Genomic DNA, 56,758 nt, shown 5'->3' with positions numbered 1-56,758 from the left:
ATCGACAACGGCAGCAGCGCGAACACCGGACTGCGTGCCACCGGAGAGCCGGCGCGGTAGAGAACCGCGGTCACCGCCAGCATTCCTACCGCCATGACGGCCGGCAGCAGCCGAGTCAGCGCGACACCGGAATCGGGGGGCGCCACCGATGGCGGTGCGGCGACAGCGATTTCACCGGACGCCGGCGCCTGCGGCGGGCTCACAGTACGTCGCAGCGCGATCATCGGCACACGGTAGACAGCCGGCGAAGCGCCGGCAAGTCAGCTGTGGATCACCGAAAACACCTGGGCCGCGGGCGCGCTACGGTGCGCGCAAGACGAGAGCAAGGAGGTAGGGCGTGTCGGTTCCGGATTCGGGTCTGCGTCGGGTCGCGGTGCATGCCGATACCGTTCACGCCGATCTGGCGCTCCCGGCCGGGGTGCCGGTGGCGACGCTGATCGCCTCCGTCGTCGACCTCATGGCTCGCCGGGACGGCCCGCATGAACTGCGCCCCCACCGACTGGGCTTGCCGGGTCGGGCGCCGCTGGATTCCTCGCAGACGTTGGCACAGCAGGGTATTCGTGACGGCGCAGTGCTGGTGTTGACGCGCGCGGACGACCTGCCGGCAACGCCGCGTTTCGACGATCCCGCCGAACAGGTGGCGGCCATGGTGCGGGCAACGGCATGTCCGTGGAGCCCGGTGGCTCGCCGGCTCGCCGCCGTGCTGACCGCGTCCGGCCTGGCCGGGGTCGCTGGTTTCGTAGCGGTCCCCGGCGGGCCCGGCGCCCCCAACGCGCTGTTGGCCGTGGCCGCGGCCGGGACGGTGGCCGTGTCGGCGGTGCCGTCGAGCGGCTGTAGCGGTTCGGCGCGCGCGGCGCTGTGCTGCTTGGCGGGGTTGTCGGTAGCCGCCGCCGTCGTCGGGATGGCCTGTGCGGCAACCGGTATCTCGCTGCAGGCAGTCGGGGCGGTCGCGGCGGCCGGCGCGACCGTCGTGGTCCGGGCAGCCGGCCGGATCGCGCTCGTGGTCGGCGGACTGTCCCGCCGGCCGGCGGCGGACCGCACCGGTCGGGCCCGGGATCTGCTGTCCGGGCTGGTGGCCGGATCTGCGGCGGCGGTGGTGCTGGGCAGCGTCGGTGTGGCCGCCGGGCAACCGGAGGCCGGAGTGCCCCGCCTCGTCGGCGCCGCGTTCGCGGCGACGGCCGGTGCGGCGCTGCTGCTGCGGGCCCGCTCCCACACCGACGGTTGGCAGATCGCGGCGCTGGTGACCGGCGGTGTCGTGGTGCTGGGGGTCGCCATGCTCTCTGCCGCGGTCGATGCGGCGCCCCACCGGGTGTGGCCGGCCGCGGTGGCGGCGGCACTATCCGGCGCCGCAGTCGTTCTCGGCTTCACCGAGCCGGCCCGGTCCCCGCTGCTGCGGCGTGGCGCCGAATTACTGGAGGGCGTGGCGCTGGGCGCGCTGGTGCCGCTGGCCTGCTGGCTCTGCGGAGTTTACGGTGCGGCTCGCGGACTGGGTCTGGGCTGAGTCGTGCCCACGAGCCGGATCGCCCGGATCGCCGTGGCCGCTGCGGTCGCCGGGGCCACCCAGTGTGTGCCGCCGGCGAACGCGGTCGCACCACCGCCGATCGACAGCTCCCGGCTGCCGGTCGCGGCGCCGGCCGCACCGGCGCACCGCACCGTTCAACGTGAGGTGTGCGCGGTGCCGGCACTGGATCCTGCTGTGTCGCCCGCCCAGCTCGACGGTCTGGACCTGGAGGCGGTCTGGGCGCTCACCCGCGGGGCGGGTCAGCGGGTGGCGGTGATCGACACCGGGGTCGCGCCGCACCGGCGGCTGCCCGGCCTGGTGGGTGGCGGCGACTATGTGTTCACCGGAGACGGCGCCCAGGACTGCGATGGGCACGGCACTCTGGTCGCCGGAATCATCGCGGCCGCAACCGATCCCGCAGCCGACCGGTTCGGCGGGGTGGCCCCGCTGGCCACCGTGATCGGTATCCGACAGTCCAGCGCCAGATTCGGCGTCGCCGGCGACGTTGCGGGGGTGGGCGACGTCGACACTCTGGCGAAGGCGGTGCGCACGGCCGCCGACCTGGGGGCTTCGGTGATCAACATCTCGGCGGTGGCCTGCCGACCAGCGGGCTCCGGCCTGGACGACCGGGCACTCGGCGCCGCCTTGGCCTATGCGGTCGAGGCGAAGCACTCCGTCGTGGTCGCCGCGGCCGGCAACACCGACGACGGGTGCGATGCCGGCGGGGCGACGATCGTCACCCCGGCCTGGTACGACGACTACGTGCTGACGGTCGGCTCGGTGGACGCCCACGGCGCAGCTTCGGCATTCACCCGCGCCGGTCCCTGGGTCGACGTGGCCGCGCCCGGCGAGGGAGTGCTGTCGCTGAGCACCGTCGGCGACGCGATGGCCAACACCGTCGGCGGGTCGGCGGTTCACGGCACCAGTTTTGCCGCGCCGGTGGTCAGTGGGCTGGCGGCGCTGATCCGGTCCCGCTTCCCGGAGTGGACACCGCGGCAGGTGATGGACCGGATCACGGCCACCGCACACCACCCGCCGGGTGGCCGCGACGATGTCGTTGGCGCCGGTGTGATCGATCCGCTGGCGGCGGTCAGCTCCGAGGTGGCGCCGCACGCGCCCGCTCTCCAGGGTGCCGAACCGGCCCGCCCGGCACCACCACCGCCGCTGCCCGTCGAACCCGTCGCCGCGCCCGCCGGGCTGCACACCGCGCTCACCGGCACCGGTGTCCTGCTTGCGCTGCTGTTTGCGGTGCTCACCGGCCGGACAGTGGCAGCACGACGTCGTGAGCCAGCAGCGCCTGCTCCCGACTGAGCCGCGGGCCGGCCGGCAGTCCGGCGAGCATCGGCCAGGGCACCCCGGCGGGCGTCTCCGGCAGGCCCAGGCTGCGCGCCGCGGCGGCGTCGTCGACGGTGAATCGCACCCCGGTCTCGGTGATCAGGTAGCCGGCCCCGCCGGTGCGACCGGAGACACCGGCGGCCCGCACGTAGCCGCTGCGGCCCGGCGGCAGATAGATCGCATCCAGGGCGGGGCCCGGGCCGTCGGCCTGGGCCAGCGCCGTCGGCGCCCCACCGGCCGGCAGCGGCAGGCCGACTCCGGCCGACAGCGTGACGCCGACCGGGTCGTCGGCGCGCCAATGTGCGCACAGCGTCGCCGCGGCGGCGGGCAACGTCGCGACGCGCCCGCCGAAATCCGCCGGGTTCGCCGGCGGCGCCTCGGGAATCGCGGTGAGCAACAGACCCGAGACCGGCCGCGGCGCCGCGGATTCCAGCATCGGGTCGGCCGGGTTGATCGGGATTCGCCGGCCCCGCACCAACAGGTAGGCAGCTGCTGACTGCGAGCTGACCGGCACCGCCTCGTCGGCGTCGATACGCGCCGATTGCGGCGGGTCGGCCCCGGCGATCAGGGTGGTGCCGGCCGGGTCGTCGCACAGCGACCAGGTCTGCGCCGGCGGCAGTGGCGCGCCGAGCGCACCGTGGGCGCCGGGGATGCCCAACGGCGGCCCGCGCCGGGCCCGGCCGATCTCGGTGCCGGTCACCGGCCGCGGGTCGGCGGGCCCGGCGATAAGGCGTGCGGAGGCGAGGTTGAACACCGGGTGGAGCGTGTCGCCGACCCGGGCATACAGCGCCCCCGATGCGCGGTCCAGCAGGATCGGCGCGTCCCCCAGGCCCGGTTGCGGCCGGACGACGGCCGACACCATCGCGCCGGCCACCACGATCACGCTGAGCAGGCAGCCCAGGCCCAGGCCGGCCCGGCCCGGTGCCTGACCGCCCACCACCTGGCCGGAGCGCAGCGCGCGTTCCAATCGGCGGACGCCGAATCGGTGCGCGCTGAGTTGCAGTGATGTGGTCGTCCGTCCGGTCATGCGCCCCCGTTTCCGTGCCGACGACGCTAATGCGGCGGCGGCCCGGCGGCGTGCGGGCATCCACAGTCCTGTTCGGGGCCGAAAATCGGCTTCGGTACCATTTCCGTTATGCGTTTTGTTCAGTTGAGCAGCATTTTCTCCGCGACGTTGATGGCAGGCGCTCTGCTGACCGTCCCGGCCGTGATACCCGATGCCGTCCCGTCGGCGGCCGCCTACGACTGCCCCGATGTCGAGGTCATCTTCGCCCGCGGCACCAGCGAGCCACCCGGCGTCGGCCGGGTGGGCCGGGCGATGATCGACTCGCTGCGGCAGCAGACTTCCAAGAAGATCGACGAGTACGGGGTGAACTACCCCGCCGGCCGGCTGCAACTCGGCGGCGGCGACGGCGCCAACGACGTCATCCGGCGCGTCAAGGATGCCGCCAACGTGTGCCCCGACACCCAGTTGGTGCTGGGCGGCTACTCGCAGGGAGCCTCGGTCATCGACATCGTCACCGGCACCCAGGTCGGCGGTATCAGCTGGGGCAACCAGCTGCCCGCCGAACTCGCCGACCAGGTGGTGGCGGTCGCGACCTTCGGCAACCCCGCCGACCGCGCCGGCGGCCCGATCAGCGCCCAGAGCGCCTTGTTCGGCTCCAAGGCCATTGACCTGTGCAACCCGGGCGACCCGATCTGTCACGAAGGCCCCGGCAACGAGTGGACCGACCACACCGACGGCTACATCCCGGCACTGACGAGCCAGGCGGCCAACTTCATCGCCGGCCGGCTGCGGGCTCCCGGGCCCGCACCCGATGCCGAACCGCTGGTTCGCTGACAGCTGACTACGGCGACCAGGTTAGTTAGCACATCAACGCTTTGCTTCGTTACTATCCTTCGCTGTGAAGGCATACCGCATCCTGGCGGCCTGCGCCGCCGCTGCAGCGCTGCTGATCAGCCCGGTTCCGTCAACGACGGCTTCCGCCGACGGGTGTCCGGACACCGAGGTGGTGTTCGCGCGGGGCACCAATGAGCCGCCGGGCCTGGGCCGGGTAGGCAACGCCTTCGTCGGCGCGCTGCGGGGCCAGACCTCCCGATCGGTCGGCGCCTATGCGGTGAACTATCCGGCCAGCTATGACTTCGGCCGGGCGGCCGACGGCGCCAACGACGCCAGCGGCCACATCATGTGGATGCTGGAGAACTGCCCGGGCACCCGACTGGTTCTCGGCGGATACTCGCAGGGCGCAGCGGTCATCGACGTGGTGGCCGCCGCGCCGGTGCCCGGCTTCGGGTTCACCGCGCCGCTGCCGCCGGAGGCCGCCGAACACGTCGCGGCGATCGCGGTGTTCGGCAACCCCTCGAACAAGATCGGGCAGCCGTTGACGAACAGCCCGGCCTACGGGTTCAAGACGATCGACCTGTGCACCGACGGCGACCCGGTCTGCTCCCCCGGGCGGAACTTCGCCGCCCACTCCGGCTACACCCCCGGCATGACCAATCAGGCCGCCTCGTTCGTCGCCGGGCTGCTGTAGCGCCACTTTCGCCCCGAGATTGCAACCACGCAGGTGAAAGGCCCGATTTTCCTGCGTGATTTCAATCTCGCGATGCTCAGCGCGTGCGCAGATCCCGGGTGATGACGCTCCGCGCCGCCAGTTGATCGTCGGGCGGGTAGTCGACCCCGACCAGGGTCAGGCCACGCGCCGGCGCGGCGGTGAAGTCACTGGACCGGCGGCTGGCGCTCAGCAGGTCGGCGCACCAGGTGGCGCTGCGGCGGTGTTCACCGACCGCGAGCACCGCCCCGACCAGGGAGCGCACCATCGACCAGCAGAACGCGTCGGCACTGACGTGTGCGGTGACGAGATCCCCGTCGCGCACCCAGTCCAGCCGCTGCAGATCACGGATGGTGGTGGCACCCTCGCGGTGACGGCAGAACGCCGCGAAGTCATGTAAACCCACCAGGTTTCGTGACGCCTCGGCCATCGCGTCGACATCCAACGGACGCGGCCACGCGGTGACGTAGCGGGCCAGCTGGGGCACCACCCCGTACGGCGCGGTCGAGAGCCGATAGGCGTAGTGGCGCCGCAGCGCCGAGAACCGCGCATCGAAATCCGGTGCGGCCCGCACCACGCGCAGCACCCGGACATCGACCGGCAGGAAACGCGCCAATCGCCGTGTCAGTGCTAGGAATTCCGGCTCCTCGGGCCGTTGACCACGCGAATAGGCATGAGCCAGTGCCGTTCCCGGGATGTCCACGTGGGCGACCTGCCCGGTGGCGTGCACGCCGGTGTCGGTACGCCCAGCGGCGAACAATCGCACCGGAACGCGAAACACCGTCGCCAGCGTCTCTTCGAGAACGCCGGCGACGGTGCGCTGTCCATTCTGTACCGCCCACCCGGCGAAATCGGTGCCGTCGTAGGCGATGTCGAGCCGAAGCCGAACTTCGGCCCCGGACTCAGGACTCGTCAGTGGCTTCGGTGGCCTCGGGAGCCTCGGCCTCAGCGGTCGGCTCCTCGACCTTCTCGGCCGGCTTCTCGGCGGCCTTCTCGGCCTTGGCCGCCTTGGCCCCGGCACGACGGGCGCGGTCGGCCTCGGAGGTCACCGTCTTCTCCCGGACCAACTCGATCACGGCCATCGGGGCGTTGTCGCCCTTCCGCGCCTCGACCTTGATGATGCGGGTGTAGCCACCGTTGCGATCCGCGAAGTGCGGGGCAATCTCGGCGAACAGCGAGTGCACCACGTCCTTGTCGCGGATCTTCTTGAGCACCTCACGCCGGTTGTGCAGCGTGCCCTTCTTGGCGTGGGTGATCAGCTTCTCGGCGTACGGCCGCAATGCCCGGGCCTTGGGCTCGGTCGTCTTGATCCGGCCGTGGGTGAACAGCGACGTGGCCAGGTTGGCCAGAAGCGCCTTCTGGTGCGAGGACGACCCGCCGAGACGGGGACCCTTGGTGGGCTTGGGCATTGCTGGCTTCTCCTAAATGGGGCCGACCCCCGTATCAGGTAGGGCCGGGACGGAAATTCGTGTTAGAGCTGTTCGGTTTCGGCGTAGTCCTGCTCGTCGTAACCGGTGTCGGCCGACCAGGTGCCGGTCGCGACGTCGTAACCCGCCACCTGCGACGGGTCGAAGCTGGCCGGGCTGTCCTTGAGCGACAGACCGAGCTGGTGCAGCTTCACCTTGACCTCGTCGATGGACTTCTGCCCGAAGTTGCGGATGTCGAGCAGGTCGGACTCGGTACGGGCGACCAGCTCCCCGACCGTGTGCACACCCTCACGCTTGAGGCAATTGTAGGACCGCACCGTCAGGTCCAGGTCGTCGATCGGCAGTGCGAACGACGCGATGTGGTCCGCTTCAGCCGGCGACGGCCCGATCTCGATGCCCTCGGCCTCGACATTGAGTTCCCGTGCCAGACCGAACAATTCGACCAGGGTCTTGCCGGCTGAGGCCAGCGCGTCACGCGGGCTGATGGAGTTCTTGGTCTCGACGTCCAGCACCAACTTGTCGAAGTCGGTGCGCTGCTCGACACGGGTGGCCTCGACCTTGTAGGTCACCTTGAGCACCGGCGAGTAGATCGAGTCGACCGGGATGCGGCCGATCTCGGCGCCCGACACCTTGTTCTGCACAGCCGGGACGTAGCCGCGACCGCGCTCGACGATCAGCTCCACCTCGAGCTTGCCCTTGTCGTTCAGGGTGGCGATGTGCATGTCGGGGTTGTGCACCGTCACGCCCGCGGGCGGCACGATGTCACCGGCGGTGACGACACCCGGGCCCTGCTTGCGCAGGTACATGGTGACCGGCTCGTCCTCCTCCGAGGACACCACCAGGCCCTTGAGGTTCAAGATGATGTCGGTGACATCCTCTTTGACACCGGGGACCGTGGTGAATTCGTGCAGCACGCCGTCGATGCGGATGCTGGTGACCGCCGCGCCGGGGATCGACGACAGCAGGGTGCGCCGAAGCGAGTTACCCAGGGTGTAACCGAAACCCGGCTCCAGCGGTTCGATGACGAACTGGGACCGGTCGTCGGCGACGACCTCTTCGGACAGGGTCGGGCGCTGTGAGATCAGCATTTCTTTTCCATCTCCTTCTCGGCACCCGCTATTTGATGCCGGTCAGTCCTACACGGGTCAGTGCAGGGGTGTTACTTCGAGTAGAACTCGACGATCAGCTGTTCGGCGAGCGGAACCTGAATCTGGGCCCGCTCCGGCAGCTGGTGGACCAGGATGCGCTGACGCTCCCCGACCACCTGCAGCCAGCCCGGAATCGGGCGGTCGCCCGCGGTCTCCCGGGCGATCTGGAACGGCACCGTGTTGATCGACTTGTCCTTGACGTCGATGATGTCGTACTGCGACACCTGGTAGCTGGGGACGTCGACCTTCACACCGTTGACGGTGAAGTGGCCGTGACTGACCAGCTGGCGGGCCATCCGACGGGTGCGGGCCAGGCCGGCGCGGTAGACCACGTTGTCCAGCCGGCTCTCCAGGATGCGCAGCAGTTCCTCGCCGGTCTTGCCGCCGCGGCGCACCGCTTCCTCGTAGTAGCGACGGAACTGCTTCTCCATCACGCCGTAGGTGAAACGCGCCTTCTGCTTCTCCTGCAACTGCAGCCGGTATTCGCTTTCCTTGATCCGCGCGCGGCCGTGCTGGCCGGGCGGGTAGGGCCGCTTCTCGAATGCCTGGTCACCGCCGACGAGGTCGACGCCCAGCCGGCGGGACTTGCGGGTGGCAGGTCCGGTGTAACGAGCCATCTCTTCCTAACCTCCTAGACCCGGCGCCGCTTGGGCGGACGGCAACCGTTGTGCGGCTGCGGGGTGACGTCGGAAATCGCACCGACCTCCAAGCCCGCGGCCTGCAGCGAACGGATCGCGGTTTCGCGGCCCGAACCCGGGCCCTTCACGAACACGTCGACCTTCTTCACGCCGTGCTCCTGCGCCTTGCGGGCCGCGTTCTCGGCGGCCAGCTGCGCGGCGAACGGGGTCGACTTACGCGAGCCCTTGAACCCGACGTGACCCGACGACGCCCAGGCGATGACATTGCCCTGCGGGTCGGTGATCGTCACGATCGTGTTGTTGAAGGTGCTCTTGATGTGCGCGGCACCGTGCGGAACGTTCTTCTTTTCCCGCCGCCGGGTCTTCTGACCCTTCTTGGGCCCGGTCGCTTTCTTCGGTGGCATGACGGTTACCTGGCCTTCTTCTTACCGGCGATGGTGCGCTTGGGGCCCTTGCGGGTGCGCGCGTTGGTCTTGGTCCGCTGGCCGCGCACCGGCAGGCCGCGACGGTGCCGCAGGCCCTGGTAGCAGCCGATCTCGATCTTGCGTCGGATGTCGGCCTGCACCTCGCGACGCAGGTCGCCCTCAACCTTCAGGTTGCGCTCGATGTAGTCACGCAACGCGGTGACCTGATCGTCGGTGAGGTCCTTGCTGCGCTGGTCCTTGTCGATACCGGTCGCGGCCAGGATTTCGTTGGAACGGGTACGGCCGATGCCGTAGATGTAGGTCAGCGCGATCTCCATGCGCTTATCGCGCGGCAGGTCGACGCCCACAAGTCGTGCCATGGGGGGCATTCCCTCTTTCGTAGCGGAGGTGTTGGTCCCAGCCCGTTCCCGGCCGAAAAAGCTCCGGGGCCCGGCCTCCGATCCGGGCGTTGCCGAGCCGGCCCATCTCTAAAGATGCCAGCCAGCTCAGTGGTACTGGGAGGTCTGCATTCAGTTGTGATCGGGGTGCTGCGTCAGGTCAGCCCTGACGCTGCTTGTGGCGCGGGTCCGAGCAGATCACCATGACCCGGCCGTGCCGACGGATCACCCTGCATTTGTCGCAGATCGGCTTGACGCTGGGGTTCACCTTCACGGCTGCTGTGGTCCTGTTCTAATCGCTGGTTGACGTACTTCGCGGGCGCTTGGAGCTACTTGTACCGGTAGACGATGCGTCCCCGGGACAGGTCGTAAGGCGACAACTCCACGACCACCCGGTCTTCCGGCAGGATTCGGATGTAGTGCTGCCGCATCTTGCCGCTGATATGAGCGAGCACCTTGTGACCGTTCTCCAGCTCAATGCGAAACATCGCATTGGGCAGGGGCTCGACCACTCGGCCCTCGACCTCGATGGCACCGTCTTTCTTGGCCATTACTCTCCGGCGATCCTCCGTGTCTGGCTTACCTGTTGTATGTGCATGCGCCCGCCGCGGCGCAGCATCGACTACGACTACAAAACGTGGGCCGGTGGCAGGAAATTCCAGGTGAATCGCCAAGAATCTCAGACTGGGCACGCAAGAGTCGACGCGGACGCCGCACCGTCGTCCCACGATACCCGTTGAGGAGCCGGTCGCCAAAATCGTCGGCCCGAGGAGGGTGACAGACTGAGACCGACAGCACCGTCCGGCGCCGAGCTCCACCAAACTGCCGTCAAGCACCGATGGGACGCACATGACCGAAGCACTGTCACTCAAACCCGAGCTGGGCCGCTATGGAGTCTGGACGGGCGGCTCGCCCACGCCCGAGCAGGCGGCCGAGATCGAACGGCTGGGCTACGGCGCGATCTGGGTGGGCGGCTCGCCGGCAGCTGAGCTCTCCTTCGTCGAACCGCTGCTGGCAGCGACGTCGACACTGCAGGTAGCGACCGGGATCGTCAATGTGTGGTCGGCGCCGGCTGCGCAGGTCGCGGAGTCATTTCACCGCATCGAGGGCGCCTATCCGGGCCGTTTCCTGCTCGGCATCGGCGTCGGTCACCCCGAAGCCACCGCGGAGTACCAGAGCCCCTATCGGGCTCTGACGGAGTACCTCGACGCGCTCGATGCGGCCGGGATACCGACCAGCCGCCGGGTGCTGGCGGCGCTGGGCCCCAAGGTGCTGCGATTGGCGGCGGAGCGCAGCGCCGGGGCGCACCCCTACCTGACCACCCCCGAGCACACCGCGTCCGCCCGCGAACTGGTCGGACCCTCGGTGTTCCTGGCGCCCGAACACAAGGTGGTGCTCACGACGGACGCCTCCGCGGCCCGCGAGGCCGGACGCGACGCGGTCGGCTTCTACCTGCGGCTGTCGAACTACGTCAACAACTGGCGACGGCTGGGCTTCAGCGAGCGCGATGTGCGCGCGCCCGGCAGCGACCGGTTGATCGACGCGGTGGTGGCACACGGCAGCGCCGATGCTGTCGCCGCCCGGTTGGGCGAGCATCTGGAGGCCGGCGCCGACCAGGTGACGATTCAGGTGCTGGGCGGCTGGAAGCAACTGCTGCCGACGCTGACCGAGCTGGCCGGCCCGTTGGGGCTGAGCCCGCACAACTGACACGGCCCGGCGGATTTCCGCCTGACGGGCACGACGGTCTCGCCGCCACCGTTAGGGTTGCCCCATGCGTCTGCTGGTCACCGGCGGTGCCGGATTCATCGGCGCCAACTTCGTGCACAGCACACTGGCCCGGCGGCCCGACGCCGCGATAACGGTGCTGGACGCACTGACCTATGCCGGCAGCCGCGAGTCGCTGGCCGGCCTGGACTCCGACCCCGGCCGATTCCGGCTGGTGCAGGGCGACATCACCGATACCGCGCTGGTGGCGCGGCTGGTCGCCGAGTTGGATCCGGCCACCGACGCGGTGGTGCACTTCGCCGCCGAGACCCACGTGGACAACGCGCTGGCCGACCCCGAGCCGTTCCTGCGGTCCAACGTGATCGGCACCTTCACCGTGCTCGAGGCGGTACGCAGCCATCGGGTACGGCTACATCACGTCTCCACCGACGAGGTCTACGGGGAGCTTGCCCTCGACGATCCGCGCCGGTTCACCGAGACGTCCCCGTACCGCCCGTCGAGCCCGTACTCGTCGACCAAAGCCGCCGCCGACATGCTGGTCCGGTCCTGGGTGCGCTCCTACGGGATACACGCGACGATCTCGAACTGCTCCAACAACTACGGCCCCTACCAGCATGTGGAGAAGTTCATCCCGCGGCAGATCACCAGCCTGCTGACCGGGCGCCGGGCCAAGCTGTACGGCAGCGGCGCCAACGTGCGGGACTGGATCCACGTCGACGATCACAACGACGCCGTCTGGCAGATCATGACCCGCGGGCACGCCGGGCGCACGTATCTGATCGGCGCCGACGGGGAACACGACAACCGCACTGTGCTGCAGACGATCCTGCGGCTGATGGGCCACGACCCCGACGACTTCGATCTCGTCGCCGACCGGCCGGGCCACGATCTGCGCTACGCGATCGACCCGTCGGCGCTGCGTGATGAACTGGACTGGAAACCCGAGCACACCGACTTCGAGGCCGGCCTGCGCGCGACGATCGAGTGGTATCGCGCCAACGAGTCCTGGTGGGCGCCACTGAAAGACGCCGCCGAGGCCCGCTACACCGAGCTGGGACGCTGACGTGGCATTCCGCGAACTGGCCATCCCGGGAGCCTGGGAGCTCACCCCGACCCAGCACTCCGATGACCGCGGCGTGTTCTTCGAATGGTTCACCGAAGCAGAGTTCAGCGCGTTCGCCGGGCACCACTTCGACCTGCGTCAGGCCAACTGCTCGGTGTCGAGCGCCGGCGTGCTGCGCGGCCTGCACTTCGCCCAGGTACCGCCCGGACAGGCCAAATACGTCACCTGCGCGTCGGGAGCGGTCTTCGACGTCGTCGTCGACATCCGGGTCGGCTCACCGACCTACGGCCGGTGGGATGCGGTGCTGCTGGACTCCCAGGATCGCCGGACGGTGTATCTGGCCGCCGGTCTGGCGCATGGATTCCTTGCACTGCAAGATAATTCGACAGTGATGTATCTGTGCTCGGCCGGCTACGACCCGCAGCGTGAGCACACCATCTGCGCCACCGACCCCGAGATCGGCATCGACTGGCCCGACGATCACCCGCTGGTGCTCTCCGAGCGGGACGCGGCCGCTCCGTCGCTGGCCGAGGTCCGGGCCGCCGGTCTGCTGCCGGCCTGGGATCCGCGGTAACTGCCCGCCCTTCTCGCCGCGGCCCCCCCTTCTCATTTACTAGGATATCCTAGTATTCTTGGAGTCGGGCCGGTCCGGCTCGCCACCACATTCACGGGGATGACCGCATGAACACACAGATTCCGCACTTCATCGACGGCCGCCGCACCGCCGGCGCCTCGCAGCGCAGCACAGACGTCTTCGATCCCAACACCGGCACCGTGCAGGCCACGCTGCCGCTGGCCAACACCGCCGACGTCGACGCCGCCGTCACCTCGGCCGCGGCAGCCCAGAAAGGCTGGGCCGCCCAGAACCCGCAGCGCCGGGCCCGGGTGATGATGCGCTTCATCGACCTGGTCAACTCCCACGCCGACGAGCTGGCCGAACTGCTCTCCCGCGAGCACGGCAAGACCCTCGAGGACGCCCGCGGCGACATCCAGCGCGGCATCGAGGTGATCGAGTTCTGCGTCGGCATCCCGCACCTGCTCAAGGGCGAACACACCGAAGGTGCCGGGCCGGGCATCGACGTCTTCTCGCTGCGCCAGCCACTGGGCGTGGTCGCCGGCATCACCCCCTTCAACTTCCCGGCGATGATCCCGCTGTGGCAGGCCGGCCCGGCACTGGCCTGCGGCAACGCCTTCATCCTCAAGCCCTCCGAGCGCGACCCCTCGGTGCCGGTGCGCCTGGCCGAACTGTTCGTCGAAGCGGGGCTGCCGCCGGGCGTGCTGCAGGTGGTGCACGGCGACAAGGAGGCCGTCGACGCCCTGCTGCACCACCCGCAAGTCGCCGCCATAGGTTTCGTCGGCAGCTCCGACATCGCGCAGTACATCTATTCCACGGCCACCGCCAACGGCAAGCGCGCCCAGTGCTTCGGCGGGGCGAAGAACCACATGATCGTGATGCCCGACGCCGACCTGGACCAGGCCGTCGACGCGTTGATCGGCGCCGGCTACGGCAGCGCCGGTGAGCGGTGCATGGCGATCTCGGTGGCGGTGCCGGTCGGCGAACAGACCGCCGAGCGGTTACGCGCCCGGCTGACCGAGCGGATCAACAACCTGCGGGTCGGCCACAGCCTCGACCCCAAAGCCGACTACGGACCGCTGGTCACCCGGGCCGCCCTCGAACGGGTCAACGACTACATCGGCCAGGGCGTGGCCGCCGGCGCAGACCTGGTGATCGACGGCCGGGAACGAGCCAGCGACGACACGCAATTCGGTGACGCCGATCTGACCGGCGGGTTCTTTGCCGGGCCCACGCTGTTCGACCACGTCAGGCCCGACATGTCGATCTACACCGACGAGATCTTCGGCCCGGTGCTGTGCATCGTGCGAGCCCACGACTACGAAGAGGCGTTGCGGCTGCCCAGCGAACACGAATACGGCAACGGGGTGGCGATCTTCACCCGCGACGGCGACACCGCCCGCGACTTCACCTCCCGGGTGCAGGTCGGCATGGTCGGCGTTAACGTGCCGATCCCGGTGCCGGTGGCCTACCACACCTTCGGCGGGTGGAAGCGATCCGGCTTCGGTGACCTCAACCAGCACGGCACCGCGTCCATCACCTTCTACACCAAAGTCAAGACCGTCACCCAGCGCTGGCCGTCGGGTATCAAGGACGGCGCCGAATTCCACATCCCCACAATGCAATAGGCGCTGAACACGTGAATACCACAATGGATGACGAAGAACGGGTGATCGTCGAGACCGCTGCGGCGTTCGCCGAGAAGCGCCTCGCCCCGCACGCGCTGGAATGGGATGCCACGCACCACTTCCCGGTGGACGTGATGCGGGAGGCGGCCGAGCTGGGCATGGCGGCGATCTACTGCCGCGACGACGTCGGCGGGTCCGGACTGCGCCGCTTGGACGGGGTGCGCATCTTCGAGCAGTTGGCGATCGCCGACCCGGTGATCGCCGCCTACCTGTCGATCCACAACATGTGCGCCTGGATGATCGACAGCTACGGCACCGAAGAACAGCGCAAGACCTGGGTGCCCCGGCTGGCGCCGATGGCCTCGGTCGCCAGCTACTGCCTGACCGAACCGGGGGCGGGGTCGGATGCCGCCGCGTTGAGCACGCGGGCGGTCAAGCACGGCGGCGACTACGTGCTCGACGGCGTCAAACAGTTCATCTCCGGCGCCGGGGTCTCCGACGTGTACGTGGTGATGGCCCGAACCGGCACCCCGGAGGCACAGCCGGGCCCGCGCGGCATTTCCACCTTCATCATCGAAAAAGATACGCCCGGACTGAGTTTCGGCGCCGCCGAACAGAAGATGGGCTGGAATTCCCAGCCGACCGCCCAGGTGATTTTCGACGGCGTGCGGGTGCCCGCCGAGGCGATGCTCGGCGGCCCCGAAGGCGAAGGCATCGGCTTCTCGATCGCGATGAACGGCCTCAACGGCGGCCGGATCAACATCGCGGCCTGCTCGCTGGGCGGCGGCCAGGCTGCCTTCGACAAGACCGGCAGCTACCTGGCCGACCGGTCGGCGTTCGGCAAGGCGCTGCTCGACGAGCCGACGATCCGGTTCACCCTCGCCGACATGGCCACCGCACTGGAGACGTCCCGGCTGCTGCTGTGGCGGGCGGCCGCCGCGCTCGACGACAACGCCGCCGACAAGGTGGAGCTGTGCGCGATGGCCAAGCGCTACGTCACCGACGCCTGCTTCGGCGTCGCCGACCAGGCCCTGCAGCTGCACGGTGGCTACGGGTATCTGCGCGAGTACGGTCTGGAGAAAATCGTCCGGGATCTGCGCGTGCACCGCATCCTGGAGGGCACTAACGAGATCATGCGGATGGTGATCGGCCGGGCCGAAGCCTCCCGGGTCCGGTCCGGCCAATAACCAGGGAGCACATAGACATGGCAACCGTCGCGTTTCTGGGACTGGGCCACATGGGCGGGCCGATGTCGGCGAACCTGGTCACCGCGGGGCATAAGGTGCGCGGGTTCGACCCGGCGCCGGAAGCCGCTGCTGCGGCCGAAAAACACGGCGTCACCTGCTCCGAGAGCGCCGGCGCCGCGGTGGCCGACGCCGACGTGGTTGTCACCATGCTGCCCAATGGCGCCGCCGTGAAATCCTGCTACGCCGAGATCCTGTCCGCCGCCCGACCCGACACCCTGTTCATCGACAGCTCCACCATCTCCGTCGACGACGCACGCGACATTCATGGGCTGGCCGCTCAACACGGTTTCGCCCAAGTCGACGCACCGGTATCCGGCGGGGTTGCGGGTGCGGCCGCCGGGACGCTGGCCTTCATGGTCGGCGGCGAGGAGGCTGCCTTCGAGCGGGCCCGCCTGGCGCTGGAGCCCATGGCGGGCAAGATCATTCACTGCGGTGCCGCCGGTACCGGTCAGGCCGCCAAGATCTGCAACAACATGGTGCTGGCGGTCGAGCAGATCGCCATCGGCGAGGCGTTCGTGCTGGCCGAAAAGCTGGGTTTATCCGCGCAGTCGCTATTCGACGTCATCACCGGCGCCACCGGCAACTGCTGGGCGGTGCACACCAACTGCCCGGTTCCCGGCCCGGTGCCCACCTCCCCGGCGAACCGGAACTTCGAGCCCGGCTTCGCCACCGCACTGATGAACAAGGATCTGGGCCTGGCGATGGACGCGGTCGCATCAACCGGCTCATCAGCACCGTTGGGCAGCCACGCCGCGGCGATCTATGCGGACTTCGCCGTCGAGCACGCCGCCGAGGACTTCAGCGCCGTCATCAACCAGCTGCGCGACTGAGGCGGGCGGCCATCAGCTCCGCCTGCAGCTGACGGCATCCATCGACCAGCAGCCCGTCGTAGCCGCCCGAGCCGGCGGTGACCGCCGGCAGCCCCATTGCGGCGGCCGTCCGGCCGGCATCGTCGGACCCGGCGATCACCAGCGCCTCCCCGGCGACGATGCCCAGCTCCCACAGCGCCAGCCGGTAGAGCTCGGCGTCACCGCCGGGGCCGGTGAGGTCGTCGGCACTGACGACGGTGTCGGCCATCCCGTCGCCGATCAGTTCCCGCACCCGCGGCTGTACCCAGGTGCGCGGACCGGCACCTACCACCGCCACCCAGATCCCGGCGGCGAACAGGCTCATCACCAGGTCCAGGAGGCCGGACCGCGGCTCACCCTCGGCGTCGGCCAGGGCGTCCAGATCGAAGATCACCGCTTGCAAGGGGTAGACCTCGGCGTCGTCGGCCGGCAGCACCCGGTCCCACCAGAACGGGCGGCCGGGGCGGATCCATGTCGCGAGTTCGGTTGTGATCTGCATAACAGCAGGATGCCGGAACGACCGGCGCCCGTCCTCCCCCATTCGGGGGAACCGTCCGGGGGGATCCCCCGATCCGGCCTTATTGTCTTGCTATGCCGGTGCGGTTGGTCCTCGTCGACGATCACGAGATGGTGATCGAGGGCCTGCGGGCCATGCTCACCGCGTTCACCGACCGGATCGAGGTGGTCGGGCAGGCGATCAACGCCGAGCAGGCGATGGCCGTGATCGCCGAAACCGACCCCGACATCGTGCTGTGTGACGTGCGGATGCGCGGCGAGAGCGGGCTCGACCTCTGCCTGGCGCTGCGGGAACGCGACCCCGAGCGCAGGGTGGTGATGCTCTCGGTCTACGACGACGAGCAGTATCTGTACGAGGCGCTGCGGGTCGGGGCGAGCGGCTATCTGCTCAAGAGCATCAGCAGTGACGACCTGGTGCACCAGATCGAGTTGGCCCACCGCGGCGAGACGGTGATCGACCCCGGCCTGGCGGCCCGGGCGGCCGGTACCGCCGCCCGGCTGCAGCGCGACGAGTTCTGGCCGGGCGCCCGCCAGGGCCTCACGCAGCGGGAGAGCGAGATCCTGGCCTACATGGTCAGCGGACTGTCCAACCGCGGGATCGCCACCAAGCTGGTGATCGGCGACGAAACTGTCAAGAGCCACCTGCGGTCGATCTACCGCAAGCTGGGGGTCGCCGACCGCACCGGCGCGGTGGCCACCGCGCTGCGGGAAGGCATCTACCGGTGAGCGCCTCGGGCCAGAACCGGTCCCGCGCCCGCAAAGCGAACGCGGTGCGGGATTTCCGTGATTTTGTCGACGCCAACCACGAGCTGGCGCTGCTGCGCGAGCTCATCCAGGCCGCCTCCAGCGGGCCCGGCGTGGAACCACTGGCCGCCGCGGCCGCCCGGATGATCACCGCGGCCACCGGCACCGACGTCTGCTTCGTGCACGTCCTCGACGACACCGACCGGTCCCTGACCCTGACCGGCGCGACACCGCCGTTCGACACCGAGGTGGGCAAGATCCGGCTGCCGCTGGGCTCGGGGGTGTCGGGCTGGGTGGCCCGCCACCGCGAGCCGGTGGTGATCAGCGACAACAAGGAGGCCGATCCCCGCTACGTGCCGATCGAGTCGCTGCGCGGGCGCGACTTCACCTCGATGGTGTCGGTGCCGATGGAGACCGATCCGGGCGGGCTGGTGGGGGTGCTCAACGTGCACACCGTGGCGCGCCGCGAGTTCAGCCACGGCGACATCGAGCTGCTGCGGGTGATCGGTCAGCTCATCGCCGGCGCCATGCACCAGGCCCGGCTGCACCGTCAGCTGGTGGCCCGGGAACGCGCCCACGAGCTGTTCGTCGAGCAGGTCATCGAAGCCCAGGAGATCGAGCGGCGCCGGCTGGCCGGCGACATCCATGACGGCATCTCCCAGCGGCTGGTGACGCTGTCCTACCGGCTGGATGCCGCCGCCCGGGCGGTCGGCAACGATCCCGACGAGGCGTCCCAGCAGCTCGACGCCGCCCGTGAGTTGGCCGGGCTGACCCTGCAGGAGACCCGGATCGCGATCAGTGGACTGCGGCCGCCGGTGCTCGACGACCTGGGCCTGGCCGGGGGGCTGGCCAGCCTGGCCCGGTCCATCCCGCAACTCAAGATCGAGTTGGACCTGGCCGAGATCCGGTTGCCCGAGCACATCGAGCTGGCCCTGTATCGGATCGCGCAGGAGGGCCTGCAGAACGTCGTCAAGCACGCCGCCGCCACGACGGTGCGGCTGGGATTCGCGGTCGCCGCGGACCCCCGCGTCGCGCGGCTGGAGATCATCGACGACGGGGTGGGTTTCGACACCTTCGAGCATCCGGTGGGCGCCGACGAGATGGGAGGCTACGGGGTGCTGTCGATGGCCGAGCGTGCCGAGCTGGTCGGCGGCCGGCTCAACATCCGGTCGCGCCCGGGTGCGGGGACCGCCGTCACCGCGACCATCCCGGTGCCCCATCCCCAGCGAGCAGACACAAAATCACCCAATCCCGGCGGAATTTAGGCGATTCTGCGTCTGCTCGCGGTAGAAACCCGAGCGGTCAGAAGTCGCCGGCGTTGCGGCGCAGGGTCTCGATCGCCGAGGACAGGGTGCGGGACTCCTGCGGCGACATCCCGATTTCGGCGAACACCTCGCGGTTGAGGCTCGCCGTCGCGGCCGCCACCGTCGAGCGGCCCAACTCGGTGATCGACACCAGGGTGGTGCGGCCGTCGGTGGGATGCGGCAGCCGTTCCACCAGGCCGGCGGCCTCGAGTCGCCGGATCGCGTGCGTGACGCTGGTGACGTGTACCTGCAGCCGGTCGGATGCCTTGGTGATCGGCAGCGCGCCCGAGCGGCTGAACGCCAGCAGTCGCAGCAGCTCGAATCGGGAGAAGCTCAGGTCGTAGGGCCGCAGTGTCGCTTCCACGCGGGCCAGCAGGATCTGGTGGGCCCGCATCACCGAGGTCACCGCCACCATCCCGTCGGCGACCTCACCCCAGCCGGACCGTTCCCAATTCGCCCGGGCCAGCGCGATCGGGTCGCGATCGTCGGAGAGGTGCGAGTCCACGCCCGTTCTTATCACTTTTCGGCACGACCGCGTGGGAAGTGAACTCCACCCCGTCCCCCGTCGTGATTCAGGTGTGGTGTCGAACACGGCGACCCGTCGGTCCCTGCGGATCCTGGTGGCGGGCGCCGGTGTGAGTGGTATCGCCGCGGCCCGGGGCATGCTGCGCGACGGGCACGACGTCACCGTCTTCGAACAGCGGCCGGAGATTCGGGCCGGCGGCGGCGCGGTGACCATCTGGCCCAATGGTGCGACGGTGTTGAACCAGTTGGGCGTAGCGATGGACGGCGCCGGTCAGCGCCTCTCCACCGTGCGGGTGGTGATGTCGACGGGTTGCCGGCTGGCGACACTCGACGTCACCGCGATGGCGGCCCGACTCGGCGCCCCCGTTCGGATGGTGCCTCGTCACGTGCTGCTGGACCGGCTGCTGGACACCGTTCCGGCCGAACGCATCCGGTGCAACTCCCGCGTTGTGCAGATCCAGGGCACCCGCGGCGGAGTCCGGGTCGCGTTCGCCGACGGCACCTGCGCCGAGGGTGATCTGCTGATCGGCGCCGACGGCCTGCACTCGGTGGTCCGCGACGCCCTCGGAGCGAAGCCGGCGCAACCGACCGGGTGGTGCAGTTGGCAGGGGCTGGCGTCCGCGCCGAATCTCATCGACGACAAACACAGCGCGCTGGTCGCGATCGGCGAGCACGGCAACGTGGGACTGTGGCCGGCCGGCGAATCGGCGCTGCAGTGGTGGTTCGACCTGCCCTGGTCAGGCGATTTCGTCAGGCCGTCCCGGCCCCTCGAGGTGCTGCGGGCCCATTTCACCGGTTGGTCCGACGCCATCGATCGGGTGCTGGCGGCCTTGACCGATGCCGATCTGGCCGACTCGCCGTACCCGCATTTTCGGCATCCGATTCCGGGCCCGGGCAGCGGCGCGGTGACGCTGCTCGGCGATGCCGCCCACACCATGCCACCCACCCTGGCGCAAGGGACCAATCAGGCGCTGCTCGACACGATGGTGCTGCGCAGGGCGCTGTCGAGCCGCGGTGATCTGGTCAGCGCGCTGCGCTGGTATGAGAAGACCAGGCGGCGCAGGGTCAACGCCGTATCGCGGGTGGCGTCACTGCCGGTGGCGCACCGCCGGTCGGTGCTGGAGCCGGCGGCGCTGATCTCCGACCGGCTGCACACCTGGGCACTGTCGGCGTTCCTGCGCTCCACGAGTCACCCGCGGATATCCGCGGTGATCAGCCGGGACGACGCGGCGACGGTTTCCCAGCGATCGGTGCGACAACCATGACCGCTGTCGAGCCGGTCCGGGTGCGAAGCGATTTCGACGCTCCCTCGCGCTGGCTCTGGCTGGTCAAATGGTGCGTACTGGCCGTCCCGCACTACCCGATATTGATCGGGCTGTACCTGCTGTATCCGCTGGCGACCATCGTCGCCGGTGTTGCGATCTTGTTCACCGGCCGGTATCCACGACGCATCTTTGACTTCAATGTCGGAGTGCTGCGGTGGTCGTGGCGGGTGATGAATTACCGGTTTCCGATGAACAGCACGGACAAGTACCCGCCGTTCACGCTGGCATCTCGGCCCGACTACCCCGCCGATCTGGAGATCGACTACCCGGATCGGCTCGCCGGCGGCGCCGTTCTGGTGAAGTGGTGGTTGCTGGGACTCCCGCAGATCCTGCTGTGCTGGGCGATGGAGCCGCTGCTGCAACTGCTCTGCGTTTTCGCTGCCGTGATGCTCGCGGCTAACGGGACGATCCCGCCCGGGGTGCGAGATCTGCTGCTGGGCATCGTGCGATGGCGCTACCGGGTGGCGGCGTACGTCTCCCTGATGCGCGACGAGTACCCGCCGTTCCGACTGGACCAGGGCGATGAAGCATCGTAATCCGTTGTTCCCGTACGTATATCGCCTCGGCATGCCGATCTTCGACCGGTTGTTCTATCGACGGTACCGCCGCGAGGCGATGAGCAACGCGGCCGGACGGCTACTGCTCATCGGTGTCGGGCCGGGTACCGATCTGATGTTCCTGCCGCCCGCGGTGACATCGGTCGCCGCGGTAGAACCCGTGCCGGCGATGCGGCGGATGGCCGCGGCGGTGGCGCGGCGCAACGATGTCGCCATCGATATCGTCGATGGCATCGGAGAGTCCATACCCTTCCCGGACAACAGTTTCGACTCGGTACACGTCGGCCTGGTGTTGTGCTCGGTCGACGACGTGGCCGCTACCCTGCGCGAGATCCGCCGGGTATTGCGCCCCGGCGGCCGATTGGTCGTCCTCGAACATGTCCGTGGCGAGGGGGCGGTCGGCCGGTTCCAGGACCTGATCGCCGGGCCGTGGTCGTGGCTGACGTCGGGTTGTCGGCCCAACCGCCGGACCGTCGACGCCATCGCCGCGGCCGGCTTCGATACCAGCGGACTGCGCAGGATTCGACGAACTCCGGTGCCGCCACCGTGCAGCCCCCATCTGCAGGGCTTCGCCACCATCGTCCCCGAGACCGAGGGAGAAGCAGGCTAAGCCGCGGCCAGGATTTCTTATCAAAGATTTCTCTTCAGTTCAGCTTTGTCGGCCTCACAGATCGTGTCACCACTATCACCAACGCAACCGTGATCAGACGGTTCGATCGATAGGAGTCCCCGATGATTGGTTGGCGCATTTCGACCGTCGGCACCGCCGCGGGCGTTCTCTTGGCCGCGGGCATCAACCCGCCGGACATCACGTCGGTCGCACATACCGGCGCCGATGGCGGTTCCGTACCGGTGGACACTGTCCTGACGAGCCAGAGCGGCAATCTCGACCTGCTCGCAGGGCTCACCGGTCCCGATAGCCCGCAGCCGGATGTCTGGCCGGCGACGGACCTCACGCTTTTCGGGTCAGAGCCCTCGGACAGCATTCCCGACCCCGACTTCATCAGCAATGTTCACGATCTCGGCCTCTTCACCATCACGACGGCCGCCGACCCAGATGATGATTTCATCGCGTTTGTCATCCAAAGTTCGCTGTTCACAGATATTTTGACGTCCGGCGCGGACCCCGAGGGGGACTTGGGACTGGGCGACGCGAGCTTCGGACTGGCCGGGGCGACCGTCAACACCTTCGAAAGTTCGGTGTTCCCGTTCCTGGACGGTACGTTCACCCTTCCCTTCCCCGACCCCCTGGCCGACCTGTTCACTCTGCTTGTCCAACTGGGGTTCTGACACCGCTGCGCCGACACGGCCGGCTATTCGACGCCGACGGCCTCGATAATGTTCAGCCGCACCGCGCGTCGCGCCGGTGCCAGGGCGCCGAGCAGGCAGACCAGTACCGCGCCGGCAGCACAGGCGACCGGCATCGGGCCGGGCCGGAAGGTGACGTCGAAGTTCATGATGTCGGCACTGGCCACGCTGTACAGCCACTGATCGATCAGCCCGAACACCAGACCGCACACCCCGCCGACGACCCCGATTCCGGCCGCCTCGGCCAGCACCATCCGCACCGTGAACCGGCGGCCGGCCCCCATCGCACGCAGCACACCGATCTCGCGGCGACGCTCGAGCACCGACAGCGTCAGCGTATTGAACAATGCGACCGCGGCGACCAACGCCGCGATGCCCCAGACCGCGTTGGCGATGAACATGCTCTGGTGCAGTGGGGCCTGGAGTCCGGCCAGCGCCGCGGCACCGTCGTAGACGTGGTGTTGGACGGGCACCACCTGCCGGACATCGTCGAGCAGATGTCGACGATCCGTGCCCGGCTTCGCGGTGATCTGTAAGACCGTCAGGGCCGAGTCATCGAACCAGGCGCGTACCTGCTTCAGACCGATGCCGATGGTGCCGATGACCGTCGAAAAGTACGGGACCAGAGTCAACACCTCCACCTCCCGCGGGCCGCTCGGCGTTTGCAGCTGCAGCCGGTCGCCGGCCCGAACGCCCAACGCGGCGCCCAGATTCTGCGTCAGCACCACGCCACGGCCGTCGAGCACCGCGGCGCGCTCCGACTGATCGAGCGCGCGATAGAGCGGATCAGCGCTTCCCGCGGCGAATCCGTCCAGCATCACCCGGGTCCCGCCGACCACCGCGAACCCGAAGGCGCCCTCCACGACGCGTGCGACACCGGGCACCGCGGCCACGGTGTGGACCAGGTCGCCCGGCAGCCGATCGGTGGGGTAACTGTCGGGGGCATCGGCGCTGACCCAGACGTCGACGTCAGCGACCGAGACGAACAGCGCCCGCGCCGACGAGATCATGTCGGCGCTGGTGCCCATGATCACGACGCTGGTGACGACCGCGATGAGCACGGTCATCACCGTGGCCCACACCCGCCGCGGCGCGCGGGTGATGGTTGCGGCGGCCACCACCGATCCGAACACTCGCGCCGTCGCGGCGGTGGCGGCGACGATCGGCCCCCGCAGCACGAAGCCCGTCGCGATCTCCGCGCCGAGCAAAACGACCACCGCTGCGAACGCGAAGCTGCCATGTCTTTGCACGACCAGGATCGCCGCCGCGAACCCGGCGGCGGCACCGACCCCGCTGGCGATCCGCAGCCGTCGGGACACCCGGTCGGCCTCGGAGACGCCGACCGGCGCCAACGCCTCGATCGGAGAGACCTTGTAGACCTGCCGCGCCGCCATCGCCGAGGCGCCGACACCGGCCACCACCGTCGCGATGAGCGCGACCGGAATGGCGTACCCCGGCAACCAGTACTCCACCCGAGCTTCCAGCCCCTGGGTGACGGCGGGCGGCAACCGTCCGATTGCACTGTGGCCCACGGCGATTCCGATACACGACCCGATCGCGCCGCCGATCAGACCGAGAATCGCCGCCTCCAACAGCATGTCGCCGACGATCACGCCGCGCCGGCCGCCGACCGCCCGCAGCGTGGCAATGACCGGCCGGCGCGCGGTGATCGCCATGCTCACCGTGGTGTAGATCAAAAACGCCCCGACCACCAGGGCGACCGCGGCGCCCATCAGGGCCATGTAGTTCATCAGCTTCACACCGTCACCGGCCCGCGCGGCGCGCAGACTCGGGTCCGCGACGATGGCCCGGCCACCGACGGCGGCGGTGACCGCCGCGCGGACCGCGCCCGGATCCGCGCCCGGTTTCAGGGTGAGCAGGATCGAGTCGAGTCGGCCGGGGCGGCCGGTTATGTTCTGGGCCAGCGGAAGTGCGGCCAAAACGTACTGCCCGCCGTTGAGCTGTGCCAGCGATTTTCCGGTGAGCACCGAGGCGACGCTGACCACCTCGGAGCCCAACTGAAATCTCTGGCCGTCCCGATAGCCGACGCCGGGTCCGACCCGGACGGCGTTGGGCTCCCCGGGCGCCGCCGGTATCGGTGCGCCGCGGACGGCATCTTTCAGAGCGCCCTGCAACGCCGCGCTGCTGGTGTCCGCGCCGAGCAGCAGGACCCGCCCGGCGGGCGTCACCGCCGACGTCCGGATCATCGGCGCGGCGGCCGCCACGCCGGGGACGGCTGCGGCCTCGGCGGTGATCGTGTCGGGAAACCCGGCGTCGGTGGTGCCCGACACCTCCAGGGCCGCGATACCGGCGATTCCGTCGGTCAACCGGTTGACCGATCCGGTGATCGAGCCGAAGATCCCGAAGACCGCGACCAGATACAGGGCCGAGACCGCCATGACGGCGACGGTGGCGATGGTGCGCCGCCGGTGCACGACCAGCTCACGCAGGCTGAACACTCGTAGCCGGCTTGCCGCGGCGGTGATCACCGCCGGGCCACCGCTCGGTGCCGCATCACCGGCCCGTCGTAGCGGATCCGGCCGTCGTGCATCCGGATCACCCGGTCGGTCGCGGCCGCCGCATCCGAATTGTGCGTCACCATCACCACCAGCCGACGGCGGCCCGGCTCGTGCGCGATGTCGGCGAGCAGCGCCAGGATCGCGGCTCCGGTGGCCGAATCGAGGTTCCCGGTCGGCTCGTCGGCCAGTATCAGCGCCGGGTCCATCATCAACGCCCGTGCCACCGCGACGCGCTGCATCTGGCCGCCGGACAACTCCGCCGGCCGATGTTCGGTCCGGTGATCGAGCCCGACCCGCTCCAGCAGCCGTAGCGCTTCCGGTTTGGCCTTGCTCAGCCGCACGTCGGCGAGAAGTTTGGGTACGGCGACGTTCTCCCACGCCGACAGGGTCGGCAGCAGGTTGAAGAACTGAAAGACGAAGCCCACCCGGTGATGGCGAAATGCCGACCGCGCAGCATCGTCGAGCCGGCCGATCTCCTCGCCGCCGAACCTGATCGATCCGGTGTCCGGGGAATCCAGCGCGCCGAGCAGATGCAACAAGGTGCTCTTGCCGGCCCCGGACGGCCCGATGATCGAGACGAACTGCCCGCCCCGCAACCGCAGGTTGATGCTGTTCAGGGCCCGCACGGTGTGACCGCCGACCCGGTACTCGCGCACCACATCGCGAAGTTCGACGGTCAGTGCCCGCGGTCGGGTACCGAGGTGTTCACCAGTCATGTGCCTGCGCCTATCGCGGCCAGTACCGCTCGGCTGGACTCTCGGCTGCCGATGGTGATCCGCACCCCGCCGCCGGGGAAATGACGCGCCTTGACGCCGACCGTGTCCAGCATCTCCCGCCACGGCCGTCCGGCGCCGGGCAGATAGACGAAGTTCGCGTGCCCATCGGTGGTGTAGACGCCCATCGCACGCAGCCGCCTGCTCAAGTACGCCCGCTCGCCTGCGATACGCAGGGTCCGTTGCCGCAATTGGTCTTCGGCTTCGTAGGAGGCTGCCACCGCGACCGCGCTGCAGATACCCGTAGCGAACGGCAGTTGCAGGGCCCACAACCGATCGGCGAACTCCGGTGCGCCGAATCCGTACCCGATTCGTAAGCCCGCCAGACCGTAGGCTTTGGAGAAGGTGCGCAGCACGACGACATTCGGAAATCGTCGAACCAGATCCGGTCCACCGATGCGGTACTGGGGGGCGACGAACTCGATATAGGCCTCGTCGAACAGCACGATGGTGTCGACGGGCAGTCGGCGCAGGAACCGCTCGACGTCGGCGATCGGCGCCAACGTGCCCGTCGGGTTGTGCGGCCGGCACAACACGACAACGCGGGCGCCCACCGCGGCGTCCGCCATCGCCGGGAGGTCATCATGCCCGTGCGGGTCGAGTGGAATCGGGATCGATGCCAGTCCGGCCATCCGTGCCATGATCGGGAAACCGTCGAAAGTCGGGTCGCTCAACACGATCCGGTCCCCGGGCCGGGTGAACGTCTGCAGCACCTGCATCGCCACTCCGGTTGCTCCCGACCCGAGTGCCACCTGTCCGGCGTCGACCCCGATGTGGTTCGCGACCATTGCGCGCAGCTTGTCGGGCAGAAACTCCGGATAGCGATTGACGGCGCCCATCGCGTGATGCAGTGCCGAGCGCACGGCCGGCAACGGCGAGAAGGGGTTCTCGTTGAGAGACAACGCAAGCGGATCGACGGCAGCCGGCACCGACTCGAGCACGTCGGCGTTGACCGGATTCCCGAAGGCCGTCGGGGACATCATCGGCGTCCGCCCCAGCGCACCGCAGCCGCACCGGCGAAGTCGCCGGCGTGCGCGAAGCCCGCCATCATAATCACGTCGCCCGGTGCTACCTGACCCTCGGATATCGCGCGTTCCATGTTGATCGGGATCGCGGCGCCGAAGAGGTTCCCGCATTCATCGAACGTGTCGCGGTGTCGCTGGGGTGGCAGCTCCAGCGCCTCGCGCCAGTTGCGCAGGAAGACCCGGTTGGGCTGGTTGGTGACCAGCAGGTCGATGTCGTTGGGTTTCACACCGATTCGGTCGCATACCGCCAGCGCCACCTCGGGGACCAGACGGTTGCCCCGGGCCAGCACCTTGGTGATCTTGGCCTCGGTGAACGCGATGCACGCCTCGCCCGGCCCGGCCTGCCACCACTTGCGTGGCGGGTCGGAGGTGATCGTCATCTCGCCGGCGTACTCGCCGTAGCTGCGGCACTCGACATCGAGGATGGGCGACTCGTCGGACAGCGTGACCAGGCCCACCGCTGCGCCGTCACCGGGGACCGCGGCCTGCGCCCGACTCCGCACGCTCGGCTGGTCGAACACCTGACCCGCCGCGTTCTGGGCGATGGCGATCAGCGCGGTGCGCCCTTCGCCCGACGTCAGCAGTTGACGAGCCAACTTCAGTGCCAGCACGAACACCGCGCAGCCACCGTTGTGCAGGTCGAGCACCCAGCGGGGTCGCATACCCAGCCGGTGCGCCACGCCCGCGCCCGCACCGTAGAACGGCACATCCGGCATCTGGGTATGGGTGATCAACACGTCGACCCCGGTCAGGACATCCCGGCCGTGCCGTTCGATCAGGCCGGCGGTGGCACGTTCGATCATGTCGATCGCGCTCTCGTCGGGACCGACGTGGTGACGCCACCGCGGTGCGCGGAACATCACACTCTCGCGCAGCTCATCGGTGGCGGCGAACTGGGCGTAGAAATCGGCGCCGATCGGTTCGCCGGGCAAGTAGCTGGAGATGTCGGTGAGACTGACCGGCGTCATCGCATCCACACCGGTGTCACGGGCAGCCCGTTGCGGTGCCGGTATTCGGCAATCGCCTTGAGGTTCTTCAGTTCCAGCAGGTGGCCGGCGCCGAACATGTCCCAGAAATCGCCGACCCAGACCGGCCGCTGCGGCGGAGCGGTCTCCGGGTAGGGGTTCTCGTCGTAGAACGGGTGGTGGCAATTGGTCCACAGCACCACCGAGCCGGGCCTGTCGAACACCACCTGGGCGTCGAGCACCCGCATCAGGTAGATCATCCACAGGTGTTTGCCCTGATCCCATGCGCAGTGGTAGTCGACCGTTCGCGCGCCGGCTTCGGCGACCGTACGGGTGTAGATCTCGGTCCCCTCGCCGGCCCCCGCGCCGGTCCCGGCGCCGAGCCGGTCGTGGGCCAGCCACAGACCCGGCTCGTCGGTAGTGGTGAAACCACGCAGGCTGTAGGTCCACTCCTCCAGGCTGCGAGTGTCGGCCAGGTAATCGAACAATTCGTCAGGCGGACAGTCGATATAGCTGTTGACCGTGCAGAACTCACCGAACACTTCGTCGTGCGGGTAGACCGAGCGCATCATCTCCATGATGATCGGAGTGGCCTGTTCTCGTGGCGACGTCTCGATGCGGATCAGCCCGTCGAGCGGTTCGGTGATGTCGTCAAGCGCGGGCAGTGACATAGCCATCCTCCTTGAGCACGGGGGCGGTCAAAAACGGTGCGAACGGGGGGATCTCGTCGGCGGAACACCCGATGCTGACCACCGACGGGCCGTCGACGTTCAGCGCGGAGTCCAGCGCCGCCGACAGTTCGCCGGCCTGGTTGACATCGGCGGCCGGCAGGCCGGGAAACATCGCACCCAATCCGGCGCCCAGCACGCTGGGCCGGAATCGGTTGTAGCTGTACAGGTCGCCGTAGAACAGTTGTTCGCGCGTCACACACATGGCGTGGGCGTTGTTGTTGAACAACACGAAGGTGATCGGCAGCCGATACTGAAGCGCGGTGTGGATCTCCATGCCGTGCATGAAAAACGCACCGTCGCCGGCGATCACCACGGTGCGCCGGGCCCGGCCGAACGCCATCCCGATGCCGGCCCCGAAGCTGTACCCCATCCCGCCCATGCCGAGCGCGACGATGAACCTCCCGTCGCGGCGCACCGGCAGGTAGTGCAATGCGGACGCGCCGGTGTTACCGGCGTCGACGACGATGTCCACACCGGGCGGCACAACGGTGTCCAGTACTCGCATCGCGTCGCGGTAGCGCACGCCGGGGCCGCGGTGTCGCGGCGGTTCAAGTTCGCCGCGCCGCAACCGATCCGGGGCCCGCAGCCCGAGAGGCCGCTGCCGGCGAAGACCGTGCGCCAGGGCGGTCAGCGACACGCGCAGATCATCGGAGTGCACGTGCGTGCAGGGCAGGTACGGCGGAGCCGAACCGATCGAGACCATCCGAACTGATTCCAGCGCGGCGTCCATCCCGCTGCGGGCGGTGACGGGCAACCGGGTGCCCACCACCAGGCACACCGCGCTGGCCGCCAACAAATCCGCCACACCGGGATGCCCGACCACTCCGGTGAGCGCGTGTGAACCCGGGCCGCCGACGTCTTTGGCGTCGGGAACACAGGCCACCTGCGCTCCGAGCAACCCCGCCAGCGCCTGCAGTTCAGCACGGGCGTCGTCACGGGCAATCTGCTCGCCGGCGATGATGACGACCGGCCCATCGGCACCGCGCAGGGCGCGCAGAACCGGGTGCGGGTCACCGGGTCCGGCCGGCGCCGAACCAGCGCCACCATGGCCGTTCACAGGCCTGTCGTAGACCACGCGGGCCTGCTGGACGTCCTTGGGTAACAACAACACTGCCGGCCCTCCGGTGCGCGCCGCGGCGACCGCGCTGCGCAACGCCCCGACGATCTCGCCGGGCGTGCCTATCCGTCGGCAGAACACCGACACCGCGGAGAACAGCGTCTCGGCGTCCAGCGATCCGTTGCGGCCGCTGATGTCCTGAAAGCTGCCCCGGCCGTCCATCGCCGCCGGAGGCTGGCCCACCAATGCCAACACCGGCACCCGGCTCGCCAACGATTCCGCGAGCCCGGGAACAAGGTTCAACGCGCCCCCGCCCGACGTTGCCGCGACCACGCCCAACCCCGCCCCGCTGCGGCTGTATCCGTCGGCCATGGTTGCCGCCGAGAATTCGTGTTTGGCCACGACCGCGGTGATCCGGGGGTGGCAGTGCGCGGCATCGTAGAGGTCCTCGATATTTGCGCCGTCGACACCGAAGATATGGCCGACGCCGATGCCGGCGAGGCCTTCGAGGATGTGATCGACCACCCGGTGCTGCCCCGCCATCCGCCCACCTAACCCACGACGATGATGTCTGGTTAAACGATGCGGGTAGTGCTTCGGTTCACCCGCCGGCAGCGCAGCGCTGCCGACAGGGCGGGGGTTGCGGCGCTAGACCGCCGTCAGGATGCGGGGCCCGTCGTCGGTCACCGCGACGGTGTGTTCCCAGTGCGCGGCGCGCGACCCGTCGGCGGTGACGACCGTCCACTCGTCGTCGAGGATGACGGTCTGGTCGGTGCCCAGGGTCAGCATCGGTTCGATCGCCAGCACCGATCCGGCCACCAGCAGCGGCCCGCGGCCCGGCGATCCCTCGTTGGGCAGGAACGGGTCCATGTGCATCTGGCGGCCGATACCGTGGCCGCCATAGCCGGCGACGATGCCGAACGAGCGGCGGAACTCCGCCGACGCGGCGCGGGCACCTGTTTCGATGGCGTGCGAGACGTCGCTGAGCCGGTTGCCCGGGACCATCGCCGCGATCCCGGCCTCCATCGCCTGCCGGGTCGCGGCCGACAGGTTCTCGTCGGCCGGTGTCAGCTTGCCGACACCGAAGGTGACCGCCGCGTCGCCGTGCCAACCGTCCAGGATCGCACCGCAGTCGATGGACACCAGATCACCCTCCGCCAGCACCTCGGTCGACGATGGGATGCCGTGCACCACACGGTCGTTCACCGAACTGCAGATCGACGCGGGGAAACCGTGATAGCCGAGGAACGACGGCGTGGCGCCCGCCTCCCGGATCACCGACTCGGCGACCTCGTCCAGCTCCCCCGTCGAGACCCCGGCGGCAGCGGCCGCACGCACCGCCTTCAGGGCCGCGGCGACGACGGCGCCGGCCGCGGCCATCGCGTCGAGCTCCCCCGGGCTGCGATGCGGCACCCGCCGCTTCGCCCACCCGATCACTTAGCGTCCCAGGGCGTGCAACAGGCGACCGAAGACCTCGTCGACGGTGCCCAGCGCGTCCACGACATGCAGGTCGTGCTCGTGCTGGTAGAAGTCCAGCAGCGGCGCCGTCTCCTCGCGGTAGACGATCATCCGGTTGTGGATGACCTCGGCGGTGTCATCGGCGCGGCCCCGCTCCCGCAGCCGGGCGAGCAGCTCGTCCTCGCTGACCCGCAGCTCCAGTACCGCGTCCAGCTTGGTGTTGCGGGCCTCCAGCATGTCGTGCAGGGCCTGGGCCTGCTCCACCGAGCGGGGGTAGCCGTCGAGGATGAAGCCCTTGGCGGCGTCCTCGTCGTCGATGCGGTCGGCGACCAGCGCGTTGGTCAGCTCGGAGGGCACCAGATCCCCGGCGTCGAGGTATCCCTTGGCCTTGCGGCCCAGCTCGGTGCCCTGCGCGATGTTGCTGCGGAACAGGTCCCCGGTGGAGATCTGCGGGACGCCCAGCTCCTGGGCCAGTTTAATGGCCTGGGTGCCCTTGCCCGCCCCGGGCGGTCCCAGCAGGATGACTCTCACTTGAGGAACCCTTCGTAGTTGCGCTGCATGAGCTGGCTCTCGATCTGCTTGACCGTGTCAAGACCGACGCCGATCATGATCAGCACCGCGGTACCACCGAACGGCAGGTTCTGGACCGTCCCGGAGTTGCCCATCTGCAGGAACAGGTTGGGCAGCACGGAGATCACCCCGAGGTAGATCGAGCCCGGCAGGGTGATCCGGTTGAGCACGAAACGCAGGTAGTCCGCGGTCGGGCGTCCCGGCCGGATGCCCGGAATGAAGCCGCCGAACTTCTTCATCTCGTCGGCGCGCTCGTCGGGGTTGAACGTGATCGACACGTAGAAGTAGGTGAAGAAGATGATCAGGCCGAAGTACACGCCGATGTAGACCAGGTTGGACGGATCCGACAGGTAAGTGCTGACGGCCTTGTCCCACCAGCTGGTGCCGACGCCGCCGTTGCCACTGCGGACCAGCTGGGTGACCAGCTGGGGGATGTAGATCAGCGACGAGGCGAAGATGACCGGGATGACGCCGGCCTGGTTGACCTTGAGCGGCAGGTAGGTCGAGGTGCCGCCGTACATGCGCCGGCCGACCATGCGTTTGGCGTACTGCACCGGGATTCGGCGTTGGCCCTGCTCGACGAAGACCACGCCGACGACGATGACCAGCGCGGCCAGGCAGACCATGGTGAACACCAGGCCGCCGCGGGAGTCCAGGATGGTCTTGCCCTCGATCGGGATACGAGCGGCGATACCGACGAAGATCAGCAGCGACATGCCGTTACCGATACCGCGCTCGGTGATCAGCTCACCCAGCCACATCACCAGCACCGCTCCGGCGGTCATCACCAGCACGATGACGACCAGGGTGAAGATGCTGTGGTCGGCGATGATGTCGTGGCGCAGGCTGCAGGACTGCAGCAGCCCGCCGTTGGCGGCCAGCGCCACGATGCTGGTCGCCTGCAGCACCGCCAGCGCCACCGTCAGGTAGCGGGTGTACTGGGTCATCTTGTTCTGGCCGGACTGACCCTCTTTGCGCAACTCCTCGAAGCGCGGGATGACCACGGTCAACAGCTGCACGATGATGCTGGCGGTGATATAGGGCATCACGCCGATGGCGAACACCGTCAACTGCAGCAACGCACCGCCGGAGAACAGGTTGATCAGCGAGTAGACCTGCGCCGCGTCGCCGCCGCTGACCTCCTTGATGCACTGCTGCACGTTCTGGTAGTCGACGCCGGGCGACGGGATGGCCGCTCCGAGCCGGTAAATGACGATGATGCCCAGGGCGAACAGGATCTTGCGCCTCAGGTCGACCGTCCGCAGTGACGAGATGAAAGCCGAGAACACTCTTCTCCTCCTGCGCAGCCGAGGTCCGGTCGCGGCGTGCCAATGGGCTGGTTTGTTCCAGCCCCGGTTAGTCCTGGGGTAGTCCTGCGCTTTCGCGTCGACGCGCCGACCGGTCGTGAAGCGGCCATGCGCGTCTTCCGGCGCGTCAGCAGTCTACGAGACTAACAGCTCAGCGCAGCGGGCCGGGCAGCCACAGGGAGGCGCTGTCAGCGAACCGACAGCCGCCGGGCGTACAGTCGGCGGCAGCTCGTTAAATCAGCTAATTAATTTCCGGCGGTGCGTCGCGGTGACGATGCGTCGCCGGTAACGATAGGAGAGTTCACACGATGGCACGCACAGACAACGACAGCTGGGACCTGGCCTCCAGTGTGGGCGCCACCGCGACCATGGTGGCGGTGGGCCGCGCGGTGGCGAGCCGCGGAAACGGCACCGCCCGGCCGCTGATCAGCGACCCCTACGCCGAGCCCCTGGTGCGCGCGGTGGGCGTGGAGCTGTTCAGCAAGCTGGCCAGCGGCGAGCTCAGCCCGGCCGACTTCGGCGACGGCGAGGGCGAGGACGGGGCGATGACGCTCTCGCGGATGTCCGACAACATGGCCGTGCGCACCCGATTCTTCGACGAGTTCTTCCTCACCGCTTGCAGCGACGACACAGCGGGTATCCGGCAGGCCGTCATCCTGGCATCCGGGCTGGACGCCCGCGCCTACCGGCTCGACTGGCCGGCAGGCACCACCGTCTTCGAGATCGACCAACCCGACGTGATCGAGTTCAAGACCCGGGTGCTGGCCGCCCAGGGCGCCCGGCCCGCCGCCGATCGTCGGACGGTCGCCGTCGACCTGCGTGACGACTGGCCGGCCGCGCTGCACGCCGCGGGTTTCGACTCGTCCGTGCCGACCGCATGGAGCGCGGAGGGACTGCTCGCCTACCTGCCGGCCGATGCGCAGGACCGGTTGCTGGACACCGTCACCGCGCTGTCGGCGCCGGGCAGCAGGTTCGCCATCGAGAGCACACCTCCGCTGGACCCCGGCGACGAGGACGCCGCCCGCCGGCGCATGCGGGAGGCCGCCGAGCGGATGCGCAGCCACGGCCTCGACCTCGACCTCACCGAGTTGGTCTACTTCGGTGATCGCAATGACGCCGCCACCTACCTCGCCGAGCGCGGATGGCGGCTCAACAGCCACAGCATCAACGAGCTGTTCGCCGAACACGGGCTGCCGCCGATCGAGGAAGCTGAAGGTTACAGCGGGCTGACCTATGTCAGCGCGGTCCTGGGAGGAGGGCGCTGATGGCACGCAGCGGTGGCGCACGATCTGCCGGGGACAGCTGGGATCTGGCGTCCAGTGTGGGCACGACTGCGACGATGGTCGCGGTCGCCCGCGCATTGGCCAGCCGGGAACCCGACGCGCTGATCGACGACCCGTTCGCCGCGCCGCTGGTGCGCGCGGTCGGGATCGACTTCTTCAACCGGCTGCTCGACGGCGAGCTGGAACCCGCGGTGGCCCAGGACGCCGAGGCCACCGCCCGGCCGATGACCGAGGTGATGGCGGTGCGCACCCGGTTCTTCGACGACTTCTTCGTCGACGCTTGGACCGACACAGCCGCGGGCGCGGGCATCCGGCAGGCGGTCATCTTGGCCTCCGGACTGGATTCGCGGGCCTATCGGCTGGCTTGGCCGGAGGGCAGCGTCGTCTACGAGATCGACCAGCCGGAGGTGATCGAGTTCAAGTCCCGCACGCTGGCTGAATTCGGCGCCGAGCCCACAGCGCATCGCCGGACCGTGGCCGTCGACCTGCGCGATGATTGGCCGGCGGCCTTGCGCCGCAGCGGTTTCGACGAGAAGAAACCGACCGCGTGGAGCGCGGAGGGTCTGCTCATCTATCTGCCGCCGGAGGCGCAGGATCGATTGTTCGACAACATCACCGCGTTGAGCGCGCCGGGCAGCCGGCTGGCCACCGAATATCACCCCGACGGCGCGGCAGCACTCACCGATTCGAACCAGTCGATGGGCAGGCGCTTCGCCGACCAGGGCCTGGATCTCGACATCGCCGACCTGGTCTACGCCGGCGAGCGGCGGCCCGCCGGCGACTACCTGACCGAGCAGGGCTGGCAGGTCAGCAGTCGCACCCGGACTGAAGTTTTCGCAGCCTATGGACGCAGCTTTCCCGACGACGCCGAAGTCGTGGCGCGGCTGCGCAATTCGGTCGCGATCGAGGCCGTTCGCACCTAGCGTGCTGAGTCAGGCCACCAGTTCGCTGCCGTCGAGCCACGACAGGTCGAAGCCACCGAAGAGCCCGTCCGGCGCGAAGATGTTGTGGTCCGCGGCGAGCAGTCCCGGCAGTTCGGAGAACTCCGCCGAACCCGACAGCGGCGGGTCGGTCGGCGCGATGACTCCGGATCCGGTCAGCAGTGCAACACCCTTGGCCATCAGTTGGGTGGTGTCCACCACCAGACCGCCGACGAAGTCGTTGATCTGCTGGGCGAATTCGGCCAGTCCACTGATCAAGAAGATGTCCTGGTCGACGATCGTCTGCAGGAACTTGTCGATGTCGTTGACCACGCCGTTGAGAAAGTAGGGGATGGTGCCGACGACCGTACGGATCGCCAGGGTGATGTCGTTGCCGATATTCGGGTAGCCGTACATCGCGATCGCCGACAGCAGTGCCTGCTTGAGATCGTCGGGGGCGACGGTGCTGTCCACGATGCTCGGGTCGAGATACATCGGGCTGCCGTCGAAATCCGACCGCATCGGGGCTCCGAGCAGCGCCAGGATCGTCGGCGTGATGTCGGCGATCGAGTAGTTCAGATTCTGGCTGCCGTCGGTGGCGGAGTCGCCGCCTTGGTCGAAGATGACGAACTGCGTCGTCTCGTTGGGCGACTGGAAGCCGTGCCCGAAGCCCAGCGACTGCTGGTGGCCGTGGTCGGTGGTGATGATGATCGACCATTCGTCGCCGGTTTCCGCCCTGGCCTCGGCTACCGCGGCCAGGATCTGTTGGATGTTGGCTCCGACATTCATGACGGCCTGCGCGTATTCCTCGGACCCGCCGCCGAACGAGTGCCCAGCCTCGTCGACCTGCACCTGGTAGGAGAACAGGAAGCTCGAGATGTCGAGCGGGTTGTCCTTGGTAGCCAGGATCTGGGCGATGGTTTGTGCGGTGACCTCCGCGTCGGTGTCGGCCCAGCTGTCCTGGAAGGGGATGAAGAGGTTGTTGTCGGCCGGGAAGGCGCCCGCAGCGCCGATGTCGTTGATGTAGTCCCAGTCGGCGATCACCGAGGTGTTGATGTTCGGGTCGTGGGCCTCGAGCAGGTTGAACACCGTCGGCCACTGGTCGTAAGGCTGGGGGTTGAACACGTTGTTGAACACACCGTGCTTGTCGTCCCACACGCCGGTGAGGATCGTCGACCACGACGGGCCGGAGATCGTGGTGTGGTTGACCTCGGTTGCGGCTCCGGTGATGCCCTGGTCCATCGCCGTCTTGAACCCGCTGTCGTCGCCGTAGGCGTACTGCAGGATCTTGTCGAGGTTGGTGCCGTCGGTGCCGATCAGCAGGACGTGCTCGGCGGCCAGCAGCCAGTCCAGCGCGGACGGACCCACATAGCCGATCGGCGCCCCGATCGCCGCCCCCGTTCCGGCAACCATGCCGACGACGGCCGTACCACACAGAAACTTCTTGATTGATGTCACGATCGTTTCCCTCGTCGAAGTTCGGCCAGCCAACTGGCGGCGATACTAACAGATACCCCAGCGAAAACTCAGGTTCTTCCACGAGTGCGCTAATTTTCTCTATATCGGCGTTGAAGAAACACTAGAGGCTACCGGCCGCGCGACGGCGGTCTTCTCCCCGGTCGGGGGCGAAATCGCGGTTCGACCACAGCCGAGCGCCGTGCCACGGTATAACCGCACCGATGGTGCTCAAAGTTAAGGTTCCGCCGGACCTGATCGACGGTGGCGTCGCCGAGGGCTACGGCAAGGTCGCCGACGCGTTCCGCGCCAATTTCGCCGGCGGCCGCGAGGTGGGCGCCGCGGTCGCGGTGTATCGCGACGGCATCAAAGTCGTCGACCTGTGGGGCGGCTACCGCGATGGCGTCACCATGCAGCCCTGGCAGCAGGACACCCTGGTCAACGTCTTCTCCACCACCAAGGGTGTGGCGGCCCTGGCCGTGGCATTGGCGGTGTCGCGCGGACTGTTCGGCTACGACGACAAAGTGGCCGAACACTGGCCGGAGTTCGCCCAGGCCGGCAAGGACGACATCACGGTCCGCCAACTGCTCTGCCATCAGGCCGGCTTGTGTGTGCTCAAGCCGGCACCCACCCTGGCCGATGTCGCCGACCCGGAACGGCTGGCGCCGATACTCGCCGCGCAGCGGCCGATTTGGCCGCCCGGCGCCCGCCACGGCTATCACGCGATCACGCTCGGCTGGTATGAGTCCGAGCTGATCCGTCGCACCGACCCGGCCGGCCGTACCCTGGGCCGGTTTCTCGCCGAGGAGATCGCCGGGCCCCTCGGACTGGACTTCTACATCGGTCTGCCGACTTCACTGTCGCGCGACCGGGTGGCGCTGTTACATCACTGGAAGCGGGCCGAGTCGCTGCTGCACCTCAAGGTGATGCCGATGCGCATGGTCGCCGCCTCGTTCAACCCGGTCGGTCTGCTGGCCCGCGCGGGGTGCCTTCCCAGCGACGTCGCTCCGTGGGACGGTGACTACAACCGCGAAGAAGTGCGCGCGATCGAGATCCCCTCGGCCAACGGGATCGGCACCGCCTCGGCGATCGCACGCCTCTACGGCGCCGCGGCAACCGCAGACCCCGCGCTGCCCCTGAGCTCCGTCGTGCGCGATGCACTCACCGTGACGCCGACGCCACCGCGCCTCGGTGAACGCGACAAGGTGCTGGGCGTCAAGACCCGCTTCGCGCTGGGGCTGTCAAAACCGGCGTTCGGCGCTGTCTTCGGCTCGTCCGATAAGGCTTACGGCACACCGGGTTTCGGCGGATCGCTCGGGTTCGCCGATCCCGATACCGGTATCGGCTTCTCCTACGTGATGAACCGCCTCGGCTTTCACCTCTACAGCGATCCTCGTGAACTCGCACTGCGTCAGGCGCTGTTCCGCGACGTGCTGGGCGCCAGACCCCAGACCTGACCTTGTCTGATGGCGGGGTGACTACAGGTGCTCCGGGCAGTAATGCGCGGTGGAGATCGCGGCGAACTCGCCCGCTTTCTGGATGGTGAAGCCGGGGTTGGTGGTCTGCACCGCGACGACGGTGTCCATCGGGGACAGTCCGGCGTCCATCAGCTGGCACACCGCGCGACCGGCGGAGACGGCGGCCTGGTCGTTTCCGGTGTGGATCAGACCGGCACCGGTCAGCGTGGCGAGGAACTGCCCGTCAACTCCCGTGGGTGCGGCCTGGGCGGGAGCGGCGAGGCCGATCATCGCGCTCAGACCCGCCAACAGCAGTAACCGTTTCATGGCTGTAAGCATGCGTGGCGCTCGTTAAGCGCGCGTTACCGAGCTTTTGCTGTCGCGCAAGCGTTTGTTGAATCTGTGTTACATCCTCACCAGTGCGATTCCCCGAGCCACAGCACCTGGGCACCGTTGATCGATCTCCCCGCCTGCTCCACGATCCCGGTCAGCGAGCGCACCAGCAGGGCCCCGACGGCATCGGACAACGCGGCCGCCGGCTGCGAGGACTGGCGCGGCCGGATGAACTCCCACAATGACGAGCCGGGATAGGACACGGTGCGGATCTGCGCGTCGGCGTCGAGTCCGGCCAGCACCTTGGCGCGCCGCACTGCGGTGCGTAGTCCGCCCAACTCGTCGACCAGGCCGCGTTCCGCGGCGTCTGCGCCGGTCCATACCCGTCCGCGCGCCACCGCGTCGACCGCCTCGGTGGACAGGTTGCGGCCTTGCGCGACCCGCGCCACGAAGTCGTTGTAGAACAGGTCGGCTTCGGTCTCGACTTGTCCCTGCTGTTCGGCGGTGAACGGGGCGTTGATCGACCAGGCGTCGGCGTTGGCGCCGGTGCGCACGGTGTCGGTGCCGACTCCGAGGCGGTCCTTGAGCTCGCGGGCGACCAGCTTGCCGGTCACCACCCCGATAGATCCGGTGATGGTGCCGGGGTTGGCGACGATGGCGTCGGCACCCGCGGAGATGTAGTAGCCGCCGGAGGCGGCGACCGCGCCCATCGACGCCACCACCGGTTTGCCGGCTTCCCGTGCCTGCTGCACCGCCCGCCAGATGGTCTCCGACCCGGTGACCGACCCGCCCGGGCTGTCCACCCGGAGCACGATCGCGGTGACATCGTCGTCGGCGGCGGCCTCGCGCAGGGCCGCGGCGATCGTGTCGCCGCCGACACTGCGGTTGCCGAAGGGTGACAGTTGCGGCCCCCCGGAGCCGCTGACGATCGGCCCGGCCACCGTCACCACGGCGATGGCCGGCTTGGTCTTGCGGCCGGGGATGGGCGGCAGGGACGTTGTCGACGGACGCCCGGCGGTCGCGTTCGCGTACCGCGTCAGATACAGCCGAGGCGGGGCGTCGGGGCCATCGGCATCAGCTGCCGAATCCCCTTGGCCGCCGGCAAGTTCAGCCATCCGGCCGTAGGCCTCGTCGCGGAAGCCGATCCGGTCGATCAGGCCAGACCGGAGGGCGTCTTCACGCAGCAGCGGCGCCCGATCGGCCAGTTCATCTACCGTGCCGGCGTCCAGATTCCGGGATTCGGCGACGGCCTGGCGCACCTGCGTGTGCAGGCTTTCCACCAGCGCGGTGTCGGCCTCCCGGTGCGCGTCGGTGTAGGAATCCTGGGTGAACAGGTTGGCCGCCGACTTGTATTCGCCGCGGGCGACGAACTGTGCCTCGATTCCGGCCTTGTCCAGTGCGGTGCGCAGGAACGTCGCATTGGTGGCGAAGCCGATCAGCCCGAGTGTCCCGGACGGTTGCATCCACACCTCGCCGAACGCCGACGCCAGGTAGTAGGACAAGGTGCCCGGGTAGGTCTCCGCCCACGCCAACGACGGCTTGACCGCGGTGAAGTCGGCGATCGCGGCCCGAAGCTCCTGGACCGGTCCGGCCGCCGCGGACGAAAGCTGCACCCGCGCAATGAGTCCGGCGACCCTGGGGTCTTCGGCCGCGCGGTGGATGGCAGCCACCACGTCACGCAGCACCGGCGGCTGGCTCCCGGAACGGATCAGCGTCAGCGGGTCGAAACCGCCGGTTTCGTGCGGCAACGACTGCAGGTCGAGTTCGAGCACGACCCCGTCGGGCACGCCGTGGTGTCGAGCGGTGTCGATGCGACGGGCAACGCCGCGCAGGTCATCCAGGCCGGGCACCCCGGGCAGCAGGGAGAACATGCATTTCAGCCTACCGGCGTGGCCTGGCCCAGTTCTCAAGCTCGGGGGCGCTACCCGACGATGCTCCCGGGAGCGCCGGCACCTCCCGCGCCGCCCGTGCTACCGCTGGGTGCACTACCCGGAGAGCCCGGGTCGCCGTTCGCCGAGCCACCGGTGCCACCGGTGCCGCCGGTTCCCCCGGCGCCGCCGTTTCCGCCGTTGCCCCCAACGCCGCCGTCACCGGTAAAGACTCCGATGAAGTCACCGCCGGCCGCGCCGCCGGTGCCACCGTCGCCGCCGTTGGTGCCGGCCGCCGTACCCGAGCCACCCTTGCCGCCGGCGCCGCCGTCACCGCCGACGGCACTCAAGGCGTTACCGCCACCGGCACCGCCGGTGCCACCGGCGCCGCCGGTGCTGCCGGCCGCGGTGCCGGCAGCGCCGCCGGTGCCACCGGCGCCGCCTGTGCTGCCGGGTGCGAGACCGAGGAGGTTGTCGCCACCCTCGCCGCCGGTGCCCCCCTGGCCGCCGACACTGCCGACCCCGCTGCCGCCGGCGCCACCGGTACCGCCGGCGCCGCCTGCGCCGCCGGCCAACGCGCCGACAACGTTGCTGCCACCGGTGCCGCCGGTGCCGCCCTGGCCGCCGACACTGCCGACCCCGCTGCCGGCGGCGCCACCGGTTCCGCCGGTGCCGCCAGTGCTACCGACTGCCAGACCGGCGAGGTTGGTGCCGCCGGTGCCGCCGGTCCCGCCCTGGCCGCCGACACTTCCGTCGGCGTTGCTCGCGGCACCGCCGTTGCCGCCGGTGCCGCCCTTGCCGCCGCCGAGGGTTCCGGCCAGGCCGTCACCGCCGTGCCCGCCCTCGCCGCCTTGACCGGCGATGCTGTCGGCCTGGCTCGCGGCGGCACCGCCGGTGCCGCCCGTGCCGCCGAGTCCACCGGTAGAACCACCGATCAAGGTGATACCCGCATCGCCGCCGTCGCCACCGACACCACCCGCGCCGCTGACCCCGGCCGCTCCTTGGGTGGCTCCGCTGCCGCCGCCCACTCCGGCCACCCCGCCGGTGCCGCCGTGGCCGCCCTGAGCACCGGAGCCACCCAGACCGACCAGGACGCTGCCGCCCTCTCCGCCGGCACCGCCGACTCCACCGTCGCCGCCGTCGCCGTTGCTGCCGGCGGCTCCACCGTTGGAGGTTCCGGCCACACCACCTACCCCGCCGACACCACCGACACCACCGGTTCCGCCCTGTTGCGGCCCCAAAACGCTGGCCAGGGCATCCGCACCGTCTCCACCGGCGCCGGCGGTCCCACCGGTCCCGCCGTCGCCGCCGTTGCCGGCGTTGAACCCGTCTCCACCGGCGCCGCCGACGCCACCCGCCCCGGCATTGCCGCCGGTCTGTGGCGGTGTGGAGACGACGACGACATTGGTGCCGTCGGCGCCGTCCATTCCGGTGCCGCCCTTGCCGCCGTCGCCGCCGTCGCCGCCGTCGCCCTGCTGGGCGTGCGTAACGTTGTCGGCTTCCAGACCGCCCTGACCGCCGGTGCCGCCGGTGCCACCCTTCCCACCGGTTCCACCGGCGGTGTTCACCGAGTTGGAGGCGGTTCCCTGGGCGCCGTTGCCGCCCAGGCCGCCGTCACCGCCGACGCCCGCGTGACCGTCGGCGCCGCCGCTGCCGGCGCTACCGGCGTCCGCCGGGTTGTTTCCGGCCCCGTCGAGGCCGCCGGCGCCCGCGGTGCCGGCAGCGCCGCCGTGGCCGGCGTTGCCGCCGGTGCCACCCGTCCCGCCATTGCCGCCATCGGCACCATTCGCCGTGGGCGAGGTGTATCCGGTGCCGCCGGTGCCGCCCGCCCCGCCGTCGCCGCCCTGGCCGCCGTCACCGGCGTCACCGCCCTTCCCGCCGGCACCGACGCTGCCGTTGGTGCTGCCGGTGCCCGCGGCGCCACCCTGGCCACCGGTACCGCCGTTGCCGCCGGTGCCGCCGTCGATGCCATCGCCGCCGGTGCCGCCGGTGCCGCCGGTGGTGCTGCCCACCGTTCCCGCCGTCCCGGTGTTGCCGGTGCTGCCGTTGCCGCCGGTGGTGCCGGTCGCGCCGTCGCCGCCGACGCCACCCTCGCCGCCGTTGCCGCCGACACCTTGCACACCGGTGGCGCCGTCTGTTCCCGAGTCGGCCCGGTCGACACCCGCCCCGTTCAGGCCGCCGAGGCCTGCGGTGCCGCCCTCGCCGCCGTCACCGCCGGTTCCGCCTGCGCCGCCGATGCCACCATTGCCGCCGGACAGCCCGGTGGTGCCGGGTTGGTCGTAGCCGGCGCCGCCGGTGCCGCCGTTGCCGCCGGTTCCGCCCTGGCCGCCGGTGCCACCGTTGCCGCCGACACCGCCGGCACCCACCACGCCGTCCGTGGAACCCGTGCCCGCCGCGCCGCCCTGGCCGCCGGCCCCGCCGTTGCCGCCCGCTTGACCCTGCCCACCGGTGTGCCCGGTCTCGCCGGTGCCACCGTCGGGCGTCGCGCTGGTTCCCGCCGTGCCCACGCCACCGTCCGGACCAGTCGTTCCGATTCCGCCGGCTGCGCCGTTGCCACCGTTGCCGCCCAGGCCGCCGTTGCCGCCGGCGCCCTGCGCACCAACCGCGCCATCGGCACCCGAGTTCGCCTGCCCGCCCGCACCGGTCCCACCGGCACCACCCTGGCCGGCCGCACCCCCAGCACCCCCGGCACCACCGGAACCACCAACGGCACCATCACCACCAGACGTGCCCGCCGCCGCACTCAGATCCGTCGCAGCGTCATACCCATCCCCACCATGACCGCCGCCACCACCGGTGCCACCAGTCCCGCCATTGCCCCCGGCACCACCAACACCACCAAGACCCTGGCTGCCATCGGTCGAACCATGACCGGCCGCACCACCATTGCCCCAGCACCACCATCACTGCCCGCACCACCGATCTGACCGGTACCACCAGCAGTACCAGCAGTAGCCGCCGTCGTCGCCGTGCCATCGATGCCGTCATCACCGGCCGAACCGACCCCACCAGCCACCCCATCAAAGCCGCGACCACCCACACCACCATCGCCACCATCACCACCGACACCCTGAGCGCCATCAAAACCACTCGCCGACCCAGCAGCGGTCAAACCACCCTTACCGCCGACACCCCCATCACCACCAGCACCACCATCTTGACCCACACCCCCAGCCACCCCGGCCTGCGTCGAATCATCACCATCAGCGCCATCAGCACCATTCCCACCCCGACCACCGGCACCACCAGAACCGGCTGTGCCATCAGTGCCACTGGCGGCCTGGCCACCGCCACCCACACCGCCGGCGCCACCCGCCGCGGCATTACCGCCGTTGCCACCAGCGCCACCGGTCTCACCATCAGCACCCGCCGTGGCGCCATCGGCACCAAGAGCACCCGTCGACCCATCACCGCCGGAACCACCATTGCCACCAACACCACCGGCACCCTGATTGCCGGTGACGCCATCAGCACCCGAGTCAGCCTGCCCGCCCGCACCGGTCCCACCAGCACCACCCTGGCCGGCCGCACCCCCAGCACCCCCGGCACCACCGGAACCACCAACGGCACCATCACCACCAGACGTGCCCGCCGCCGCACTCAGATCCGTCGCAGCGTCATACCCATCCCCACCATGACCGCCGCCACCACCGGTGCCACCAGTCCCGCCATTGCCCCCGGCCCCACCAACACCACCAAGACCCTGGCTGCCATCGGTCGAACCATGACCGGCCGCACCACCATTGCCCCCAGCACCACCATCACTGCCCGCACCACCGATCTGACCGGTACCACCAGCAGTACCAGCAGTAGCCGCCGTCGTCGCCGTGCCATCGATGCCGTCATCACCGGCCGAACCGACCCCACCAGCCACCCCATCAAAGCCGCGACCACCCACACCACCATCGCCACCATCACCACCGACACCCTGAGCGCCATCAAAACCACTCGCCGACCCAGCAGCGGTCAAACCACCCTTACCGCCGACACCCCCATCACCACCAGCACCACCATCTTGACCCACACCCCCAGCCACCCCGGCCTGCGTCGAATCATCACCATCAGCGCCATCAGCACCATTCCCACCCCGACCACCGGCACCACCAGAACCGGCTGTGCCATCAGTGCCACTGGCGGCCTGGCCACCGCCACCCACACCGCCGGCGCCACCCGCCGCGGCATTACCGCCGTTGCCACCAGCGCCACCGGTCTCACCATCAGCACCCGCCGTGGCGCCATCGGCACCAAGAGCACCCGTCGACCCATCACCGCCGGAACCACCATTGCCACCAACACCACCGGCACCCTGATTGCCGGTGACGCCATCAGCACCCGAGTCAGCCTGCCCGCCCGCACCGGACCCACCGGCACCACCCTGGCCGGCCGCACCCCCAGCACCCCCGGCACCACCGGAACCACCAACGGCACCATCACCACCAGAAGTACCCGCCGCCGCACTCAGATCCGTCGCAGCGTCATACCCATCCCCACCATGACCGCCGCCACCACCGGTGCCACCAGTCCCGCCATTGCCCCCGGCACCACCAACACCACCAAGACCCTGGCTGCCATCGGTCGAACCATGACCGGCCGCACCACCATTGCCCCCAGCACCACCATCACTGCCCGCACCACCGATCTGACCGGTACCACCAGCAGTACCAGCAGTAGCCGCCGTCGTCGCCGTGCCATCGATGCCGTCATCACCGGCCGAACCGACCCCACCAGCCACCCCATCAAAGCCGCGACCACCCACACCACCATCGCCACCATCACCACCGACACCCTGAGCGCCATCAAAACCACTCGCCGACCCAGCAGCGGTCAAACCACCCTTACCGCCGACACCCCCATCACCACCAGCACCACCATCCTGACCCACACCCCCAGCCACCCCGACCTGCGTCGAATCATCACCATCAGCGCCATCAGCACCATTCCCACCCCGACCGCCATCACCCCCCTGCCCCGCGACTCCATCACCGCCGTCGCCGGCGCCGCCGGTACCGCCCTTCCCGGCGTCACCGCCATCACCGCCGGTACCGCCGGTCATGCCATTCGCACCCGCGGTCATACCGGCGTCACCGGTTGCACCGGTGGCGCCATTGCCACCGGACCCGCCCTCGCCGCCGGTGCCCAACAGGCTGCCGTCCCCACCCAGGCCGCCATTGCCGCCGCTGGTGCCCGGCGCCGCGTTCGGATCACTGGCGGCGTCGTAGCCGTCGCCCCCGTCACCGCCGTTGCCCTGCTGGCCGGACGGGCCATTACCGGCGTTGCCGTCCGAACCAGGTGTCGAACCGGATCCACCGTCACCGGCTGCGCCGGCCTCACCGACCACGCCGCCGTCGCCGCCGTTGCCGGCATCGGGATGCGTGGCGATCCCGTCGGCGCCACGGCCCCCGTCGGCGGCCATACCCGCGTCGCCGCCGTTGCCACCGCTGCCACCGACGCCCTGGCTGCCGGCGGTCGCGCCGTTGATGCCCGCGCCGCCGGCACCGCCATCGCCGCCCTGACCGCCGGCCGCGCCGCTACCGCCCGCACCACCGTTCCCGCCGTTGCCGGTGCCCGCGTTGTCGAACGTGCCGGCTGCACCCTGCACGCCGTCACCGCCGTCGCCGCCGTTGCCTCCGGTGGCTCCGGCACCGCCCTGGCCGCCGTGATGACCCGCACCGGAGCCGGTACCGCCGGCGCCGCCGGTGCCACCCGACTGGCCGGCGAAGCCGTCGGCACCGGCCTCGCCCGGCTGGGTACCCGAGCCGCCGTTGGCGCCGTTGGCCCCTGCGGTGCCGTCGCCGCCATCGCCGCCGTTGCCGCTGCCGATGGCGTCGCCGCCATTGCCGCCACTGCCGCCGTTGGCGCCTCCGTCGCCGCCGTCGGCGCCGTCGCCCTGCACGGCGCCGCCATCCCCGCCGTCACCGCCGTCACCACCGGTGCCGGTGCCCTGCCCGGCGCCGCCGTTCCCGCCGGTCCCGCCGTTGCCGACCTGGGTGCCGCCGTCACCGCCGGCGCCGCCGTTTCCGCCGTCGGCATCGTCGCCGCCGCCTCCGCCGTGGCCGCCGGCCCCGCCGTTGCCGATGGTTCCGCCGCTGCCACCGGCTCCGCCGGCACCGCCGGACAGCCCGGGTGTCGTCGAGGTGAAGCCATCGCCGCCGTCACCGCCGTGGGTGTCGGTGGGTGCCGGACCGGATCCGTCGGCCCCGCCGCTGCCCGCCACTCCGGTGCCGGTGGATCCGCCGGTACCGGCTGCGCCGCCGGCGCCGCCCGCGCCGGTGGTGCCGGCGTCGCCGGCGTTACCGCCCGCGCCGCCATCCACCTGGTTCGCGTCGCCGTCGGCGCCGTCGCCGCCGATCCCCCCGGCTGCGGCATTGCCTCCGGCGCCGCCGTCGCCGCCGTTGCCGTTGCTGCCGGCCGCCCCGGCCGGCGAGGTCGCCGCGCCTCCGTTGCCACCGGCACCACCAGCGCCGCCGGTCCCACCGCTGCCTCCGGCTTGTCCGTCATTGCCCGCGTCGCCGGCGTTGGCACCGTTGGTTCCGGCCAGCCCGGCGACCCCATCACCGCCCCGACCGCCATCGCCGGCATTACCGCCGGCCCCTCCGGTGGCACCGGTACCGCCCGCGCCACCGCTGCCACCGGTACCGCCACTGCCGCCGGACGTGCCCGGCGCCGCACCGGCAGCGAGCGCGTCATATCCGGCTCCGCCATTACCGCCGATACCTCCGGCGGCACCATTGCCGTCGGCAGCGCGGGTGGTGCCGTCGGCTTCCAATCCGCCCTGACCGCCGCTGCCGCCGGCGCCGCCGTTACCACCGGCGGTTCCGTTCGGGGCGGCGGCGGTGCCGTCGATGCCGTCGATGCCATCGCCGCCCTTGCCCCCGTTGCCGCCGATCCCGGCATGGCCGTCGGCGCCGTCGGCGGCAACCACGCCGTCGCCGCCCACACCACCGGCGCCACCGCGCCCGGCATCCCCGCCATTGCCGCCGCTGATTCCGGCGGTGCCATTCGGGTCGCCGGCCGTCCCGTCGGTCCCGGCCGCGCCGTCGGCGCCATCGCCGCCGTCTTTGCCGTCCCCGCCGATACCGCCGGCCCCGGCCGTGCCGTTCGTACCCGCGGCACCGGATCCACCGAACAACCACGCGCCCGCCCCGCCAGCGCCGGCCTGTCCACCGGCGCCGCCGTTGCCACCGGCGCCGCCGTTACTTCCGTTGCCGCCACTGCCGTCACCGCCGCCGGCGAAGGAGCCCTCGGCACCGTCGAAGCCGCTGCCGCCCGCGCCGCCCCCGCCGCCGGCACCGCCGGCGCCGCCGTTACCGCCGATGCCGAGCCACGTCGAACCGGCCCCGCCGTCGCCGCCTTTACCGCCCGCCGTGCCCGTACCGCCGTCGCCGCCAGCCACCCCGGCGGCCGAGGAGTCCGCACCGTCGGCGCCGGTCAGACCCGCGCCGCCCTTGCCTCCGTTGCCTCCGTTGCCCCACGCACCCATGCCGAAGAAGTCTTGGGCCTGACCCGAGGACCCGCCGTTGCCACCGTCCCCAGCCACCAGCGTCGCCGTCGCAGCGCCACCGGCTCCGCCATCGCCGCCGTGGCCCCACATCTCGCCACCATGACCGCCGTTACCACCATCAGCACCCAGACCGCCGGCGCCACCATCACCACCGTTGCCGATACCACCGGCGTGGCCGCCGTTACCGCCGGCTACACCCTCGATGTCCGAGGTCCAGCCGTTACCGCCGTCGCCGAACCAGAGCCCACCGGCCTGGCCGTTCACGCTGCTCTCGGTGCCGTCGGCGCCGTTGCAGATCATCCCGCAGAAGTTCTCGGTGAACGGCGCGAAGACCTGGTTGATCACGCCATTGACCTGCGACCCGAAATCAGAGTTGATCCAGTCCTGCAAAAGTGCATGCAGCGGCATGTAGAAGTAGGTGTCCCACAGCTGGGCTATCTCCATCCCAGTCGCATCAGCCGAATCGGGCAGATCCCAGGCCGAGCCGATCCACTCGGGCGGAAGTGCTTGAGAGTCGGCTTCCAGACCGAACCACCCCAGAAAATCGTCAAACCCGAAGTCCGCACGGGCGTCCGGTGGGGCCGCCATCGGCGCCATCCCGAATGCCAGGAAGGCGGCCACGGCGCTACCCGCTCCAACGGCACGGCGAGAGGCGCCGCCGCGCCCCCCGGTGGATCCTGAACGCAGCCGACGCCTCATATGCCCAACGCCTTCCCAGCAGACCGACCCCGGCCGAGTGACTACCGTCACTCACCTCATGTTATATAAGGCTGTGAGATACATAGCAAGAACTCAATTTACGTCTGCGTCAATCCGCCTGTTTCAGACAAAAAATCGCACCCCATCTGGTGGGATGGGGTGCGATCCGGGTGACGTCTTTTCCTGGAGAAACCTTACAGTTCGGTGGCCGTGCCTCCGGCTGCGGTGATCTTCTCGCGGGCGCTACCGCTGAACTTATGCGCGGAGATGTCGGCCTTGACGGTGAGCTTGCCGTCGCCGAGCACCTTGACCAGCGTGTTCTTGCGAACGGCGCCCTTGGCCACCAGCTCGTCGAGCCCGATGGTGCCGCCGGATGGGAACAGCCGGTTGATGTCGCCGACGTTGACGACCTCGTACTCGGTACGGAACCGGTTGCGGAAGCCCTTCAGCTTGGGCAGCCGCATGTGGATCGGCATTTGTCCGCCCTCGAACCGGACCGGCACGTTCTTGCGGGCCTTGGTGCCCTTGGTGCCGCGGCCCGCGGTCTTGCCCTTCGAGCCCTCACCGCGACCGACGCGGGTGCGCTTGGTCTTCGACCCGGGCGCGGGGCGCAGGTCGTGCAGCTTGATGGTCATTCGGCTTCCTCCACTTGCACGAGGTGGTGGACAACCCGGATCAGACCACGGGTCTGGGGGTTGTCTTCACGCACCACCGACTGGCGGATCTTGCGCAGACCCAGGGTGCGCAGGCTCTCGCGCTGCTTCCAGCGCGCACCGATGGTGCCACGGATCTGGGTGATCTTCAGGTTTGCCATGGTTATGCCGTGCCTTCCCGCGCGGCACTGGCGGCGAGCGCCTCGCTCTCCCGCCGCGCCTTGAGCATCGAGGCCGGCGCCACGTCTTCGATGGGCAGACCCCGCCGGGCGGCCACCTCTTCGGGACGCTGCAGCATCTTCAGCGCGGCCACGGTGGCGTGCACCACGTTGATCGCATTGTCGCTGCCCAGCGACTTGGACAGGATGTCGTGCACCCCGGCGCATTCCAGCACGGCGCGCACCGCGCCGCCGGCGATCACACCGGTACCCGGGCTGGCCGGGCGCAGGAACACCACACCGGCGGCCTTTTCGCCCTGGACCGGGTGGGTGATAGTGCCACCGATCAGCGGCACCCGGAAGAAGCTCTTGCGGGCTTCCTCGACACCCTTGGCGATCGCGGCCGGAACTTCCTTGGCCTTGCCGTAGCCGACCCCGACCATGCCCTTGCCGTCGCCGACGATCACCAGCGCGGTGAAGCTGAACCGGCGGCCACCCTTGACCACCTTGGACACCCGGTTGATCGCGACGACGCGCTCCAGGTAGTTGCTCTTGTCGCCGTCCCGGTTGTCACGGCCGCCGCGACCACCGTCGCGGCCACCGCGCCCGCCCCGGTTGTCACGGCTGTCACGCCCGTCGGTACGGGGGGCGTTGCCCGTGTCGGGACCTGTCGAGGAGGCCCCCGTCGGCTGCTCCGCCATCATGCGGTCCTTCCAGTCATGTTCATGAAGTCAGTCATCTGGCGCATCAGAACTTCAATCCGCCCTCGCGTGCCGCGTCGGCCAACGCCGCGATACGTCCACCGTAGGTGTAGCCGCCGCGGTCGAAGACCACGGTCTGCACGCCGGCGGCCTTGGCGCGCTCGGCGATGAGCTGGCCGACCCGCACACTGTGCGCCTTCTTGTCGCCGTCGACACCCCGCACGTCGGCCTCGATCGAGGACGCCGCAGCCAGTGTGTGACCGGCCAGGTCGTCGACCAGCTGCACGTGGATGTGCCGCGAGGAGCGGTGCACCACCAGGCGCGGACGCTCGGCGGTCCCGGCGATCTTCTTGCGCAGCCGCGCGTGCCGACGCACCCGGTGGTTGCGCCGCACCTCCGAGGCGTTCTGCCCGACGGGCTTGTGCGCCGCGGTGTCTGCTGGTGATTGCGCCATGGCTACTTACCTGTCTTTCCGACCTTGCGGCGTACCTGCTCACCCTCGTAACGCACGCCCTTGCCCTTGTAGGGGTCGGGGCGGCGCAGGCGGCGGATGTTCGCCGAGATCTGACCGACCTTCTGCTTGTCGATGCCCGAGATCGAGAACTTGGTGGGCGTCTCCACCGCGAAGGTGATGCCCTCGGGAGCCTTGATCAGCACCGGGTGGCTGTAGCCCAGGGCGAACTCGAGGTCGGAGCCCTTGAGCACCACGCGGTATCCGACGCCGAAGATCTCCATCTTGCGGACGTAGCCCTCCGAGACGCCGGTGACCAGGTTCGCCACCAGGGTGCGGCTCAGACCGTGCAGCGAGCGGTTGCGACGCTCGTCGTCGGGACGGGTGACCACCAGGGTGCCGTCGTCGTTGCGTGCCACCCGGATGGGCTCGGCGACCGTGAGTTCCAGGGTGCCCTTGGGCCCCTTGACCGACAGCTGCTGGCCGTCGATCGTCACATCGACCCCGGACGGGACCGGGATCGGCTGCTTACCAATACGCGACATGTCTGCTACTCCCTCACCACACGTACGCGAGGACTTCGCCGCCCACGCCCTGTCTGGCCGCCTGACGGTCGGTGAGCAGACCCGACGACGTGGAGATGATCGCCACGCCCAGGCCGCCGAGCACCCGCGGCAGGTTGGTCGACTTCGCGTAGACCCGCAGTCCGGGCTTGGACACCCGGCGCAGACCGGCGAGGCTGCGCTCCCGGTTCGGGCCGTACTTGAGGTTGACTACCAGCGCCTTGCCCACCCGGGCTTCTTCGACGTGGTAGTCGGTGATGTAACCCTCGCGCTTGAGGATCTCGGCGATGTTGGCCTTGATCTTCGAGTGCGGCAGGGTCACCTCGTCGTGATACGCCGAGTTGGCGTTGCGCAGACGGGTCAAGAAGTCCGCGATCGGGTCCGTCATAGTCATTTAGCGCTGCTCCTCCGCCGTCACCAGCTGCTCTTCTGCACACCGGGCAGTTCGCCGGCGTGCGCCATCTCGCGAAGGCAGATTCGGCACAGGCCGAACTTGCGGAGTACCGCGCGCGGACGGCCGCACTTGTTGCAGCGGGTGTAGGCGCGCACCGCGAACTTGGGCTTGCGGGCCGCCTTGTTAACCAACGCTTTCTTCGCCATCTGGTCACTTCTCCTTGAACGGAAAGCCGAGAGCCCGCAGCAGCGCTCGCCCTTCGTCGTCGTTCGTCGCCGAGGTGACGACGGTGATGTTCATGCCACGCGGGCGGTCGATCGAGTCCACGTCGATCTCGTGGAACATCGACTGCTCGGCCAGCCCGAAGGTGTAGTTGCCGGAGCCGTCGAACTGCTTGGGCGACAATCCGCGGAAGTCGCGGATACGCGGCAGCGCGATCGAGGTGAGCCGGTCCAGGAACTCCCACATCCGGTCACCGCGCAGCGTCACCCGGGCGCCGATCGGCATACCCTCGCGCAGCTTGAATTGGGCGATCGACAGGCGGGCCTTGCGGATCTCCGGCCGCTGGCCGGTGATCAACGCCAGGTCGTTGACCGCGTTGTTGATCAGCTTGGCGTCGCGGGCGGCTTCTCCGACGCCCATGTTCACGACGACCTTGACCACGCCCGGGATCTGCATCACGTTGGCGTAGTTGAACTCTTTGTTCAGCGCGTCCCGGATCTCCTCGCGGTAGCGCACTTTGAGCCGGGGCTGGATCTTCTCTGCCGTAGTCATCCCTAGATGTCCTTGCCGTTGCGCTTGGAGACGCGAACCTTCTTGCCGGACTCGGCGTCCACCCGGTAGGCGATCCGGGTGGGCTTTCCGTCGGAGTCGACGACCATCACGTTGGAGACGTGGATCGGGGCCTCCTGCGTGACGATCCCGCCCGAGGACGCACCGGCTTGGTTGGCCGAGTTCGCGACGTGCTTCTTGATCCGGTTGACGCCCTGGACCAGCACCCGGTTGCGGGTGGGGTAGGCCTTGAGGACCTTGCCCTTGGCGCCCTTGTCCTTGCCGGCGATGACCAGCACGGTGTCGCCCTTGTGGACCTTCATCTACAACACCTCCGGGGCCAGCGAGACGATCTTCATGAACCGCTTCTCCCGCAGCTCGCGGCCGACCGGCCCGAAGATGCGGGTTCCGCGCGGGTCGTTGTCGGCCTTGATGATCACCGCGGCGTTCTCGTCGAACTTGATGTAGCTGCCGTCGGCGCGGCGACGTTCCTTGACGGTGCGAACCACCACGGCCTTGACGACGTCACCCCGCTTGACGTTGCCGCCCGGGATGGCGTCCTTCACGGTCGCCACGATGACATCACCGATGCCGGCGTAGCGCCGCGACGAGCCGCCGAGCACCCGGATGCACAAGATCTCCTTGGCACCTGTGTTGTCGGCGACCTTCAACCGCGATTCCTGCTGAATCACCAGATCTCCTCAATTTTCGGGTCGACGCGCGGCATGGCAGGGCTAGCCGGCCAGCCGGAATCCTCCCGGACGTGCGTGGTCTTCCAGTTCTTGCGTGGTCGAAGAGCACGCAGGGCCAACTTGCGCTGGCCGAGGTCTGCTCTCGGCAACCCCTGAAGTCTAGGTCACGGGGCGTAAAGCACCAAATCCATGAGGCTTATCCGCCCAGCGTGCGCGTTTGTCCCGCAACACGCCGGGTACGACGTACAACTATGCACGCTCGCGGCCAGGCCCTCGAAGACCCGGACCGCTTCGCCGGCCGACACGTGGTCACCGTCGTGTGCGGCAGCAGCGTCGAAGCCGCCGACTTTCAGCGTGGGGTGGGGCCGGGTCCCCGACCGTGAGGGTGCGTACTTGTACGCGACACGCCGGGGCAAGGCGTACAGACACGCTCGTTCGCGCGATCACTCCCCGCCCGTCACGCAGCGAAACCCGATGTGGCTGGTAGCGGTGTCCTGCGACTGCGGAGAGCGGGCCGCGGCCCGGTAGCGGTGGCAGTACTCCGGCGCGCACAGGTGCGATCCACCCTTGAGGGTCTGGTTGACGCCCGGATCGGCGGGCCCGACCGGCGCGCAACAGGCCTTCGGGGAGGAATCGAGCCGGTGATGACCGACGAACTCGGTGGTCGTCCACTCCCACACGTTGCCGATCATGTCCACCAACCCCCACCCGTTGGGTGGAAACGTCCCCACCGGCGACGTGCCGGACCAGCCGTCGTTGCGGTAGGGAAAGGCGCCCTGCCAGGTATTGGCCATCACGACGCCGCCCGGCTTCTCCATGTCGCCCCAGGTATAGGTGGTGCTCAGGCCGGCCCGGGCGGCGTACTCCCATTCGGCTTCGCTCGGCAACCGCCGCCCGGCCCAGCGGGCGTAGGCGGCCGCGTCGGGATAGGCGACCTGGACCACAGGGTGATCCGGCTTGTCGTCGACGGTGCTGCCCGGGCCGAGCGGTTGCCGCCAACTCGCGCCGGGTACCCACCGCCACCACTGCCGCCAGTCGCGCAGATCGACCGGCCCGGCGGTGGGGGCGAAGACCAACGCGCCCGGTTCGGCGGCGAAAGCCGGATCAAGTTCCTGTTCGGCGACACTCACATACCCTGTCGCAGCGACAAATTCGGCGAACTGGGCATTGCTCACCGGATGCCGCTCGATCGCGAACGCCGCCACCGACACGGTGTGAATCGGAGCCTCTTCGGGATAGAAACTCGTCGAGCCCATCCGGAACGACCCGCCCGGTATCTCCACCAGTTCGGTCAGCATCGCCTCAGTCCCGCGAAAAAGCGGCCGCCAGGCTCTTTTTCACGTCAAGGTACGGCTCGCCGCTGACATCCACTGTGACGTCCGCGATGGTCCCGCCGGTGAAGCCGAACGGCGACCGGTACGCCGAGGACACCGCCTGGCCGGTGTTGCGCCCGACGCTCACCCCGCCGCCGGCCAACGCAAACGCACCCGGCTGGGTGATCATGTCCGACAGCGTGGCGACCACCGCGTCGTCGATGTGCAGTGAGGCCTCCCCGACCGGCGTGTGGCTACCTTCGACGGTGCCACGGCGTTTGAACTGTACCCCGAATACCTGCTGTCCCAACGGGATCGGATCGGGTGCGGACAACCACTGTTCCCGCTCACCGAGGAAGTTGTACACGTAGTGCAGCCTTCCGCCCTGAATGAACAGCGCATGGCCACCGTGCCGGGCGCCCTGTTTGAACAGCACACCCTCGGCTCCGGCCGAGTCCACGGTGACGCGCGCCAGCACCGTGAACGACCGCCCACGCAGCTCGACGCACGCCCCCAGTGGCACCTCGGCGGTGTTCGGGTAGTAGATGTAGCCGGTACGGTCGCCGGACAGATACGGCCGCTGGCGAGTGGTCATCTCCAAGATGTTGAGGTCGGCCAGCGGCAACCCGTTGTACTTCTCCGCCTCGGCGAACCACAGCGCCTGGAGCTCTTCGAGCTTTTCGGGATGCTCGCCGGCCAGATCGCGGCATTGACTGCGGTCTTCTTCGATGTGGTAGAGCTCCCAGCGGTCGGCGTCGAAGTGGCTCCAGCCGGACGGGGTCGCCGCGTGCACGGTGTTGGCGAACCATCCGCGGTGCCAGATCCCGCGGGTTCCGAGCATCGTGTAGAACTGGGTGTGCTTACCGGTGTCCGCGGACGGATCCACAAGCGCCGCTTTAAAACTGACTCCTTCCAGCGGTCTTTGCGCAATGCCACGCACGGTCTCCGGAAAGGTGATGCCGAGCAGGTCGTAGACAGTCGGTGTCACGTCGCAGACGTTGATGTAAGTGTCGCGCACCTCGCCACGGGCGGCGATCCCCTTGGGCCAGCTGAGGATCGCCGGGTCGGCGATGCCGCCCTCGTGGGAGGCGTAACGCTTGTAGAGCTTGTAGGGGGTGTTGAACGCCATCGCCCATCCAACCGGGTAATGGTTGTAGGTCTCCGGACCACCAAGCTGGTCGAAGAGTTTCATCGCTTCCTCGACGGTGTCGATGTAGCCGTTGAAGAACTTGTTCTCATTGGGCGACCCGTTGGGTCCGCCCTCGCCGCTGGCCCCGTTGTCGGAGATCACCACGATGATGGTGTTGTCGAGTTGGCCGGATTCCTCGAGGTAGTCCAGGATTCGGCCGATCTGAGCGTCGGTGTAGCTCTGGAATCCGGCGAACACCTCGGCCATCCGGGCGAACAACCGCTTCTCGGTGTCATCGAGGCTGTCCCAGGGGCGCACCGTGTCCAGCGCGGGCCAGGGCTGGCCCTCGACGCCGGTGACATCGGTATAGGGGTTGACCTCAGACATCTCGGTGTCCGGCGGTACCAGGCCGAGCTTCTTCTGGTTGGCCAGGACGATCTCCCGGTACTGTTCGTAGCCCACGTCGAAACGACCGGCATAACGATCGGCCCACTCGGTGAAGACATGGTGCGGGGCGTGCCCGGCGCCCGGGCAGATGTAGCCGAACCAGGGCTTACCGGGCGCGATCGTCTGCGCGTCGCGGATGAATTCGATTGTCTTGTCGGCAATGTCCTTGGACAGGTGGTATCCGTCCTCCGGGGTGGCCGGGGGTGCTACCGGGTGGTTGTCGTAGACCAGATCGGGATACCACTGGTTGGTCTCCCCGCCCATGAAGCCGTAGAACCTGTCGAATCCCCGCTGCGTCGGCCAGTGCCGCCTGGTGGCGGCCATGTTGGACTCTTCCAATGGGGTCAGGTGCCACTTGCCGACACAGAAGGTATTCCAGCCACGCTCGGCGAGAACCTCACTGAGCAGCGCGGTTTCGAACGGGATGCGTCCGCTGCAATTGGGGAAACCGTCGGTGAACTCTTCGATGGTGGCCATGCCCACGCTGGTGGCGTTGCGACCGGTCAACAGGGCGGCCCGCGTCGGGGAACACAATGCCGTGGTGTGGAATTGGGACAGCCGGATGCCGCGTTGGGCGATCCTGTTCATCGCCGGCATCTCGACCAGGCCGCCGAAGCAGTCCCAGGTGGCGATACCGGTGTCGTCCCAGACCAGATAGAGCACGTTGGGGGCGCCGTCGGGAGCCGTCGGCGCAGCGAACGGACCCCAGTCCGGCTCGGACTCCCGGATGTCGAGATTGATCTTGCCTGTGAAACTGGTCGAACTCGCCATCGCCTACTCCGCTGTCAGCCCCCCGGA

At 69.2% G+C, this 56,758-nt stretch carries 57 protein-coding genes (1 of these 57 cut by a window edge); 19 read left to right on the top strand and 38 right to left on the bottom strand.

Translation table 11 applies throughout. From position 1 onward, the window contains the following. Positions 1-224 carry the 5' portion of a type VII secretion protein EccCb gene (eccCb, locus tag G6N23_RS03930; RefSeq protein ID WP_085261379.1) on the bottom strand. It extends 3,349 nt beyond the left edge of the window, so 224 of the gene's 3,573 nt are visible here — the first part of the coding sequence; the start codon lies at positions 222-224; its stop codon lies off the left edge, out of view. A gap of 113 nt (positions 225-337) precedes the next feature. On the opposite strand from eccCb, the gene G6N23_RS03925 reads away from it, so the two are divergent. Both G6N23_RS03925 and mycP read left to right on the top strand, forming a co-directional pair. Beyond that, positions 338-1,501, top strand: a complete 1,164-nt coding sequence (locus G6N23_RS03925) for an EsaB/YukD family protein (RefSeq protein WP_085261341.1) — start codon at positions 338-340, stop codon at positions 1,499-1,501. A 3-nt stretch (positions 1,502-1,504) separates the two neighbouring features. Then, positions 1,505-2,812, top strand: a complete 1,308-nt coding sequence (gene mycP / locus G6N23_RS03920) for a type VII secretion-associated serine protease mycosin (protein WP_085261342.1) — start codon at positions 1,505-1,507, stop codon at positions 2,810-2,812. Here mycP and eccB read toward each other — a convergent pair. After that, positions 2,754-3,863: a type VII secretion protein EccB gene (eccB, locus tag G6N23_RS03915; RefSeq protein WP_085261343.1), complete on the bottom strand. Its 1,110-nt coding sequence runs from the start codon at positions 3,861-3,863 to the stop codon at positions 2,754-2,756. The genes mycP and eccB overlap by 59 nt on opposite strands. A gap of 108 nt (positions 3,864-3,971) precedes the next feature. Here eccB and G6N23_RS03910 point away from each other — a divergent pair, with 108 nt between their 5' ends. Continuing rightward, positions 3,972-4,676, top strand: coding sequence for a cutinase family protein (locus G6N23_RS03910; RefSeq protein ID WP_085261344.1), 705 nt, complete (start codon positions 3,972-3,974; stop codon positions 4,674-4,676). Between the two features lie 64 nt (positions 4,677-4,740). Next, entirely contained in the window at positions 4,741-5,370 is a 630-nt protein-coding gene (locus G6N23_RS03905) for a cutinase family protein (RefSeq protein ID WP_085261345.1), read from the top strand. Between the two features lie 76 nt (positions 5,371-5,446). Here the strand turns inward: G6N23_RS03905 and truA are convergent, their stop codons facing one another. The 8 genes from truA to infA form a co-directional block, all read right to left on the bottom strand. Then, entirely contained in the window at positions 5,447-6,337 is an 891-nt protein-coding gene (gene truA, locus G6N23_RS03900) for a tRNA pseudouridine(38-40) synthase TruA (protein ID WP_095174251.1), read from the bottom strand. After that, on the bottom strand, positions 6,291-6,797 hold the full coding sequence (rplQ, locus tag G6N23_RS03895) for a 50S ribosomal protein L17 (RefSeq protein WP_085261346.1): 507 nt from the start codon (positions 6,795-6,797) through the stop codon (positions 6,291-6,293). Before rplQ ends, truA begins: the two co-directional genes overlap by 47 nt. Positions 6,798-6,859: 62 nt before the next feature. Beyond that, entirely contained in the window at positions 6,860-7,903 is a 1,044-nt protein-coding gene (locus G6N23_RS03890) for a DNA-directed RNA polymerase subunit alpha (RefSeq protein ID WP_085261347.1), read from the bottom strand. 71 nt (positions 7,904-7,974) lie between these two features. Further along, entirely contained in the window at positions 7,975-8,580 is a 606-nt protein-coding gene (rpsD, locus tag G6N23_RS03885; RefSeq protein WP_085261348.1) for a 30S ribosomal protein S4, read from the bottom strand. A 14-nt stretch (positions 8,581-8,594) separates the two neighbouring features. Beyond that, positions 8,595-9,005, bottom strand: coding sequence for a 30S ribosomal protein S11 (rpsK, locus tag G6N23_RS03880; RefSeq protein ID WP_019738180.1), 411 nt, complete (start codon positions 9,003-9,005; stop codon positions 8,595-8,597). 5 nt (positions 9,006-9,010) lie between these two features. Further along, positions 9,011-9,385, bottom strand: coding sequence for a 30S ribosomal protein S13 (rpsM, locus tag G6N23_RS03875; RefSeq protein ID WP_085261349.1), 375 nt, complete (start codon positions 9,383-9,385; stop codon positions 9,011-9,013). Positions 9,386-9,563: 178 nt separating this feature from the next. Beyond that, the gene (rpmJ, locus tag G6N23_RS03870) at positions 9,564-9,677 is read right to left on the bottom strand and encodes a 50S ribosomal protein L36 (RefSeq protein ID WP_003879483.1); all 114 of its coding nucleotides are present in this window, start codon (positions 9,675-9,677) and stop codon (positions 9,564-9,566) included. A gap of 55 nt (positions 9,678-9,732) precedes the next feature. Further along, on the bottom strand, positions 9,733-9,954 hold the full coding sequence (infA, locus tag G6N23_RS03865) for a translation initiation factor IF-1 (protein ID WP_003418601.1): 222 nt from the start codon (positions 9,952-9,954) through the stop codon (positions 9,733-9,735). 298 nt (positions 9,955-10,252) lie between these two features. Here infA and G6N23_RS03860 point away from each other — a divergent pair, with 298 nt between their 5' ends. From G6N23_RS03860 to mmsB, 6 genes are all read left to right on the top strand, one after another. After that, entirely contained in the window at positions 10,253-11,110 is an 858-nt protein-coding gene (locus G6N23_RS03860; protein ID WP_085261350.1) for an LLM class F420-dependent oxidoreductase, read from the top strand. Positions 11,111-11,174: 64 nt separating this feature from the next. Continuing rightward, complete coding sequence (gene rfbB / locus G6N23_RS03855) at positions 11,175-12,191, top strand: dTDP-glucose 4,6-dehydratase (RefSeq protein ID WP_085261351.1); 1,017 nt, start codon at positions 11,175-11,177, stop codon at positions 12,189-12,191. A gap of 1 nt (position 12,192) precedes the next feature. Continuing rightward, positions 12,193-12,765, top strand: coding sequence for a dTDP-4-dehydrorhamnose 3,5-epimerase (gene rfbC, locus G6N23_RS03850; RefSeq protein ID WP_085261352.1), 573 nt, complete (start codon positions 12,193-12,195; stop codon positions 12,763-12,765). A gap of 107 nt (positions 12,766-12,872) precedes the next feature. Further along, a complete protein-coding gene (locus tag G6N23_RS03845; RefSeq protein ID WP_085261353.1) occupies positions 12,873-14,393 on the top strand; it encodes a CoA-acylating methylmalonate-semialdehyde dehydrogenase in 1,521 nt (506 codons plus the stop codon). A 23-nt stretch (positions 14,394-14,416) separates the two neighbouring features. Continuing rightward, positions 14,417-15,580 (top strand): acyl-CoA dehydrogenase family protein, encoded by a 1,164-nt coding sequence (locus G6N23_RS03840; protein ID WP_085261354.1) that lies wholly within the window; start codon positions 14,417-14,419, stop codon positions 15,578-15,580. Between the two features lie 17 nt (positions 15,581-15,597). After that, positions 15,598-16,470 carry a 3-hydroxyisobutyrate dehydrogenase gene (gene mmsB, locus G6N23_RS03835; protein ID WP_085261355.1) on the top strand — a complete coding sequence of 291 codons (873 nt, stop codon included), beginning with the start codon at positions 15,598-15,600 and terminating at the stop codon, positions 16,468-16,470. On the opposite strand, the gene G6N23_RS03830 is transcribed toward mmsB, so the two are convergent. Then, positions 16,451-16,987, bottom strand: a complete 537-nt coding sequence (locus G6N23_RS03830; protein WP_085261356.1) for an HAD family hydrolase — start codon at positions 16,985-16,987, stop codon at positions 16,451-16,453. The genes mmsB and G6N23_RS03830 overlap by 20 nt on opposite strands. A gap of 92 nt (positions 16,988-17,079) precedes the next feature. Here G6N23_RS03830 and G6N23_RS03825 point away from each other — a divergent pair, with 92 nt between their 5' ends. Both G6N23_RS03825 and G6N23_RS03820 read left to right on the top strand, forming a co-directional pair. After that, positions 17,080-17,730, top strand: a complete 651-nt coding sequence (locus G6N23_RS03825; RefSeq protein ID WP_085261357.1) for a response regulator — start codon at positions 17,080-17,082, stop codon at positions 17,728-17,730. Continuing rightward, positions 17,727-19,013 carry a GAF domain-containing sensor histidine kinase gene (locus tag G6N23_RS03820; protein ID WP_372509036.1) on the top strand — a complete coding sequence of 429 codons (1,287 nt, stop codon included), beginning with the start codon at positions 17,727-17,729 and terminating at the stop codon, positions 19,011-19,013. The genes G6N23_RS03825 and G6N23_RS03820 overlap by 4 nt, the downstream gene beginning before the upstream one ends. A gap of 37 nt (positions 19,014-19,050) precedes the next feature. On the opposite strand, the gene G6N23_RS03815 is transcribed toward G6N23_RS03820, so the two are convergent. After that, positions 19,051-19,557, bottom strand: a complete 507-nt coding sequence (locus G6N23_RS03815) for a MarR family winged helix-turn-helix transcriptional regulator (RefSeq protein ID WP_162291755.1) — start codon at positions 19,555-19,557, stop codon at positions 19,051-19,053. Positions 19,558-19,714: 157 nt separating this feature from the next. Between G6N23_RS03815 and G6N23_RS03810 the strand changes: the two genes are divergently transcribed. The 4 genes from G6N23_RS03810 (at position 19,715) to G6N23_RS03795 (ending at position 22,749) form a co-directional block, all read left to right on the top strand. After that, positions 19,715-20,842 carry an FAD-dependent oxidoreductase gene (locus G6N23_RS03810; protein WP_234808646.1) on the top strand — a complete coding sequence of 376 codons (1,128 nt, stop codon included), beginning with the start codon at positions 19,715-19,717 and terminating at the stop codon, positions 20,840-20,842. 20 nt (positions 20,843-20,862) lie between these two features. Beyond that, complete coding sequence (locus G6N23_RS03805) at positions 20,863-21,438, top strand: DUF4389 domain-containing protein (RefSeq protein ID WP_085261384.1); 576 nt, start codon at positions 20,863-20,865, stop codon at positions 21,436-21,438. Then, on the top strand, positions 21,425-22,069 hold the full coding sequence (locus tag G6N23_RS03800; RefSeq protein ID WP_085261358.1) for a class I SAM-dependent methyltransferase: 645 nt from the start codon (positions 21,425-21,427) through the stop codon (positions 22,067-22,069). The genes G6N23_RS03805 and G6N23_RS03800 overlap by 14 nt, the downstream gene beginning before the upstream one ends. A 122-nt stretch (positions 22,070-22,191) precedes the next feature. Continuing rightward, the gene (locus G6N23_RS03795) at positions 22,192-22,749 is read left to right on the top strand and encodes a hypothetical protein (protein WP_085261359.1); all 558 of its coding nucleotides are present in this window, start codon (positions 22,192-22,194) and stop codon (positions 22,747-22,749) included. Between the two features lie 23 nt (positions 22,750-22,772). Here G6N23_RS03795 and G6N23_RS03790 read toward each other — a convergent pair whose 3' ends face one another. The 9 genes from G6N23_RS03790 to secY form a co-directional block, all read right to left on the bottom strand. Next, positions 22,773-25,166 carry an ABC transporter permease gene (locus G6N23_RS03790; protein ID WP_085261385.1) on the bottom strand — a complete coding sequence of 798 codons (2,394 nt, stop codon included), beginning with the start codon at positions 25,164-25,166 and terminating at the stop codon, positions 22,773-22,775. A gap of 86 nt (positions 25,167-25,252) precedes the next feature. Further along, complete coding sequence (locus tag G6N23_RS03785) at positions 25,253-26,002, bottom strand: ABC transporter ATP-binding protein (protein WP_372509037.1); 750 nt, start codon at positions 26,000-26,002, stop codon at positions 25,253-25,255. After that, positions 25,999-27,039, bottom strand: a complete 1,041-nt coding sequence (locus G6N23_RS03780) for a pyridoxal phosphate-dependent aminotransferase (protein WP_085261360.1) — start codon at positions 27,037-27,039, stop codon at positions 25,999-26,001. The genes G6N23_RS03785 and G6N23_RS03780 overlap by 4 nt, the downstream gene beginning before the upstream one ends. After that, positions 27,039-28,061: a 3-oxoacyl-ACP synthase III family protein gene (locus G6N23_RS03775; RefSeq protein WP_095174008.1), complete on the bottom strand. Its 1,023-nt coding sequence runs from the start codon at positions 28,059-28,061 to the stop codon at positions 27,039-27,041. Before G6N23_RS03775 ends, G6N23_RS03780 begins: the two co-directional genes overlap by 1 nt. Then, positions 28,049-28,720, bottom strand: a complete 672-nt coding sequence (locus G6N23_RS03770) for an SRPBCC family protein (protein WP_085261361.1) — start codon at positions 28,718-28,720, stop codon at positions 28,049-28,051. Before G6N23_RS03770 ends, G6N23_RS03775 begins: the two co-directional genes overlap by 13 nt. Beyond that, the gene (locus G6N23_RS03765) at positions 28,701-30,380 is read right to left on the bottom strand and encodes a thiamine pyrophosphate-binding protein (protein WP_085261362.1); all 1,680 of its coding nucleotides are present in this window, start codon (positions 30,378-30,380) and stop codon (positions 28,701-28,703) included. Before G6N23_RS03765 ends, G6N23_RS03770 begins: the two co-directional genes overlap by 20 nt. A 105-nt stretch (positions 30,381-30,485) precedes the next feature. Beyond that, positions 30,486-31,217: a type I methionyl aminopeptidase gene (gene map / locus G6N23_RS03760; protein WP_234808647.1), complete on the bottom strand. Its 732-nt coding sequence runs from the start codon at positions 31,215-31,217 to the stop codon at positions 30,486-30,488. Positions 31,218-31,274: 57 nt separating this feature from the next. After that, complete coding sequence (locus tag G6N23_RS03755; RefSeq protein WP_085261364.1) at positions 31,275-31,826, bottom strand: adenylate kinase; 552 nt, start codon at positions 31,824-31,826, stop codon at positions 31,275-31,277. Further along, entirely contained in the window at positions 31,823-33,154 is a 1,332-nt protein-coding gene (secY, locus tag G6N23_RS03750) for a preprotein translocase subunit SecY (RefSeq protein WP_085261365.1), read from the bottom strand. The genes G6N23_RS03755 and secY overlap by 4 nt, the downstream gene beginning before the upstream one ends. 326 nt (positions 33,155-33,480) lie before the next feature. Here secY and G6N23_RS03745 point away from each other — a divergent pair, with 326 nt between their 5' ends. Together G6N23_RS03745 and G6N23_RS03740 are read left to right on the top strand one after the other, a co-directional pair. Then, positions 33,481-34,437: a class I SAM-dependent methyltransferase gene (locus G6N23_RS03745; protein WP_085261366.1), complete on the top strand. Its 957-nt coding sequence runs from the start codon at positions 33,481-33,483 to the stop codon at positions 34,435-34,437. Beyond that, positions 34,437-35,378 carry a class I SAM-dependent methyltransferase gene (locus G6N23_RS03740; protein ID WP_085261367.1) on the top strand — a complete coding sequence of 314 codons (942 nt, stop codon included), beginning with the start codon at positions 34,437-34,439 and terminating at the stop codon, positions 35,376-35,378. Before G6N23_RS03745 ends, G6N23_RS03740 begins: the two co-directional genes overlap by 1 nt. A 9-nt stretch (positions 35,379-35,387) precedes the next feature. Here the strand turns inward: G6N23_RS03740 and G6N23_RS03735 are convergent, their stop codons facing one another. After that, positions 35,388-36,833, bottom strand: a complete 1,446-nt coding sequence (locus tag G6N23_RS03735) for an alkaline phosphatase family protein (RefSeq protein ID WP_085261368.1) — start codon at positions 36,831-36,833, stop codon at positions 35,388-35,390. Between the two features lie 221 nt (positions 36,834-37,054). Between G6N23_RS03735 and G6N23_RS03730 the strand changes: the two genes are divergently transcribed. Beyond that, positions 37,055-38,287, top strand: a complete 1,233-nt coding sequence (locus G6N23_RS03730; RefSeq protein ID WP_085261369.1) for a serine hydrolase domain-containing protein — start codon at positions 37,055-37,057, stop codon at positions 38,285-38,287. 21 nt (positions 38,288-38,308) lie between these two features. On the opposite strand, the gene G6N23_RS03725 is transcribed toward G6N23_RS03730, so the two are convergent. From G6N23_RS03725 to G6N23_RS03650, 16 genes are all read right to left on the bottom strand, one after another. Then, a complete protein-coding gene (locus tag G6N23_RS03725; protein ID WP_197701532.1) occupies positions 38,309-38,614 on the bottom strand; it encodes a DUF732 domain-containing protein in 306 nt (101 codons plus the stop codon). Positions 38,615-38,700: 86 nt separating this feature from the next. Continuing rightward, positions 38,701-40,491 carry a signal peptide peptidase SppA gene (sppA, locus tag G6N23_RS03720; RefSeq protein WP_085261371.1) on the bottom strand — a complete coding sequence of 597 codons (1,791 nt, stop codon included), beginning with the start codon at positions 40,489-40,491 and terminating at the stop codon, positions 38,701-38,703. Positions 40,492-40,541: 50 nt separating this feature from the next. Further along, entirely contained in the window at positions 40,542-42,995 is a 2,454-nt protein-coding gene (locus G6N23_RS22355; RefSeq protein WP_163769695.1) for a collagen-like protein, read from the bottom strand. A 236-nt stretch (positions 42,996-43,231) separates the two neighbouring features. After that, on the bottom strand, positions 43,232-48,610 hold the full coding sequence (locus G6N23_RS22550; RefSeq protein ID WP_163769694.1) for a PGRS repeat-containing protein: 5,379 nt from the start codon (positions 48,608-48,610) through the stop codon (positions 43,232-43,234). Positions 48,611-48,882: 272 nt separating this feature from the next. Further along, positions 48,883-49,323 (bottom strand): 50S ribosomal protein L15, encoded by a 441-nt coding sequence (gene rplO / locus G6N23_RS03705; protein ID WP_085261825.1) that lies wholly within the window; start codon positions 49,321-49,323, stop codon positions 48,883-48,885. After that, positions 49,320-49,502, bottom strand: a complete 183-nt coding sequence (rpmD, locus tag G6N23_RS03700) for a 50S ribosomal protein L30 (protein ID WP_085261824.1) — start codon at positions 49,500-49,502, stop codon at positions 49,320-49,322. Before rpmD ends, rplO begins: the two co-directional genes overlap by 4 nt. Positions 49,503-49,504: 2 nt before the next feature. Next, a complete protein-coding gene (rpsE, locus tag G6N23_RS03695) occupies positions 49,505-50,203 on the bottom strand; it encodes a 30S ribosomal protein S5 (RefSeq protein WP_085261823.1) in 699 nt (232 codons plus the stop codon). 43 nt (positions 50,204-50,246) lie between these two features. Further along, a complete protein-coding gene (rplR, locus tag G6N23_RS03690; protein ID WP_085261822.1) occupies positions 50,247-50,654 on the bottom strand; it encodes a 50S ribosomal protein L18 in 408 nt (135 codons plus the stop codon). 2 nt (positions 50,655-50,656) lie between these two features. Next, entirely contained in the window at positions 50,657-51,196 is a 540-nt protein-coding gene (gene rplF / locus G6N23_RS03685) for a 50S ribosomal protein L6 (RefSeq protein WP_085261821.1), read from the bottom strand. Positions 51,197-51,209: 13 nt separating this feature from the next. Next, positions 51,210-51,608, bottom strand: coding sequence for a 30S ribosomal protein S8 (gene rpsH / locus G6N23_RS03680; RefSeq protein ID WP_085261820.1), 399 nt, complete (start codon positions 51,606-51,608; stop codon positions 51,210-51,212). A 20-nt stretch (positions 51,609-51,628) separates the two neighbouring features. Next, the gene (locus tag G6N23_RS03675; RefSeq protein ID WP_019737213.1) at positions 51,629-51,814 is read right to left on the bottom strand and encodes a type Z 30S ribosomal protein S14; all 186 of its coding nucleotides are present in this window, start codon (positions 51,812-51,814) and stop codon (positions 51,629-51,631) included. Positions 51,815-51,818: 4 nt separating this feature from the next. Further along, positions 51,819-52,382, bottom strand: coding sequence for a 50S ribosomal protein L5 (gene rplE, locus G6N23_RS03670; RefSeq protein ID WP_085261819.1), 564 nt, complete (start codon positions 52,380-52,382; stop codon positions 51,819-51,821). Between the two features lie 2 nt (positions 52,383-52,384). Then, a complete protein-coding gene (gene rplX, locus G6N23_RS03665; protein WP_085261818.1) occupies positions 52,385-52,702 on the bottom strand; it encodes a 50S ribosomal protein L24 in 318 nt (105 codons plus the stop codon). Further along, entirely contained in the window at positions 52,703-53,071 is a 369-nt protein-coding gene (gene rplN / locus G6N23_RS03660) for a 50S ribosomal protein L14 (RefSeq protein WP_003883432.1), read from the bottom strand. It lies immediately after the preceding gene. A 443-nt stretch (positions 53,072-53,514) separates the two neighbouring features. Then, positions 53,515-54,369 carry a formylglycine-generating enzyme family protein gene (locus G6N23_RS03655; protein ID WP_085261817.1) on the bottom strand — a complete coding sequence of 285 codons (855 nt, stop codon included), beginning with the start codon at positions 54,367-54,369 and terminating at the stop codon, positions 53,515-53,517. 4 nt (positions 54,370-54,373) lie between these two features. Beyond that, the gene (locus tag G6N23_RS03650) at positions 54,374-56,731 is read right to left on the bottom strand and encodes an arylsulfatase (protein ID WP_085261816.1); all 2,358 of its coding nucleotides are present in this window, start codon (positions 56,729-56,731) and stop codon (positions 54,374-54,376) included. Positions 56,732-56,758 lie beyond the last annotated feature (27 nt).

The organism is Mycolicibacter terrae (assembly GCF_010727125.1).
GTDB lineage: Bacteria > Actinomycetota > Actinomycetes > Mycobacteriales > Mycobacteriaceae > Mycobacterium > Mycobacterium terrae.
The sequence above is the reverse complement of the archived record's forward strand: the minus strand, read 5'-3'. Positions and strand labels throughout refer to the sequence as shown.

Coding starts and splice junctions, on each gene's coding strand:
- G6N23_RS03840 (WP_085261354.1), top strand. CDS start 14,417: ATGGATGACGAAGAACGGGTGATCGTCGAGACCGCTGCGGCGTTCGCC.
- G6N23_RS03730 (WP_085261369.1), top strand. CDS start 37,055: ATGGTGCTCAAAGTTAAGGTTCCGCCGGACCTGATCGACGGTGGCGTC.
- G6N23_RS03785 (WP_372509037.1), bottom strand. CDS start 26,002: ATGACTGGTGAACACCTCGGTACCCGACCGCGGGCACTGACCGTCGAA.
- G6N23_RS03675 (WP_019737213.1), bottom strand. CDS start 51,814: ATGGCGAAGAAAGCGTTGGTTAACAAGGCGGCCCGCAAGCCCAAGTTC.
- G6N23_RS03740 (WP_085261367.1), top strand. CDS start 34,437: ATGGCACGCAGCGGTGGCGCACGATCTGCCGGGGACAGCTGGGATCTG.
- G6N23_RS03745 (WP_085261366.1), top strand. CDS start 33,481: ATGGCACGCACAGACAACGACAGCTGGGACCTGGCCTCCAGTGTGGGC.
- mmsB (WP_085261355.1), top strand. CDS start 15,598: ATGGCAACCGTCGCGTTTCTGGGACTGGGCCACATGGGCGGGCCGATG.
- G6N23_RS03830 (WP_085261356.1), bottom strand. CDS start 16,987: ATGCAGATCACAACCGAACTCGCGACATGGATCCGCCCCGGCCGCCCG.
- G6N23_RS03810 (WP_234808646.1), top strand. CDS start 19,715: ATGCTGCGCGACGGGCACGACGTCACCGTCTTCGAACAGCGGCCGGAG.
- rfbB (WP_085261351.1), top strand. CDS start 11,175: ATGCGTCTGCTGGTCACCGGCGGTGCCGGATTCATCGGCGCCAACTTC.
- rpsD (WP_085261348.1), bottom strand. CDS start 8,580: ATGGCTCGTTACACCGGACCTGCCACCCGCAAGTCCCGCCGGCTGGGC.
- G6N23_RS03765 (WP_085261362.1), bottom strand. CDS start 30,380: ATGGCGGGGCAGCACCGGGTGGTCGATCACATCCTCGAAGGCCTCGCC.
- G6N23_RS03770 (WP_085261361.1), bottom strand. CDS start 28,720: ATGTCACTGCCCGCGCTTGACGACATCACCGAACCGCTCGACGGGCTG.
- rplO (WP_085261825.1), bottom strand. CDS start 49,323: ATGACCATCAAGCTGCACGACCTGCGCCCCGCGCCCGGGTCGAAGACC.
- G6N23_RS03825 (WP_085261357.1), top strand. CDS start 17,080: ATGCCGGTGCGGTTGGTCCTCGTCGACGATCACGAGATGGTGATCGAG.
- rplR (WP_085261822.1), bottom strand. CDS start 50,654: ATGGCGCAATCACCAGCAGACACCGCGGCGCACAAGCCCGTCGGGCAG.
- rpmD (WP_085261824.1), bottom strand. CDS start 49,502: ATGGCAAACCTGAAGATCACCCAGATCCGTGGCACCATCGGTGCGCGC.
- G6N23_RS03800 (WP_085261358.1), top strand. CDS start 21,425: ATGAAGCATCGTAATCCGTTGTTCCCGTACGTATATCGCCTCGGCATG.
- G6N23_RS03860 (WP_085261350.1), top strand. CDS start 10,253: ATGACCGAAGCACTGTCACTCAAACCCGAGCTGGGCCGCTATGGAGTC.
- G6N23_RS03910 (WP_085261344.1), top strand. CDS start 3,972: ATGCGTTTTGTTCAGTTGAGCAGCATTTTCTCCGCGACGTTGATGGCA.
- map (WP_234808647.1), bottom strand. CDS start 31,217: ATGGCCGCGGCCGGCGCCGTCGTCGCCGCGGCCCTGAAGGCGGTGCGT.
- rpsM (WP_085261349.1), bottom strand. CDS start 9,385: ATGGCACGACTTGTGGGCGTCGACCTGCCGCGCGATAAGCGCATGGAG.
- G6N23_RS03845 (WP_085261353.1), top strand. CDS start 12,873: ATGAACACACAGATTCCGCACTTCATCGACGGCCGCCGCACCGCCGGC.
- G6N23_RS03890 (WP_085261347.1), bottom strand. CDS start 7,903: ATGCTGATCTCACAGCGCCCGACCCTGTCCGAAGAGGTCGTCGCCGAC.
- G6N23_RS03780 (WP_085261360.1), bottom strand. CDS start 27,039: ATGTCCCCGACGGCCTTCGGGAATCCGGTCAACGCCGACGTGCTCGAG.
- rplE (WP_085261819.1), bottom strand. CDS start 52,382: ATGACTACGGCAGAGAAGATCCAGCCCCGGCTCAAAGTGCGCTACCGC.
- G6N23_RS03725 (WP_197701532.1), bottom strand. CDS start 38,614: ATGAAACGGTTACTGCTGTTGGCGGGTCTGAGCGCGATGATCGGCCTC.
- rpsK (WP_019738180.1), bottom strand. CDS start 9,005: ATGCCACCGAAGAAAGCGACCGGGCCCAAGAAGGGTCAGAAGACCCGG.
- rplX (WP_085261818.1), bottom strand. CDS start 52,702: ATGAAGGTCCACAAGGGCGACACCGTGCTGGTCATCGCCGGCAAGGAC.
- rplQ (WP_085261346.1), bottom strand. CDS start 6,797: ATGCCCAAGCCCACCAAGGGTCCCCGTCTCGGCGGGTCGTCCTCGCAC.
- sppA (WP_085261371.1), bottom strand. CDS start 40,491: ATGTTCTCCCTGCTGCCCGGGGTGCCCGGCCTGGATGACCTGCGCGGC.
- rpsE (WP_085261823.1), bottom strand. CDS start 50,203: ATGATGGCGGAGCAGCCGACGGGGGCCTCCTCGACAGGTCCCGACACG.
- rpsH (WP_085261820.1), bottom strand. CDS start 51,608: ATGACTATGACGGACCCGATCGCGGACTTCTTGACCCGTCTGCGCAAC.
- eccB (WP_085261343.1), bottom strand. CDS start 3,863: ATGACCGGACGGACGACCACATCACTGCAACTCAGCGCGCACCGATTC.
- G6N23_RS03790 (WP_085261385.1), bottom strand. CDS start 25,166: ATGGCGGTCTCGGCCCTGTATCTGGTCGCGGTCTTCGGGATCTTCGGC.
- infA (WP_003418601.1), bottom strand. CDS start 9,954: ATGGCCAAGAAAGACGGTGCCATCGAGGTCGAGGGCCGAGTGGTCGAG.
- rplF (WP_085261821.1), bottom strand. CDS start 51,196: ATGTCGCGTATTGGTAAGCAGCCGATCCCGGTCCCGTCCGGGGTCGAT.
- G6N23_RS03795 (WP_085261359.1), top strand. CDS start 22,192: ATGATTGGTTGGCGCATTTCGACCGTCGGCACCGCCGCGGGCGTTCTC.
- G6N23_RS03655 (WP_085261817.1), bottom strand. CDS start 54,369: ATGCTGACCGAACTGGTGGAGATACCGGGCGGGTCGTTCCGGATGGGC.
- G6N23_RS03650 (WP_085261816.1), bottom strand. CDS start 56,731: ATGGCGAGTTCGACCAGTTTCACAGGCAAGATCAATCTCGACATCCGG.